This is a genomic window from Mycobacterium simiae, assembly GCF_008370645.1.
Taxonomy (GTDB): Bacteria; Actinomycetota; Actinomycetes; order Mycobacteriales; family Mycobacteriaceae; genus Mycobacterium; species Mycobacterium simiae_A.
The window spans coordinates 1-46,130 of the sequence record NZ_VTZN01000022.1 but is presented as its reverse complement, the minus strand read 5'-3'; the positions used below and the strand labels follow the sequence as shown (position 1 = coordinate 46,130).

General features: G+C 64.4%; 49 protein-coding genes, 1 tRNA gene and 3 pseudogenes. 25 read left to right on the top strand and 28 right to left on the bottom strand.

All coding sequences use genetic code 11. From position 1 onward, the window contains the following. The 5 genes and pseudogenes from F0Q45_RS06100 to F0Q45_RS06080 all read right to left on the bottom strand — a co-directional run. A partial coding sequence (locus F0Q45_RS06100) for an ATP-binding cassette domain-containing protein (protein ID WP_149653082.1) occupies positions 1 to 390 on the bottom strand: 390 nt, incomplete at its 3' end. Beyond that, positions 387 to 1,250 carry an ABC transporter permease gene (locus F0Q45_RS06095; RefSeq protein WP_188112811.1) on the bottom strand — a complete coding sequence of 288 codons (864 nt, stop codon included), beginning with the start codon at positions 1,248 to 1,250 and terminating at the stop codon, positions 387 to 389. The genes F0Q45_RS06095 and F0Q45_RS06100, both read right to left, overlap by 4 nt. Further along, complete coding sequence (locus tag F0Q45_RS06090; protein WP_149653081.1) at positions 1,243 to 2,169, bottom strand: ABC transporter permease; 927 nt, start codon at positions 2,167 to 2,169, stop codon at positions 1,243 to 1,245. The genes F0Q45_RS06095 and F0Q45_RS06090 overlap by 8 nt, the downstream gene beginning before the upstream one ends. Position 2,170: 1 nt before the next feature. After that, positions 2,171 to 3,787 (bottom strand): peptide ABC transporter substrate-binding protein, encoded by a 1,617-nt coding sequence (locus tag F0Q45_RS06085; RefSeq protein ID WP_149653080.1) that lies wholly within the window; start codon positions 3,785 to 3,787, stop codon positions 2,171 to 2,173. An 82-nt stretch (positions 3,788 to 3,869) separates the two neighbouring features. After that, a pseudogene (locus F0Q45_RS06080) lies at positions 3,870 to 4,190 on the bottom strand (DNA adenine methylase); the annotation flags it as partial. Positions 4,191 to 5,171: 981 nt separating this feature from the next. Between F0Q45_RS06080 and F0Q45_RS06075 the strand changes: the two are divergent. After that, on the top strand, positions 5,172 to 5,666 hold the full coding sequence (locus tag F0Q45_RS06075; RefSeq protein WP_373424929.1) for a DUF4232 domain-containing protein: 495 nt from the start codon (positions 5,172 to 5,174) through the stop codon (positions 5,664 to 5,666). Positions 5,667 to 5,713: 47 nt separating this feature from the next. Then, positions 5,714 to 7,666 (top strand): acetate--CoA ligase, encoded by a 1,953-nt coding sequence (gene acs, locus F0Q45_RS06070; RefSeq protein ID WP_149653078.1) that lies wholly within the window; start codon positions 5,714 to 5,716, stop codon positions 7,664 to 7,666. A 1-nt stretch (position 7,667) separates the two neighbouring features. Here the strand turns inward: acs and F0Q45_RS06065 are convergent, their stop codons facing one another. Beyond that, positions 7,668 to 8,366, bottom strand: a complete 699-nt coding sequence (locus F0Q45_RS06065; protein WP_149653077.1) for a serine protease — start codon at positions 8,364 to 8,366, stop codon at positions 7,668 to 7,670. A gap of 239 nt (positions 8,367 to 8,605) precedes the next feature. On the opposite strand from F0Q45_RS06065, the gene F0Q45_RS06060 reads away from it, so the two are divergent. Both F0Q45_RS06060 and F0Q45_RS06055 read left to right on the top strand, forming a co-directional pair. Next, positions 8,606 to 9,127 carry a phage holin family protein gene (locus F0Q45_RS06060; protein ID WP_149653076.1) on the top strand — a complete coding sequence of 174 codons (522 nt, stop codon included), beginning with the start codon at positions 8,606 to 8,608 and terminating at the stop codon, positions 9,125 to 9,127. Then, positions 9,128 to 10,099 (top strand): alpha/beta fold hydrolase, encoded by a 972-nt coding sequence (locus tag F0Q45_RS06055; protein WP_149653075.1) that lies wholly within the window; start codon positions 9,128 to 9,130, stop codon positions 10,097 to 10,099. Here F0Q45_RS06055 and marP read toward each other — a convergent pair. The 4 genes from marP to nth are packed head-to-tail and all read right to left on the bottom strand — an operon-like array spanning position 10,092 to position 13,427. Beyond that, a complete protein-coding gene (gene marP, locus F0Q45_RS06050) occupies positions 10,092 to 11,285 on the bottom strand; it encodes an acid resistance serine protease MarP (RefSeq protein WP_149653088.1) in 1,194 nt (397 codons plus the stop codon). The two genes, F0Q45_RS06055 and marP, sit on opposite strands and share 8 nt — an antisense overlap. A 14-nt stretch (positions 11,286 to 11,299) precedes the next feature. Beyond that, positions 11,300 to 12,094, bottom strand: a complete 795-nt coding sequence (locus F0Q45_RS06045; RefSeq protein ID WP_149653074.1) for an NUDIX hydrolase — start codon at positions 12,092 to 12,094, stop codon at positions 11,300 to 11,302. Continuing rightward, positions 12,094 to 12,738 carry a TlpA family protein disulfide reductase gene (locus F0Q45_RS06040; protein WP_149653087.1) on the bottom strand — a complete coding sequence of 215 codons (645 nt, stop codon included), beginning with the start codon at positions 12,736 to 12,738 and terminating at the stop codon, positions 12,094 to 12,096. The genes F0Q45_RS06045 and F0Q45_RS06040 overlap by 1 nt, the downstream gene beginning before the upstream one ends. Positions 12,739 to 12,746: 8 nt before the next feature. Continuing rightward, positions 12,747 to 13,427 (bottom strand): endonuclease III, encoded by a 681-nt coding sequence (nth, locus tag F0Q45_RS06035; protein WP_149653073.1) that lies wholly within the window; start codon positions 13,425 to 13,427, stop codon positions 12,747 to 12,749. A gap of 173 nt (positions 13,428 to 13,600) precedes the next feature. Between nth and F0Q45_RS30105 the strand changes: the two genes are divergently transcribed. Both F0Q45_RS30105 and crp read left to right on the top strand, forming a co-directional pair. Then, the gene (locus F0Q45_RS30105; RefSeq protein ID WP_149653072.1) at positions 13,601 to 13,885 is read left to right on the top strand and encodes a hypothetical protein; all 285 of its coding nucleotides are present in this window, start codon (positions 13,601 to 13,603) and stop codon (positions 13,883 to 13,885) included. 98 nt (positions 13,886 to 13,983) lie between these two features. Next, entirely contained in the window at positions 13,984 to 14,658 is a 675-nt protein-coding gene (gene crp / locus F0Q45_RS06025; protein ID WP_063467201.1) for a cAMP-activated global transcriptional regulator CRP, read from the top strand. 66 nt (positions 14,659 to 14,724) lie between these two features. On the opposite strand, the gene F0Q45_RS06020 is transcribed toward crp, so the two are convergent. The 3 genes from F0Q45_RS06020 to F0Q45_RS06010 are packed head-to-tail and all read right to left on the bottom strand — an operon-like array spanning position 14,725 to position 16,129. Beyond that, the gene (locus F0Q45_RS06020) at positions 14,725 to 15,507 is read right to left on the bottom strand and encodes an MBL fold metallo-hydrolase (protein WP_149653071.1); all 783 of its coding nucleotides are present in this window, start codon (positions 15,505 to 15,507) and stop codon (positions 14,725 to 14,727) included. Positions 15,508 to 15,512: 5 nt separating this feature from the next. Beyond that, on the bottom strand, positions 15,513 to 15,968 hold the full coding sequence (locus F0Q45_RS06015; protein WP_149653070.1) for a RidA family protein: 456 nt from the start codon (positions 15,966 to 15,968) through the stop codon (positions 15,513 to 15,515). After that, complete coding sequence (locus F0Q45_RS06010; RefSeq protein ID WP_149653069.1) at positions 15,968 to 16,129, bottom strand: DUF4177 domain-containing protein; 162 nt, start codon at positions 16,127 to 16,129, stop codon at positions 15,968 to 15,970. The genes F0Q45_RS06015 and F0Q45_RS06010 overlap by 1 nt, the downstream gene beginning before the upstream one ends. A 76-nt stretch (positions 16,130 to 16,205) precedes the next feature. Here F0Q45_RS06010 and F0Q45_RS06005 point away from each other — a divergent pair, with 76 nt between their 5' ends. Beyond that, positions 16,206 to 17,231 carry an ArsA family ATPase gene (locus tag F0Q45_RS06005; protein ID WP_149653068.1) on the top strand — a complete coding sequence of 342 codons (1,026 nt, stop codon included), beginning with the start codon at positions 16,206 to 16,208 and terminating at the stop codon, positions 17,229 to 17,231. Then, positions 17,228 to 18,382, top strand: coding sequence for an ArsA family ATPase (locus F0Q45_RS06000; protein ID WP_149653067.1), 1,155 nt, complete (start codon positions 17,228 to 17,230; stop codon positions 18,380 to 18,382). The genes F0Q45_RS06005 and F0Q45_RS06000 overlap by 4 nt, the downstream gene beginning before the upstream one ends. A gap of 41 nt (positions 18,383 to 18,423) precedes the next feature. Here F0Q45_RS06000 and F0Q45_RS05995 read toward each other — a convergent pair whose 3' ends face one another. Both F0Q45_RS05995 and F0Q45_RS27535 read right to left on the bottom strand, forming a co-directional pair. Further along, positions 18,424 to 19,488 (bottom strand): hypothetical protein, encoded by a 1,065-nt coding sequence (locus F0Q45_RS05995; RefSeq protein ID WP_149653066.1) that lies wholly within the window; start codon positions 19,486 to 19,488, stop codon positions 18,424 to 18,426. A gap of 14 nt (positions 19,489 to 19,502) precedes the next feature. Beyond that, positions 19,503 to 19,667, bottom strand: a complete 165-nt coding sequence (locus F0Q45_RS27535; RefSeq protein ID WP_188112810.1) for a hypothetical protein — start codon at positions 19,665 to 19,667, stop codon at positions 19,503 to 19,505. Between the two features lie 292 nt (positions 19,668 to 19,959). Between F0Q45_RS27535 and F0Q45_RS05990 the strand changes: the two genes are divergently transcribed. Then, positions 19,960 to 21,219 carry a cytochrome P450 gene (locus F0Q45_RS05990; RefSeq protein ID WP_149653065.1) on the top strand — a complete coding sequence of 420 codons (1,260 nt, stop codon included), beginning with the start codon at positions 19,960 to 19,962 and terminating at the stop codon, positions 21,217 to 21,219. 64 nt (positions 21,220 to 21,283) lie between these two features. Here F0Q45_RS05990 and F0Q45_RS05985 read toward each other — a convergent pair whose 3' ends face one another. Beyond that, complete coding sequence (locus F0Q45_RS05985) at positions 21,284 to 21,634, bottom strand: WhiB family transcriptional regulator (protein WP_149653064.1); 351 nt, start codon at positions 21,632 to 21,634, stop codon at positions 21,284 to 21,286. 362 nt (positions 21,635 to 21,996) lie between these two features. Here F0Q45_RS05985 and ponA2 point away from each other — a divergent pair, with 362 nt between their 5' ends. The 5 genes from ponA2 (at position 21,997) to F0Q45_RS05960 (ending at position 28,238) form a co-directional block, all read left to right on the top strand. Beyond that, positions 21,997 to 24,411: a transglycosylase/D,D-transpeptidase PonA2 gene (gene ponA2, locus F0Q45_RS05980; RefSeq protein WP_149653063.1), complete on the top strand. Its 2,415-nt coding sequence runs from the start codon at positions 21,997 to 21,999 to the stop codon at positions 24,409 to 24,411. A gap of 55 nt (positions 24,412 to 24,466) precedes the next feature. Beyond that, positions 24,467 to 25,423, top strand: coding sequence for a metallophosphoesterase (locus F0Q45_RS05975; RefSeq protein ID WP_149653062.1), 957 nt, complete (start codon positions 24,467 to 24,469; stop codon positions 25,421 to 25,423). After that, positions 25,420 to 26,526, top strand: coding sequence for a PLP-dependent cysteine synthase family protein (locus F0Q45_RS05970; protein WP_188112809.1), 1,107 nt, complete (start codon positions 25,420 to 25,422; stop codon positions 26,524 to 26,526). Before F0Q45_RS05975 ends, F0Q45_RS05970 begins: the two co-directional genes overlap by 4 nt. 55 nt (positions 26,527 to 26,581) lie before the next feature. Then, positions 26,582 to 26,655, top strand: a tRNA-Pro gene (locus F0Q45_RS05965). 476 nt (positions 26,656 to 27,131) lie between these two features. Next, entirely contained in the window at positions 27,132 to 28,238 is a 1,107-nt protein-coding gene (locus tag F0Q45_RS05960) for a Fic family protein (protein WP_262490888.1), read from the top strand. A gap of 106 nt (positions 28,239 to 28,344) precedes the next feature. Here F0Q45_RS05960 and F0Q45_RS05955 read toward each other — a convergent pair whose 3' ends face one another. Beyond that, positions 28,345 to 28,593 (bottom strand): hypothetical protein, encoded by a 249-nt coding sequence (locus F0Q45_RS05955; RefSeq protein ID WP_149653060.1) that lies wholly within the window; start codon positions 28,591 to 28,593, stop codon positions 28,345 to 28,347. 72 nt (positions 28,594 to 28,665) lie between these two features. Next, positions 28,666 to 30,105, bottom strand: coding sequence for a cytochrome P450 (locus F0Q45_RS05950; protein WP_149653085.1), 1,440 nt, complete (start codon positions 30,103 to 30,105; stop codon positions 28,666 to 28,668). A 119-nt stretch (positions 30,106 to 30,224) separates the two neighbouring features. Here F0Q45_RS05950 and F0Q45_RS05945 point away from each other — a divergent pair, with 119 nt between their 5' ends. Next, the gene (locus F0Q45_RS05945) at positions 30,225 to 30,527 is read left to right on the top strand and encodes a DUF4193 domain-containing protein (protein WP_149653059.1); all 303 of its coding nucleotides are present in this window, start codon (positions 30,225 to 30,227) and stop codon (positions 30,525 to 30,527) included. A 56-nt stretch (positions 30,528 to 30,583) separates the two neighbouring features. On the opposite strand, the gene F0Q45_RS05940 is transcribed toward F0Q45_RS05945, so the two are convergent. Further along, complete coding sequence (locus F0Q45_RS05940) at positions 30,584 to 31,042, bottom strand: SRPBCC family protein (RefSeq protein WP_149653058.1); 459 nt, start codon at positions 31,040 to 31,042, stop codon at positions 30,584 to 30,586. Positions 31,043 to 31,264: 222 nt separating this feature from the next. Between F0Q45_RS05940 and F0Q45_RS05935 the strand changes: the two genes are divergently transcribed. After that, positions 31,265 to 31,681 (top strand): hypothetical protein, encoded by a 417-nt coding sequence (locus F0Q45_RS05935; protein WP_149653057.1) that lies wholly within the window; start codon positions 31,265 to 31,267, stop codon positions 31,679 to 31,681. Positions 31,682 to 31,808: 127 nt separating this feature from the next. On the opposite strand, the pseudogene F0Q45_RS29065 reads toward F0Q45_RS05935, so the two are convergent. Next, positions 31,809 to 32,017 (bottom strand): annotated as a pseudogene (locus F0Q45_RS29065) (CocE/NonD family hydrolase); the annotation flags it as partial. 202 nt (positions 32,018 to 32,219) lie between these two features. Here F0Q45_RS29065 and F0Q45_RS05925 point away from each other — a divergent pair. Next, positions 32,220 to 33,182 carry a ferritin-like domain-containing protein gene (locus F0Q45_RS05925; RefSeq protein WP_149653056.1) on the top strand — a complete coding sequence of 321 codons (963 nt, stop codon included), beginning with the start codon at positions 32,220 to 32,222 and terminating at the stop codon, positions 33,180 to 33,182. Between the two features lie 69 nt (positions 33,183 to 33,251). Here F0Q45_RS05925 and F0Q45_RS05920 read toward each other — a convergent pair whose 3' ends face one another. Then, positions 33,252 to 33,530, bottom strand: a complete 279-nt coding sequence (locus tag F0Q45_RS05920; RefSeq protein ID WP_149653055.1) for a WGxxGxxG family protein — start codon at positions 33,528 to 33,530, stop codon at positions 33,252 to 33,254. Positions 33,531 to 33,716: 186 nt separating this feature from the next. On the opposite strand from F0Q45_RS05920, the gene F0Q45_RS05915 reads away from it, so the two are divergent. Continuing rightward, entirely contained in the window at positions 33,717 to 34,253 is a 537-nt protein-coding gene (locus F0Q45_RS05915; protein ID WP_149653054.1) for a cysteine hydrolase family protein, read from the top strand. 27 nt (positions 34,254 to 34,280) lie between these two features. Beyond that, positions 34,281 to 34,451 (top strand): hypothetical protein, encoded by a 171-nt coding sequence (locus tag F0Q45_RS27530; protein ID WP_188112808.1) that lies wholly within the window; start codon positions 34,281 to 34,283, stop codon positions 34,449 to 34,451. A 16-nt stretch (positions 34,452 to 34,467) separates the two neighbouring features. On the opposite strand, the gene F0Q45_RS05910 is transcribed toward F0Q45_RS27530, so the two are convergent. Both F0Q45_RS05910 and F0Q45_RS05905 read right to left on the bottom strand, forming a co-directional pair. Next, positions 34,468 to 35,232 (bottom strand): endonuclease/exonuclease/phosphatase family protein, encoded by a 765-nt coding sequence (locus tag F0Q45_RS05910; RefSeq protein WP_149653053.1) that lies wholly within the window; start codon positions 35,230 to 35,232, stop codon positions 34,468 to 34,470. 33 nt (positions 35,233 to 35,265) lie between these two features. Further along, positions 35,266 to 36,216: an acyl-CoA dehydrogenase family protein gene (locus tag F0Q45_RS05905; protein WP_149653052.1), complete on the bottom strand. Its 951-nt coding sequence runs from the start codon at positions 36,214 to 36,216 to the stop codon at positions 35,266 to 35,268. A gap of 203 nt (positions 36,217 to 36,419) precedes the next feature. Here F0Q45_RS05905 and F0Q45_RS05900 point away from each other — a divergent pair, with 203 nt between their 5' ends. Continuing rightward, positions 36,420 to 36,983 carry a nucleotidyltransferase gene (locus F0Q45_RS05900; RefSeq protein ID WP_262490887.1) on the top strand — a complete coding sequence of 188 codons (564 nt, stop codon included), beginning with the start codon at positions 36,420 to 36,422 and terminating at the stop codon, positions 36,981 to 36,983. Between the two features lies 1 nt (position 36,984). Here F0Q45_RS05900 and F0Q45_RS05895 read toward each other — a convergent pair whose 3' ends face one another. After that, on the bottom strand, positions 36,985 to 37,242 hold the full coding sequence (locus tag F0Q45_RS05895; protein ID WP_149653050.1) for a DUF7218 family protein: 258 nt from the start codon (positions 37,240 to 37,242) through the stop codon (positions 36,985 to 36,987). Between the two features lie 56 nt (positions 37,243 to 37,298). Further along, positions 37,299 to 38,075, bottom strand: coding sequence for an SDR family NAD(P)-dependent oxidoreductase (locus F0Q45_RS05890; RefSeq protein ID WP_188112807.1), 777 nt, complete (start codon positions 38,073 to 38,075; stop codon positions 37,299 to 37,301). 359 nt (positions 38,076 to 38,434) lie between these two features. On the opposite strand from F0Q45_RS05890, the gene F0Q45_RS05885 reads away from it, so the two are divergent. The 3 genes from F0Q45_RS05885 to F0Q45_RS05875 are packed head-to-tail and all read left to right on the top strand — an operon-like array spanning position 38,435 to position 40,913. Then, on the top strand, positions 38,435 to 39,103 hold the full coding sequence (locus F0Q45_RS05885; protein WP_149653084.1) for a class I SAM-dependent methyltransferase: 669 nt from the start codon (positions 38,435 to 38,437) through the stop codon (positions 39,101 to 39,103). Next, a complete protein-coding gene (locus F0Q45_RS05880) occupies positions 39,007 to 39,903 on the top strand; it encodes an FAD-dependent oxidoreductase (protein ID WP_373424928.1) in 897 nt (298 codons plus the stop codon). Before F0Q45_RS05885 ends, F0Q45_RS05880 begins: the two co-directional genes overlap by 97 nt. Then, positions 39,900 to 40,913: a DUF5914 domain-containing protein gene (locus F0Q45_RS05875; RefSeq protein ID WP_149653047.1), complete on the top strand. Its 1,014-nt coding sequence runs from the start codon at positions 39,900 to 39,902 to the stop codon at positions 40,911 to 40,913. Before F0Q45_RS05880 ends, F0Q45_RS05875 begins: the two co-directional genes overlap by 4 nt. A gap of 21 nt (positions 40,914 to 40,934) precedes the next feature. Here F0Q45_RS05875 and F0Q45_RS05870 read toward each other — a convergent pair whose 3' ends face one another. Next, complete coding sequence (locus F0Q45_RS05870; RefSeq protein ID WP_149653046.1) at positions 40,935 to 41,372, bottom strand: STAS domain-containing protein; 438 nt, start codon at positions 41,370 to 41,372, stop codon at positions 40,935 to 40,937. A 416-nt stretch (positions 41,373 to 41,788) separates the two neighbouring features. Between F0Q45_RS05870 and F0Q45_RS05865 the strand changes: the two genes are divergently transcribed. Further along, the gene (locus F0Q45_RS05865; RefSeq protein WP_262490886.1) at positions 41,789 to 43,981 is read left to right on the top strand and encodes a SpoIIE family protein phosphatase; all 2,193 of its coding nucleotides are present in this window, start codon (positions 41,789 to 41,791) and stop codon (positions 43,979 to 43,981) included. 117 nt (positions 43,982 to 44,098) lie between these two features. Then, complete coding sequence (locus F0Q45_RS05860; RefSeq protein WP_149653045.1) at positions 44,099 to 44,560, top strand: trehalase-like domain-containing protein; 462 nt, start codon at positions 44,099 to 44,101, stop codon at positions 44,558 to 44,560. On the opposite strand, the gene F0Q45_RS05855 is transcribed toward F0Q45_RS05860, so the two are convergent. Beyond that, positions 44,535 to 45,374: an SDR family oxidoreductase gene (locus F0Q45_RS05855; RefSeq protein WP_149653044.1), complete on the bottom strand. Its 840-nt coding sequence runs from the start codon at positions 45,372 to 45,374 to the stop codon at positions 44,535 to 44,537. The genes F0Q45_RS05860 and F0Q45_RS05855 overlap by 26 nt on opposite strands. 60 nt (positions 45,375 to 45,434) lie before the next feature. Beyond that, positions 45,435 to 46,086, bottom strand: a pseudogene (locus F0Q45_RS05850) (biliverdin-producing heme oxygenase). Positions 46,087 to 46,130: the final 44 nt, after the last annotated feature.

Sequence of the window (46,130 nt, the reverse complement as noted above, 5' to 3'; positions counted from 1 at the left end):
TCGCCATCGCGCCTGGCGGCCATCGGTGTTGGCCTGCAAAGCTTCCCGGATCTGGAAGCCGACTTTCCAGACCGGGTTGAGATTCGTCATCGGATCCTGGGGAACGTAGCCGATCTCTCGACCACGGATCGCTCGCATCAGCCGCCGGTCGAATGCGGTGATATCGCGTCCGTCGAAAACTATGCGCCCAGCCGTGATTCGTCCACCGGGTGCAAGCAGCCCGAGAATGGCTGCGGCCATCGTGGACTTCCCCGAGCCCGACTCGCCCACCACGGCCACGGTTTGACCGCGAAGGACGGTCAAGTCCATGCCGCGCACCACCGGCTGGTCGGCGCCGAACCTGACCTGCAGGCCCTCAACCGACAACAGCGGCGGCGCTGCAAGGTTCATGCCCGCCACGCCCGTGACGCCGGGTCCAGGGCGTCTCGCAACGCGTCACCCATCATCATGAAAGCCAGCACCGTAATTGCCAGCGCACCAGCGGGGTAGAAGAGGATGGGCGAGCCCGCCCGCAGGCGCATCTGTGCGACATTGATGTCGCCGCCCCAGGACACCACCGACGTCGGCAATCCGACCCCCAGGTAGGACAAGGTGGCCTCGGTGACGATGAAGATCCCCAGCGCGACGGTGGCGACCGCGATCACCGGCCCCAGGGCGTTGGGCAACGCGTGTCGCAGCAGAATCTGAAATCTCCTGACGCCCAATGCTTTAGCCGCGAGGATGTAGTCGCTAGCGCGAACCTCCAGCACCGAGCTGCGCGCGATTCGGGCCACTTGCGGCCAGCCGAATAAGGCCAGTATGGCGATCACTGTCCACACGGTGCGGTGATGCATGACCTGCATCAGCACAATTGCGGCCAGCAACAGCGGTAGGCCAAAAAGCACATCGGTGATCCGCGAGACCACCGCGTCCAGCCAGCCGCCGTAGAAGCCGGCCAGCGCCCCCAGCGTCGTGCCGACGATAAACGCTGCGAAGGTCGCTCCCAGTCCAACGCTTACCGAGGCGCGGGCGCCGTAGACGGTGCGCGCGTAGATGTCGTGCCCTTGCAGGTCGGTGCCAAACCAGTGCGCCGCTGACGGACTCAGCATGCTCTGGTCGGGATCGGCGTAGGTCGGGTCGATCTCGGTGAACAAGGCCGGAAAAGCCGCGACGACAATGACGAGCAAGATCAGAGCGACGGCCACGATGAACTTGGGACGGCGCCTCAGCCCGCGCCAGGTGTCCAGCCAGAAGCCGCCTAGCTCAGCCATATCGAATCCGTGGGTCCAGGGCGGCGTAGAGCAGGTCCACCACCAGATTGGTGATCAGATAGATCATTACCAGCACCGTCACGATCGAGACCACCGTTGGTGCCTCTTGCCTGGTAACGGCCTGGTATAGCACCCCGCCCACACCGTGAATATTGAAAATTCCTTCGGTCACAATCGCTCCGCCCATGAGCGCGCCAAGATCCGAGCCGAGGAACGTCACCACCGGGATCAGTGAATTACGCAGAATGTGCACCGTTACCACCCGGGGCCGTGACAAACCCTTAGCGGTGGCGGTGCGGACGTAATCGGCGTGTGCGTTGGCGGCGACCGCGGACCGGGTCAACCGCAGCACATAAGCGAAAGACACCGCGCCCAAGACAATCCCGGGTAGCAGCAGACGGCTGAAGGTCGCCCGGCCGCCCACGGTGACGGGCGCCAATCCCAGCTTCACGCCGAACAGGAACTGCGCCACAAAGCCGAGCACGAAGATCGGCACGGCGATGATGATGAGACCCGCGGCTAGCACTGTGACGTCGAAAATGCCACCCTGCCGCAGGCCGGCGATCACGCCGAACCCGATACCCAGCACCGCCTGCACTACCAACGCAATCAATGCCAGCCTGATGGTGACCGGAAACGCATGGGCCAGAACGGAACTGACCGGCAGTCCAGAATAGGCACGGCCCAGGTCGCCGTGCAGCAGGCCGCCCAGGAAGCGCAGATACTGCACCAAGAACGGGTCGTCGAGGTGGTAGCGGGCCCGCAGCTGCGCGGCCACCGCGGGAGTCAGCGGCCGATCTCCGGCGATAGCGGCCACCGGGTCACCCGGCAACAGAAACACCATGCCGTAGATCAGCAGTGTCGCACCAAGGAAGACCGGCACCATCGCCGCGATCCGGCGCGTTAGGTACCAACCCATCTCAGGCCTTGACGATGTTCTCGTAGTCGGGCTGACCGTTCCAGGTCACCGTGATGTTGCTGACCTCGGTGGACCAGCCTACGACGGCAATGTAGTTCCAGAGCGGAACGGCAGGCATGTCGTGGAACAAGATTTGCTGTGCAACATTGGCCAGCCCGTCGGCCGCGCGCAAGGTAGGTGCGGCTGCGGCGGCAGCCAGCGCCGTGTCGAACTCCCGACTGGAGTATCCGACGTCATTAGATCCTGCGCCGGTGGCATACAACGGGGCGAGGAACTCGATCATCGAGGGGTAGTCGCCTTGCCAGCCGGCACGAAAAGCTGTGTTGATGGTGCGGTTGGTGATCTGGGTACGGTATCCAGCAAAAGTGGGGTGCGGAGCGCCGACGGCGTCGATGCCCAGCACGTTCTTGATGCTATTGGCCACCGCATCCACCCATTCCTGATGACCGCTGTCGGCGTTGTAGGCGATGGCGTATCGGCCGCTCCACGGCGAAATCGCATTGGCTTGTGCCCAAAGATGACGGGCCTGTTCGGGGTTGAAGTTCAATGCCTCATTGCCGGGTATGTTGGGATCGAATCCCGGCAACGACTGGGCGGTGAAATCCCGGGCTGGGCTGCGGGTTCCGCTGAAGATGTTCTGGCAGATCTGGGGGCGGTTGATAGCCGCGGACAAAGCCAACCGGCGCAGCCGGCCTTCTTCACCACCGAAATGCGGTAGCCGCAACGGCGTGTCCAAAAACTGGTTGGCCGCAACTGGCCCACTGGTGGCATGTTCACCCAGATCGCGCCGGTAAATCGTCAGGGCACTGGACGGAATCGTGTCCAGCACATCCAGATTGCCGGATAGCAGATCAGCATAAGCGGTGTCGAGATTGGCGTAGAACTCGAAGCGCAAACCTTTGTTGCGGGGTTTGCGGTTGCCGTGGTAGTTCGGGTTGGGTACCAAGTCGATCTTGACGTTGTGTTCCCATGCCGGTCCGTCGGCCCCGTCGGCCAGCTGGTACGGGCCGTTGCCGATCGGGTGCTGGCCGAACGCCGCCATGTCCCGAAAAGCGTTGTCCGGCAATGGATAGAACGGGCCATGGCCGAGCCGCAACGTGAAGTCAACGGTCGGCGCCTTGAGCCGGACCGTGAACTCAAGGTCGTTGACGATCCGCAACCCGGACATCGTGGCTCGCGTTGCGTCACTACCGGCCACCTCGTCGAAGCCGTCGATCGGGCTGAAAAACTGCTGCTCCAATTGGGCATTGGCACCGAGCGCCCCGTAGTTCCACGCATTGACGAACGAGGAAGCTGTCACCGGTGAGCCGTCGGTGAATTTCCAGCCCGGTTTGAGGATGATGCGGTAGTTGACGTTGTCGGTGGTGTCGATCGACTGGGCGACCTCGGGTGCGGGCTGGCCGCTAGCGTCGTAAGACATCAGGCCGGCGAACAGCCGATCGATGATGCGCCCGCCATTGATGTCGTTGATGCCAGTCGGGATCAGCGGGTTGGGCGGTTCCCCACCATTGACCAGCACCACCTTGGGGCTCAACAGGCCACCGCCACACGCAGTCACCGGCGTAACCGCCAGCAACCCGGCGGCCACGGCAGCCAGCACGGCCTGCATCCGACGCATGACAGCGACCCTAAGGCCCGAGGCTCAGCAGAGGGGCGCCGCCGGGCCGAAATCTCAAGGTCGTGAATATTCCCGCACGGATATCGACGGCAATGATCTCCACCGCCGGCTTGACCTTGCCCGGCAGGTCCACGATGCGCGCCGCATCGGGTATGGCGTTGCGGGAGCAAGACAAAACGATCGCCCCAGCGCGCTCGACGTGTTCGAAGGTCCGCAATAGCGCATCATCGATCGTCCGTTTGTACGCGAATGGGGTGAACTGTTTCTTCAGCTTCTTCGTAGTGGTTTCTTCCATGATGGTGAGTCCGTGCCAATACACGCTAAGCCCTTTGAGGAAGTGGTAGCGCTTGATGTAGTCGTTGTCATCGCTGAGCGAAGCATACGACGGATCGAGGTACAGCAGGTGGGTTCCGGGTCCGCGTCATGGAACCTACACCCTTATATCCGAATGGTTATGTGGTGTACATGAACGAGCAACTTCAGACCGTGGATCCTTTTACCGGGCGAACAATACCGGATCCTGCGAACGGGTACGCGCATATACCGCTACCGGAATAGCGAGAGGACGGGCGTTATGCATCTCTATCCTGTCAGTCAGCTCTATGAGTTCACCCCCAAGGTTGCATCAACCAGGTCTTCCGGTCGCAACCCCTTGAACTCGGTAGGCGATTTGAACGAAGCCGAGTTGATCGATATGCGCCTCTCGCCGCAACGCTCCCGCGCGGGATCATCTTCGACGCTCGACTATGCGGGGATTTCGAGGGTTCCAATTCCGCTCTCGCGGTGTTAACCGGCGTCGGAAAAGTGCTTTGGTCTAACGATGACCGGGCACGCCAGCAACCGTGGCGTGCGGCGCCAAGAACGGCCGCACCGACCAAAACGCCATTTCCACCGTGGACCCCTGCAGCCGATCGCGAGAGTTGCGCTCGTGATACCTCACCCCCACTACCTAGCGACGAAACTGATAGTTCACCAGAGTATATTCTGGGATTTGGGCCGTTATCCGTTGCCGGCTGAAGCGCTCAAATTTACATTGGACATATCAATGGACTCGATGGTGCGATACCGGATATGGGCAAGCTGTCCGACGCTGAAATAATCGCCCGATTTCCGCAGTGGTCATCTGTGCTGGCGGTGCACGAACATTACACGTATCCCGATGTGACAGTAAGGGTTTGAAGTCGCTTGACAGTTTTACTAAACCGTCGACCACATCTCCAAAATGCGGGGTTGTCCGACCGCACGCACGACGCTGGCCCACCGTCTTTGTCCGATCTGTCGCGCTCGCACAGCCCTTTCCCCAATAATCGTCGATGTGCCCAAACTTCGCGAGCGCCTCCCACATCTCAACCGGCTACTGGTTGCCACATCTGCACTCACCGCAATAGGCGCGGTCCCCAGCCCACCCGCATCTGCCGCGCCTAAAGATCAGCCACCGCCATGCGCGGCCGAGCAACTGGCGGTCAGCGCCACCTCGCCGCAAGCCGCCATGGGCCACCGTGCGGTAACACTGATTTTCGCGCTCGTCGACGACGCCATGCCGTGCACACTCAGCGGCTACCCCATGGTCGACACCGCCGCCGGCGGCCCGCTGCTTCACGCAACGGACACCCTGCGCGGCTATATGGGCGGCCTGCCGTCAGGCGTGAATGCACCGCTTGATGTTCCACTGACCTCATCCGACCAGGCCCATGCCATAGTCGAAGGCATGGCCGTCGACGGCAGCGGCAACCCGTGTGCCACGTACACCGAGCTGCGCATCACTCCTCCTGGAACCGCACAGGTGTTCACGGTGCCGACCGGCATTGAGGCCTGCCAACTGCAAGTGCACCCCATTACCGTTGCCCAGGCGGCAACGGGTCGGGTCCCGTCGGGCTAGCCTGCTGCGCGGCACCGCCCGCATCGCCACGCTCTAGGCTCGAATATGTGACCGCACCCGAAATTCCGTCGTCCTACCCGCCTTCGGCGCAGTTTGCCGAGCAGGCGAACGCCCGCGCCGACCTGTACCGCGCGGCCGCAGCAGACCGGCTGGATTTCTGGGCCAACCAGGCCAATCGCCTAACTTGGGCAACCCCGTTCACCGAGGTGCTGGACTGGTCGGAGGCGCCATTCGCAAAGTGGTTTGTCGGCGGCACGCTCAACGTCGCCTACAACTGCTTGGATCGCCATGTGGCAGCCGGCCACGGGGACCGGGTCGCCATCCATTGGGCGGGCGAACCCACCGACGACCGCCGCACCCTAACCTATTTGGAGCTAATGACCCTGGTGTGCAAGGCGGCCAACGCGCTCGCTGATCTTGGCCTGGTCGCCGGCGACCGCGTCGCCATCTACCTGCCGTTAATCCCCGAGGCCGTGATCGCCATGCTGGCCTGCGCGCGCCTGGGCATCATGCACACCGTCGTCTTCGGCGGCTTCACCGCCACCGCGCTGCACGCCCGGATCGCCGATGCCCAGGCCAAGTTGTTGATCACCGCGGACGGACAATTCCGGCACGGTAAGCCGATGCCGCTGAAGGACGCCGCCGACGAGGCGGTCGCAGACCCCGACAGCCCGGTCGAACACGTTCTGGTGGTGCGCCGCACCGGAATTGATGTGACCTGGCATGACGGCCGCGATCTGTGGTGGCATGAGGTCGTCGACCCTGCCGCGCCCGAACACACTCCGGAAGCCTTCGACTCCGAGCAGCCGCTCTTCCTGCTCTACACATCGGGCACCACCGGCAAGCCCAAGGGCATCATGCACACCAGCGGCGGTTACCTTACCCAGGCCGCCTACACGATGTACACGATTTTCGACGTCAAGCCAGCTAACGATGTCTTCTGGTGCACCGCCGATATCGGTTGGGTCACCGGGCACACTTACGGCGTCTACGGGCCGCTGGCCAACGGTGTCACCGAGGTGCTCTACGAGGGCACGCCCAATGCGCCTGACGAGCACCGGCATTTCCAGATCATCGAAAGATACGGTGTCTCAATTTATTACACCGCTCCCACGCTGATCCGGACGTTCATGAAGTGGGGTCGGGAAATCCCGGACGCCCACGACCTGTCCAGCTTGCGGCTATTGGGCTCGGTCGGCGAACCGATCAACCCCGAGGCATGGCGTTGGTACCGCGACGTTATCGGCGCCGGACGCACCCCAGTGGTGGACACCTGGTGGCAGACCGAGACCGGCTCCGCGATGATCACGCCGCTGCCCGGCGTCGCCGCGGCCAAACCGGGCTCGGCGATGACCCCGCTGCCTGGAATCTCGGCCAAGATCGTTGACGATCACGGCGATTCGCTGCAACCGGACACCGACGGCGGCGAGCACGTCACCGGCTATCTCGTCTTGGATCAGCCGTGGCCGGCGATGCTGCGCGGCATCTGGGGTGATCCCGCGCGGTACCAGCACGCCTACTGGTCCAAGTTCGCCGACAAGGGTTACTACTTCGCCGGAGACGGTGCGCGCATCGACTCCGACGGCGCGATCTGGATCTTGGGCCGCATCGACGATGTGATGAACGTGTCCGGGCACCGTATGTCCACCGCCGAGGTGGAATCGGCGCTCGTCGGCCATCCCGGGGTGGCCGAGGCGGCCGTCGTCGGGATCACCGACACGACCACTACCCAGGCCATCTGCGCGTTCGTCGTAATGCGCGCCAACTACACCGCGCATGCCGGAACCGCAGATGAACTCCGCGCCGAGGTGGCCCGGGAGATCTCCCCTATCGCCCGCCCACGGGAGGTCCACGTCGTGCCCGAACTGCCCAAGACCCGCAGCGGCAAGATTATGCGTCGGCTGCTGCGTGACGTCGCCGAAAACCGCGAGCTGGGTGATACGTCGACCCTGCTGGATCCCAGCGTGTTCGACGCAATCCGGGCCGCTCAGGCGAAGTAGCTCAGCCCGCTATCGGGACGAAGCCTGATCCAGGCCGGTTCTTGGCGACGATGTCGGCCAGGTCGGCGTTGATCGACATCACCACGGCCGGGGTGTGCAGGGGAATGTACTTGGTAACGCAGCTGGGCAGGTCGTCACTGAAGGCGCCGTGAATCATGCCAACCAGCAGGTTGTCGACCGTCACCGGCGCCCCCGAATCGCCGGGGCCGCCGCAGACCTGCATCACGATAGTGCCTGGATCCTGTCCCGGCCCCCAGGTGACCCCACACGAGTTGCCGGTGGTGCGGCCTTGTTTGCAAGCGATCTGGCCGAATGTCGGGTCCGGGCCGATGCCGTTTATTGCGAAGCCATTGAAGTTGGCTACCGGGATCACCTTGGCCGGGTCGAATTTGATAACCGCATAGTCGAGGCTGTCGTTGCCGGCGACCATCGTGCCGACCACGCCTTTGGCTTCCTCGCCCTCAGCGGCGACGGGCGCGCCCGGGCCGCCGCAGTGGGCGGAGGTGAAGCCGATGAGATTGCCGTTCTTGTCATGGCCAATGGTGGTCAGGGTGCATAGCGTGCCCCCGTTGACGACGATGCCTGCGCCACCGCCCAACGGAACCTTGTCGTCGGCGACCGCCGTGCTCGCGGGAAGAGACACCAGGGCCAGAAGCACGGCCACGATCACCGCGGGGAAGCAGCGGTGCGCCGTCTGCAAAGTGGTACTCCCGTCGAGAGGTGGGATATCGAAGGACAATCGGAGGACAGATGCGCCAGTGTAGATGATTGCAAGATTACGTCCGCTGTTGTTGGGAATACCCGCGGACGGTCAATTTATTAAGGTGAAACGGCCCGGTCTGGCACCGTGTTCGACTGGCCTCATACGGCACGGAAGCGCATGGCAACATAATCCGCGACGATCGCGAAACCGCAGCCGTCAAATCGAGAGGACCGTCTGTGAGCAAACCTGATCGCACGAACGGTGTGCCCAGCACGCTGACCACGATTCCGTTGGCCGATCCGCACGCCCGGCCCGCCGAGCCGTCGATGGGCGACTTGATCAAAGACGCAACGACTCAGATGTCGACGCTGGTGCGGGCCGAGATCGAGTTAGCCCGCGCCGAGATTACCCGCGATGTCAAAAAGGGTTTGACCGGCAGCGTTTTGTTCATCTCCGCGCTGGTCGTATTGTTCTACTCCACCTTTTTCCTGTTTTTCTTCCTCGCCGAGCTGCTCGACACCTGGCTATGGCGTTGGGTGGCGTTTTTGATCGTGTTCGGGCTGATGGTGGTGACCACCGCCGTACTGGCCCTGCTGGGTTTCTTGAAGGTGCGCCGCATCCGGGGACCGCGGCAGACCATCGAATCGGTGAAGGAGACGCGCACCGCCCTCATCCCGGGCCACGACAAGGCCCCGGCCGTGACCCGACCGCCAGCCCCCGCTGAGGGCAAAACGCCCACCGATCCCTCGGGTTGGTAAATGCCGGCGCCAGATCCGTCGGTGACCCGCATCGTCGGGCCATGGCGCCATCTGGACGTGCACGCCAACGGCATCCGGTTCCATGTCGTCGAGGCCAGCCCGACCAGCCGACCGACCGACCCGGCTGACACGGCACCGACCACCGCGCGTCCCCTGGTGATCCTCTTGCACGGATTTGGTTCGTTCTGGTGGTCCTGGCGGCACCAGCTGCGCGGACTGACCAGCGCCCGGATAGTTGCGGTTGACCTGCGCGGCTATGGCGGCAGCGACAAACCGCCCCGCGGCTACGACGGCTGGACGCTGGCCGGGGACACGGCCGGACTCATCCGCGCGCTGGGGCACTCGTCAGCGACGTTGGTAGGCCACGCCGATGGCGGATTGGCCTGCTGGACCACTGCGCTGCTGCACTCACGTCTGGTGCGCGCCATCGCGTTGATCAGCTCACCGCATCCGGTGGCGCTGCGCCGGTCCACCGTGACCCGGCGCGATCAGGGGCGAGCACTGCTACCCACACTGCTGCGCTACCAGATGCCGCTGTGGCCGGAGCACGTATTGACCCGACACAACGCGGACGAGCTCGAGCGCCTGATGCGCAGCCGCAGCGCCGCCAAATGGGCTGTTTCCGAAGACTTTTCGCAGAGCATAGGCTATCTGCGGCAGGCCATCCAGATTCCGGCCGCCGCGCACTGTGCGCTGGAGTACCAACGTTGGGCGGTGCGTAGCCAGCTGCGCGCCGAAGGCCTGCGGTTCATGAAGTCGATGCGCCAGCAGCTCGCTGTGCCGTTGCTACACCTGCGCGGCGACGCCGATCCCTACGTGCTGGCCGATCCCGTCGAACGTACCCAACGTTATGCACCGCACGGGCGCTACGTGTCCATCGCCGGCGCCGGACATTTCAGCCATGAGGAAACGCCCGTGGAAGTCAACAAGCATCTAACTCGGTTCCTCGATCAAGTGCACCGGGTCAGCTGACGCAGGCCCCGGTGCCGACCCGTTGGGTGGCGCCGATTCTGGCGAGCTGGTCAGCCACTTCGCCGGCGGTTAGCACAAACCCCGTCTCTGGGTCGTCGACCGCCGCGCCAAACACCACACCGAGCACCTGGCCGCTCAAATCGATCAGCGGGCCGCCGGAGTCACCCTGCTCCACATTGGCCCTGATGGTGTACACGTCGCGGGTCACCGGCTGTGGGCTGCGATAGATGTCGGGACCACTGAGCTTGATCGCCTCGCGAATGCGGGCCGGGGTCGCAGTGAAGTTGCCGCCCCCGGGATAGCCCAGCACCACCACACTGGTGCCGGTCTGAGCTTCCTGTGCGGCGAAGGTCAACGGCGGCGGCGGCAGGTTCGGCACCGCCAAGAGCGCGATGTCGACGGAAGGATCATAGGACACCACGGTGGCATCAAGAGGTTTGCCGCTCGCGTACACCTGCACGCTGTTAGATCCGGCTACCACGTGCGCGTTGGTCATCACCCGGTCGGGCGCGACCACAAAGCCGCTGCCTTCCAGCACTTTCTGACAGCTAGGCGCCAGGCTGCGGATCTTGAGGACGCTGGGCGCGGTGGCCGTCACCACGGGGTTTTGGGCCAGCGCCGAGTCCGGTGAGGCGACCGGGATGACCGGGGTGCGACTGAACGGCTCCAACACCGCAGGCAGGCCAGAGGTGTTCAACAACGCCGAAAGTCGCTTGGGCACCGTCTTCAGCCAGACCGGCGCCACCTCGTTGACCTCGGCGAGCACCCGCGAACCACGAACCGCCGCCGCCAATTCCGGCTGGTCTTTTGACTGCGTCAGCGGAGTCGCCAACAGCCACGCCGCGGTCAGCACCACCACCAGCTGAACCGCAACCCCAATGACCGAGTCGATCACCCGGATCGGCCGGTTGCGGATCGCGCCACGGACGGCCCGGCCGAGCACCACACCAGCGACTTCGCCGATCACCACCAAGCCCAGGATCAAAAACAGTGCGGCGAACAACTTGGCTCGAGGAGCGGCGATATGGCTGACGATATGCGGCGCAAGCAGCACGCCGGCGATCGCGCCCAGCAGCACACCGGCGAACGACAGCATGGAGCCCAGCGCACCCGAGCGCCAACCCGAGATCGCCGCGATGAAGGCGACCGCCAATACGGCGATATCCAGCCATTGGGACGGGGTCATCGCGTTCATCGAATTCATCGCAGCCCACCCTGCTCGCCGACCAGCGCCATGGCATCATCTAGTTCGCGGACATCGCTGGTGTCCCACGGCTGGGCCCAACCTGCAACATCGAGCACCGCAGAAATAACCTGGCCGGTGAATCCCCATACCAACATCTGGTTCAGCAGAAACGCCGGTCCGGCCCAGCGTCGACTGAGGGTACGCCGGTACACCATCAGGCGGTTGTCCGGATTGATGAAGGCGCGCACCGGAACGCGCGCCACGATCGCCGTTTCGGCCGCGTTGACGACCTGCACGGGGCCGGGGTCGGGCGAATAGGCCAAGACCGGCACGACGTGGAATCGCGATGGCGCGATGAAGGTCCGCTCCATGGTGGCCAGCGGGTAAAGCTTGGACAGGTCGAGCCCCGTCTCTTCATGGGCTTCTCGCAAAGCGGTCGCGACCGGCCCCTGGTCGCCGGGGTCGGAGGCCCCACCCGGAAATGCGGCCTGGCCGCCATGGTGACGTAGGGTCGACGCGCGCACGGTCAGCAGTAGGTCTGCATCGTCCGGCAAGCTGCCCTGCGCTGGAGCCGACTGCGGGCCGGAGAACAGCACCAAAACCGCGGCGTCCCGCTCATTGCGGCGCAGGGCAGCCGCGGCTCCGGCGGCTGTCACCATAGCGACCAACTCGGCTGGCAGGCGCCGCCGCGCTGCGTCGGGCACCCGGTCGATGTTGTCGATCAGCGGGCGCAGCCAGGACGGACCGACCTCGGGCGTCAGGGCAAGCCCAGCGGTCACCGGCGCCTCCTTTGCTGAGCAGGCGCGCATTACGCCTCGTTTCCGACCTCAGCCGCGATCTCATCAGCGCTGCCGAAAGCCCGCGGCAGCGTCTGGGCCACGCTACCGTCCGGCCGCAAGACCACCGTCGCGGGCATCACGTTTACCACCCCCAATGCCGCGGCCACGGTGCGGCGGCCGTCCTGCAGCGTCGGCAATCGAACACCAAGGTCGGCCAACCGCAACAGCGCGGCCGTCTCGTTCTCGTCCTGATGCACGGTCACCACCATGACGCCCGATCCCGCCCGTCGTTGATACTCGGCCATCGCCGGCAGTTCGGCGATACAGGGCGCACACCAGTAGGCCCACAAATTGAGCACCACCCGGCGCCCGGCCAGCGCCTTCGCGACGTCGACGGCCGAACCGTCCGCCGCGCATTCGACTACCACCCCGTGTAGTGGTGACGACGCCGCGCCGCCGGCTGCCTCGGGACAGGGCAGCAGGTTGGCGCGCTGCCGTGGCCTGGCCAGCGCCGCCGGCGTGTCGGCATCACGATGTGCGCGTGCGGCAGGCGGGTTCATGGATGCGGTGGTCGCAGTGGATGCGGAGTCGTCACGCAACTGCGCTACGAGCGCCACGACCAGCGCGACCACTACCGCCACCACCGCAATCGTCCAGCGGGTTGTCGAGGTCAGCCGCAATGTCACAGTCCGGCCAGGGCCAACAGGTGCTCGGTCTCAGGTCCTTGGACCAGGGGAGCGGCCAGCAGCGGATCGGTGGGCCCGATTCCGTAGGACGGGCAGTCTTTGGCGAGCACGCATACGCCGCACGCGGGTTTGCGGGAATGACACACGCGCCGGCCATGAAAGATCACCCGGTGGCTGAGCACCGTCCATTCTTTACGCTCGATCAATTCGCCGACCGCGTATTCCACCTTCACTGGGTCGGTTTCGGCCGTCCAGTGCCACCGCCGCACCAAGCGTCCGAAATGGGTGTCGACCGTGATGCCGGGGATACCGAAGGCATTCCCCAGGATGACGTTGGCGGTCTTGCGCCCGACGCCAGGCAGTGTCAGCAGCTCCGCCATGGTGGCAGGCACCTCGCCGTCGAAGCGCTCGACGAGGGCTTGCCCGAGACCGATGAGCGAGTTCGCTTTGTTACGAAAGAAGCCAGTGGGACGGATGAGGTTTTCTAGTTCTTCGCGATCGGCTTTTGCATAGTCCAGCGCTGTCCGGAACTTCGCGAACAAAGCCGGCGTCGTCAGGTTCACCCTCTTGTCGGTGCTCTGGGCCGACAGGATGGTGGCCACCGCGAGCTCAAGCGGATTGGTGAAGTCCAGCTCGCAGTACACATGCGGAAACGCTTGGGCGAGTTTGCGATTCATCCGTCGCGCCCGACGCACCAGGGCAGGGCGGGTCTCGGACGACCACCGCTTGGCGACGTCCGGAGCGGGAGTGGCTGAACTGGACTTAGACCGCCCAGACGACTGTGCCGCTGTCACCTACGACAGAGTACTGATTTCGTGATCTGTCTGAGACCGTGTGTTGATTCAAGGACATGTTTACTCTCCTTGTGTCGTGGTTGCTGGTAGCGTGCATTCCCGCGTTGCTGATGTTGACGACGCTCGGGCTGGAGCGGCTGGAGCGCACCCTTGCCGACGACACCCTGACCGCTTCCGATGTTGCCTTGTTTCTCGAGCACGCCCAGCCTGTCGATGTCCACACGCTGGCCCTCACTGAGGCTCCCCCGCCCAAGGCCCTGACCGGAAAGCATCACGCGGACCCGTTTCAGGCCCACACCCATTTCCCGGTTGGGGCGACTCGACACGTCAATCGTGTGTAGCGTTGGCAGGTCGTACCGATTGGCCTAACCTGTAGACCGGCACTGGTCATGAGGACCGGCCTGCCCGTATCACTTCGTTGGAAAGCTGAAGAGGCAACGTGGACGAGATCCTGGCAAGGGCAGGAATCTTCCAAGGGGTGGAGCCCAACGCGGTCGCAGCACTGACCAAGCAACTGCAACCCGTTGACTTCCCCCGTGGACACACGGTTTTCGCGGAAGGTGAGCCGGGCGATCGGCTATACATCATCATCTCGGGCAAGGTGAAGATCGGACGCCGTTCACCTGACGGCCGGGAGAACCTGCTGACCATCATGGGTCCGTCCGACATGTTTGGCGAGCTGTCGATCTTCGACCCCGGGCCGCGCACGTCCAGCGCAACCACAATCACCGAGGTGCGAGCGGTTTCGATGGATCGCGACGCGCTGCGAGCATGGATCGCCGATCGCCCGGAGATCGCCGAACAGCTGCTGCGGGTGCTGGCGCGCAGGTTGCGCCGCACCAACAACAACCTGGCTGACCTCATTTTTACCGACGTGCCCGGGCGGGTGGCCAAACAGCTGCTGCAGCTGGCCCAGCGTTTCGGCACCCAGGAAGGTGGCGCGATGCGGGTCACCCACGACCTGACTCAGGAGGAGATCGCCCAGCTGGTGGGTGCCTCCCGGGAAACGGTGAACAAGGCCCTGGCCGACTTCGCGCACCGCGGCTGGATCCGGTTGGAAGGCAAGAGCGTGCTGATCTCCGACAGCGAGAGACTGGCGCGCCGGGCTCGCTAGCTCCGCCGAGCAGACACAGACTCGCATCATTACCGCGCCATTCGTGCGATTCTGCGACTGCTCGCGCTAAGGAACTCGCAGATAGTCCAGTTGGGCCTGCACGGACCACTCTGCTGCGTCCCAGAGCTTCTCGTCGACGTCGACATACACATGCTCGACGACTTGGCGCACGGTGGCGCCCTCGCCGAGGTCGCGTAGCGCCCCGCGCACCTGTTGCAGCCGCTCGTGCCGGTGCAGTAAGTAGCCCTGCGTAACCGCCTCGAGGTCGGCCAGCTCCGGCCCGTGCCCGGGCAAGACGGTCCGCCGACCCAATCCGCGCAGCCGGTGCAACGACTCCAGGTAGTCCGACAGGCTCCCGTCCTCCTTGTCGAGGACGGCGGTGCCGCGGCCCAACACGCTGTCGGCGGTTAGCACGGCATCATCGAGGACGAACGACAGTGAGTCGGCCGTGTGACCCGGGGTGGCCAGCACGGTGATGCTCAGCCCGGCCGCGTCAATCACTTCCCGGTCGCTGAGCACCACGTGATCGCCGCGCAGAAATTGCTCAGCCGCAGCGCGTACCGGCGCCCCGGTCTGCTCGACCAGCTTGTCGATGCCGTCGGTATGGTCGCCGTGGCGATGGCTGATCAGCACCAGCGCGATACGGCCCAGCGCGGCGACCCGGGCGATGTGCTCGTCGTCTGGGCCCGGGTCGACGATGACCAGCTCGTCACTGCGCGGGCCGCAGAGTACCCAGGTGTTGGTGCCCTCGAGCGTCATCAGACCGGGGTTTTCCGCCAGCAAGACCGAGGCGGTGTCGGTGACCGCCCGCAACTGCGCGTACGCGGGATGCGTCAGCGTCTCGGTCACGGCCGCTAGCCGACCTCCACGATCAGCTCGACCTCCACTGGAGCGCCCAGCGGTAACTCGGCGACGCCAACCGCTGAACGCGCATGGGTTCCGTCGTCACCAAAGACCTCGGCAAGCAGGTCGGAGGCTCCGTTGATGACGCTGGGCTGACCGTGAAAGCCCGGCGCGGAGGCGACAAATCCGACCACCTTGACCACCTGGGTCACTGCGTCCAGACCCACCAGTGAGTCCACTGCGGCTAGCGCGTTGAGAGCGCAGATCCGTGCCGCCGCTTTGGCTTCCTCCGGCGTCACGTCTGCGCCTACCTTGCCGGTGCGGGTCAACTTTCCGCCCTCGAAGGGCAGCTGGCCCGCGGTGTACACGAGGATGCCGGCGCGCACCGCTGGAACGTAGGCCGCCAACGGTGCCACCGTCTGAGGGAGCGCGATGCCCAGTTGCGCGAGCCGCGCTTTAGCGTCCATTATTTCGGCCGCTTCAGGTAGGCAACATGCTGTTCGCCAGTTGGCCCGGGTAGCACTGCGACCAGCTCCCAGCCGTCGGCTCCCCACTGATCGAGGATCTGTTTGGTGGCGTGTGTGAGCAGCGGAACCGTTGCGTACTCCCATGCGGCGGGTTGGGTCATGCCGCGAGCTTATCCGGAGCAGCTGAGAAGCTGCGGCCAGCCCGGTAGCCGGGTAGCTGGGTGGGGCTAGCATGCGATGGTGGCGAACACATCTAGCGGCAGCAGTGCCGTCGGCTGGCCGTCGCGTTTGTCGAAGGCTCGCCTGCACTTCGTGACCGGCAAAGGCGGCACCGGAAAATCAACGATCGCAGCAGCACTAGCGCTGACTCTGGCAGCCGGGGGCCGCAAAGTCCTTTTGGTGGAAGTCGAAGGGCGCCAAGGGATTGCGCAACTCTTCGATGTCCCGCCATTGCCTTATCAAGAGGTCAGGATCGCAACGGCCGAACGCGGCGGGCAGGTCAACGCGCTGGCCATCGACATTGAGGCCGCGTTCCTGGAATACCTAGAGATGTTCTACAACCTGGGCATCGCGGGCCGGGCGATGCGGCGCGTGGGTGCGATCGAGTTTGCGACGACGATTGCGCCTGGTCTGCGCGACGTGCTGCTGACCGGCAAGATCAAAGAGACCGTGGTGCGCCTCAATAAAGGGACCAAGCACCCGGTCTATGACGCGATTGTCGTCGACTCCCCCCCGACCGGCCGGATCGCACGCTTTCTGGACGTCACCAAGGCGGTGTCCGACCTGGCCAAGGGTGGGCCGGTGCATTCGCAAGCCGAAGGCGTGGTGAAGTTGCTGCACTCCGACCAGACCGCCATCCATCTGGTGACTTTGCTGGAAGCGCTGCCAATGCAGGAGACGCTGGAGGCCATCGAAGACCTCGCCGGCATGGAATTGCCGATCGGCAGTGTCATCGTGAACCGCAACATTCCGGCCTACTTGAATCCCGACGACCTCTCGAAGGCCGCCGAAGGCGATGTCGATGCGGACTCGGTACGTGCCGGGTTGGCGATGGCCGGGGTCAAGCTGTCCGAAGCTGACTTCGCCGGGCTGCTGACTGAGACGATTGAACACGCCACCCGGATCAGCGCACGCGCCGAAACCGCACAACAACTCGAGGCGCTGCAAGTTCCACGGCTGGAGTTACCGACAATTTCCGATGGCGTCGATCTTGGCAGCTTGTACGAACTTTCGGAATCGCTTGCTCAGCAGGGGGTTCGATGAGCCACGTACCGGAAACACTTGATATGGCCGCTATCTTGGCCGATACAACTAACCGGGTGGTGGTGTGCTGTGGCGCCGGCGGTGTCGGGAAGACCACCACGTCCGCCGCAATTGCGTTGCGGGCCGCCGAATATGGCCGCACCGTAGTCGTGTTGACCATCGACCCCGCCAAGCGACTGGCACAAGCGTTGGGTGTCAATGATCTTGGCAATACCCCGCAACGCGTGCCGTTGGCGCCCGAGGTTCCCGGCGAGCTGCACGCGATGATGCTTGATATGCGGCGCACGTTCGACGAAATGGTCATTCAGTATTCCGGATCACAACGGGCGCAATCGATTCTGGACAATCAGTTCTACCAGACTGTCGCCACATCGCTGGCCGGCACGCAGGAGTACATGGCCATGGAGAAGCTGGGGCAGCTCTTGGCCCAGGACCGCTGGGATCTGGTCGTGGTGGACACGCCGCCGTCGCGCAACGCGCTGGACTTTCTGGACGCGCCAAAGCGGCTGGGCAGCTTCATGGATAGCCGACTGTGGCGACTGCTACTTGCGCCGGGTCGGGGCATCGGGCGGCTGGTAACCGGTGTGATGGGCTTGGCCATGAAAGCGATGTCCACTGTGCTCGGTTCGAAAATGTTGAGCGATGCCGCTGCATTCGTTCAGTCGCTGGACGCCACGTTCGGAGGTTTCCGCGAGAAGGCGGACCGAACCTACGCGCTGTTGAAACGCCGGGGTACCCAGTTCGTCGTGGTGTCGGCGGCTGAACCTGATGCGCTGCGCGAGGCGTCTTTCTTCGTTGATCGTTTGTCCCAAGAGGGCATGCCGCTGGCCGGCCTGGTCTTGAACCGCACTCACCCGATGCTGTGTCCACTACCCGTCGAACGCGCAATCGACGCCAGCGAAACGTTGGAGGACGGGCACGCCGACTCTGAAGCCGCGTCGCTGGCAGCCGCGGTATTGCGGATCCATGCTGAGCGAGGCCAAACGGCCAAGCGAGAGATCCGGCTATTGTCGCGGTTTACCGGGGCTAATCCGCACGTACCGGTGATTGGGGTTCCATCACTGCCGTTCGACGTCTCTGACCTAGATGCGCTGCGCGCGCTCGCTGATCAGATCACTTCGGTCGGTGACGCCCGCGTGGCGGGCCGCTGAGGAAGTCGTCGAAGTGCCGCCAGCGTCGAGTGGGGCGAGCCTCACACTGCGTCGACGTGTAAGACGTCGTCCATCGTCGCGCCGTGATACAGCGTCGCGAGTGCAGCGCGATCCCAGCACCCATCTGAGAACACGAGCGTCTCGTCGAACCAGATCCGGCAGCCATCCAGGATCATGTCGAGGTGTAGCGGCGAGTTCCACCCGACTTTTGACCGCGGCTGCGACGGAGTTCCCAGCCCGAGGTGCAGGCCTGGATGCCGCTCATTGATGTGCGACAGGAAACCAACCCATTCGGTAATGCCTTCGTTGGTGCCAAAACCCACTTCGCCCACGCGGTCAGCGTTGTCGAATTCGAAGAAGCTACGCAGCACGTTCGACACCAATCGATCAGAACAAGTAACTTTTTTTACCACTGATTCGATGATTTCGAGCGTGATGGGTTTGGCGGCCAGCCGAGGATCGCCCGGAAAGCCAAAGCTTGAATTCACCGCCCCATCGGCCACCACTATTCCCGTCACATGGGGAGTGTAAGTATTCACCTCGCCGGGTGGCAAAATGGCAGGGAATCGTCCACCGAAATATCCGCTGCTATTTGTCCATCCACCATCTGCCAATGGGCGGATCTGCAGATCTGTCCCGGCCTCATTAGTGATATGGATCTGCCGGGCCGACCGGCCCGCTCCGATGATCGAATTGTTCAAATCGTCCAGGGAAGCACGATCTACGGCCAGCGCCAGTTTGAAGAGCTCTGGAGAGAAGTTGAAGACCCGAAAGATTCGGGCCTTCAACCGCTCGCCGGCAGATTGGAGGTACTCGAGTACCTTTGCGCGATGACTGCTGGATAGGTTGCTGACCAAGAGCAGCGCATCGCAAGTTGCAAGGTGGTACTCGTCAAGATGGTCGGCGGGCGCTATCCGAACGTCAGCGGAGTGCGCGGCGATCCGCTCGCGCAAGGTCCCGAGCAAACTTTGGTCAGCTGGACCTGCCAGCTCCTCCGAATAAAGTATGAGGACTCGGTCATCGGACGTCAATTCGGCATAGCTGGAGCAGAGCGTGTCCATGCCCCTGAGCACAGCTGAATCGACAGAGCTTTCTTTGTTCACCATGGGTTGCTAAATGCTTACTCGGGCACCGCGCAGATGCAGAGCCAGGCGTCATCCAACATTTTGATCGGGGCGCTGCGAGCGATGGCGAGTTTTTCATGGACGGCACGTAATGTCTCGAGCTCGGCAGCCGAGAATTCCGTAGCCGTGCGCGATTCGTTGCGAGTCAGAACGACGGGCATTGTTGATTCCTTTCCTGGTTCAGATCGGCCGAGCGTTAGCCCCTACCGGGAGCGCAGCTATCTGCCCAACCGAGCTGTCTTCACTTACGGGAGCCAATCTTGCACATGTGCGACAATAAATCAAGCGCATGATTACTTCCATGGACTGTTGATCTAGAAATGTATTAGCTAGTATGTTAGGTAAGCTACGAAGCCCCTGTCGAAATCCTCATCTGAGCTGGTATTTTTGGATCGTACTGCTGGCTTACCGTTGCGAGAGGAGTTTGCCAATGCAACGTCGAGGATCAGTCCGTTGAGCGGCTACGACTCGGTCGACTTCTTCACCGACGAGTTCCTGCTATCAGATCCGTACCCCTACTTCGACCACCTCAGGGCCAGGAGCCCGGTGCTGCGCCTGCCGCATCACGGCGTGGTGGCCGTCACCGGGCATCCGGAGGGCGGCATCGTCTACCAGGACTCCGGGACGTTCTCGTCGATTGTGGCGGTGGGTGGACCGTTCCCGCCATTACCCTTCGAACCCCGGGGCGACGACATCGACGAGCAGATCGAGCAGTACCGCGACCAGATGCCGATGAACCAGTACCTGACCACGATGGACCCACCCGAGCATTCCCGAACGCGGTCATTGCTGCGTCGTCTGCTCACGCCTAAGCCGCTTCAGGCGAACGAGGAGTTGATCCGGCGCCTCGCTGATGAGCAGATCGACAGTTTCATCGACGGCGGCAGGTGCGAGTTTGTGTCCGGATACGCCAAGCCATTTTCATCAAGGGTGATTGCGGATCTGCTCGGAATACCGGCAGCAGACCGCGACACGTTCGAGGCGCCGCGCCCGATTGCTCCGGTCGGCGCGTTGGATCACGCACCGGTGCAGCACAACGCGCTCGCATGGCTCGATGACAAGTTCGGTCGCTATCTGCGGGAGCGGCGATACGAGCCGCGCCCCGATATGCTCACGCGGCTAGCCAGCGCGCGCTACCCCGACGGATCGCTACCCGAGGTCGCCGAGGTCGCCCGACTGGCCACACTTCTGTTTACGGCGGCGCGGGGTGCCACCGCCGTGTTGCTGAGCTGGTCGCTTCGGCTGCTGGCCGAGCGCCCCGACCTGGCGCAACAGCTTCGCGACGACCACAGCCGGATCCCGAACTTCATCGAGGAAGTCCTCCGGATGGAAAGCCCGGTGAAGAGTGACTTCAGGCTGGTGCGCAGGACAGCCACGCTGGGCGGCGTCACGATTCCCGCGGGTACGGTGGTGATGGTGTGCCCGGGCGCCCTCAACCGCGATCCGCGCAAGTTCGATGACCCGCACAAGTTCCAGTTGAATCGGTCCAATGCGCGCGACCATGTGGCGTTCGGCCGTGGCGCCCATACATGTCCTGGCGCGTTGTTGGCCCGGGCGGAGGGCCGCATTTCCCTCGAGCGCATTCTCGACCGGCTGTCTGAGATCCGACTAAGCGCGGCCCAGCACGGCCCAGCCGGCGCCCGCAGCTTCAGCTACGAGCCGACCTACACCCTGCGCGCACTGACCGAGTTACACCTGGACCGGCTGGCGTAACACAAAAGCAATCAGAAACAACAACCCTGGCGGGTTGGTCCGCCAGGGTTGAACCGAACGTTTCTTAACCGACGCTGCGGCGCTTGCGCTTGTCGAGGTAATCCGCCCACGAGACCACCTCTGGATGTTGCTTGAGCAGCGCCCGGCGCTGGCGCTCAGTCATGCCGCCCCACACACCGAACTCGACCTTGTTGTCCAGCGCATCGGCCGCGCATTCCTGCATGACCGGGCAGTGGCGGCAGATGACCGCGGCCTTACGTTGCGCGGCCCCGCGGACGAAAAGTTCATCCGGGTCGGTCGCGCGGCACAGCGCCTTCGAAACCCAGTTGATCCGTTCGTCCGACTCGACACTGCGCAGCAGGTTCTGTCCAGACGTCAGGTTGGTCCGTCGATCGTCACCGCTGGTATCTGACACGAGCTGATCCCTTCCTCCCGGTCGTTTGCCGCGACCGCCCTCTCGGGTACCAGCCGATGCTGCGCTCTGACCCACACTGTGCACATCGGTGTTACCTGAATCTCACTGCTTCTATAAGTTAGGTGGTCAGGTGGTAATTGCGCAACAGTCTGATAACGGATTTTTTGGGACGGGCGTCCAGTCTTACACCCATCGGCCGGGGGAAACGCGCCTAGCCTGTCCCCTTTCGAGGCCCTGACCTGTGACGCAGGCACAAAATAAGTTACCACCCCCCTGGTGCCGCCAAGCACAGCGTGCTAAAGAAAAATTTTTTTCCGTCGCAGGGCGCGGAGGCGTGACAAGGGGTCGCTACTGTAGTACGCATGCCCGAGCGCCCTCCGGTCGCACTCACTCTGCTCAAGCTCGCAGGGTGTTGTCTGTTGGCCAGCATCGTCGCCGCGGCACTGATGTTTCCTTTTGCAGGCGGTCTGGGATTGATGTCCAACCGCGCCTCTGAGGTAGTCGCCAACGGTTCGGCTCAGCTTCTGCAGGGGGAGGTTCCGGCCGTGTCGACGATGGTCGACGCCAAGGGCAACACCATCGCGTGGTTGTACTCTCAGCGCCGCTTCGAGGTGCCGTCGGACAAGATCGCCAACACCATGAAGCTGGCGATCGTCTCGATCGAGGACAAGCGCTTCGCCGAACACAACGGCGTCGACTGGAAAGGCACCCTGACCGGGCTCGCCGGCTATGCCTCCGGAGACCTCGACACTCGTGGCGGTTCGACTATCGAGCAGCAGTATGTGAAGAACTACCAGCTGCTGGTCACCGCCCAAACCGACGCCGAGAAGCGGGCCGCCGTCGAAACCACCCCGGCGCGCAAGCTGCGGGAGATCCGGATGGCGCTCACCCTGGACAAGACGTTCACCAAGCCTGAGATCCTGACCCGCTATCTGAACCTGGTGTCGTTCGGCAACAACTCCTTCGGGGTACAAGACGCGGCGCAGACATACTTTGGCATCAACGCCTCGGACCTGAACTGGCAGCAAGCGGCGCTGCTGGCGGGCATGGTGCAGTCGACCAGCACACTGAATCCGTACACCAACCCTGAGGGTGCGCTGGCCCGTCGGAACCTGGTTTTGGACACCATGATCGAGAACATCCCGCAAGAGGCCGACGCCTTGAGCGCTGCGAAGACGCAGCCGTTGGGAATCCTGCCCCAACCCAACGAGCTGCCCCGCGGCTGCATCGCCGCCGGCGATCGCGCCTTCTTCTGCGACTACGTCCAGGAGTACCTCTCGCGCGCGGGAATTAGTAAGGACCAGCTTGCCCGGGGTGGCTACCTCATCCGCACCACCTTGGACCCGGACGTACAGGTGCCGGTCAAGGCGGCCATCGACAAATTCGCTCCCCCGAACCTGGCCGGCATCTCCAGCGTGATGAGTGTGATCGCGCCGGGTAAGGATTCGCACAAGGTACTGGCCATGGCCAGCAATCGTAAGTACGGCCTGGACACCGAAGCCGGGGAAACCATGCGACCCCAGCCTTTCTCGCTGGTTGGCGACGGCGCGGGATCCATCTTCAAGATCTTCACCACGGCCGCCGCACTCGACATGGGCATGGGCATCAATGCCCAACTCGACGTGCCGCCGCGGTTTCAGGCCAAAGGGCTGGGTAGCGGCGGCGCCAAAGGCTGTCCTAAGGACACCTGGTGCGTGGTTAACGCCGGCAACTACCGCGGGTCGATGAACGTGACCGACGCCCTGGCCACCTCGCCCAACACCGCGTTCGCCAAGCTGATTTCGCAGGTGGGGGTCAGCCGCGCGGTCGACATGGCCATCAAACTTGGCCTGCGGTCCTACGCCAATCCCGGCACCGCCCGCGACTACAACCCGGACAGCAACGAGAGCCTGGCCGACTTCGTCAAACGGCAGAACATCGGCTCGTTCACCCTGGGACCCATCGAGGTCAACGCACTAGAACTATCCAACGTCGCGGCCACCTTAGCCTCCGGCGGGGTGTGGTGCCCACCGAATCCGATCGACAAGCTGATCGACCGTAACGGCAACCAGGTTGCAGTTACCACCGAAACCTGCGACCAAGTGGTACCCGAAGGCCTGGCCAACACCCTCGCCAACGCCATGAGCAAAGACGCGGTAGGCAGCGGCACGGCGGCGGGTTCGGCCGGCGCCGCGGGCTGGGACCTGCCCATGTCCGGCAAGACGGGCACCACCGAGGCCCACCGATCCTCCGGATTTGTGGGCTTCACCAACCGCTACGCGGCGGCGAACTACATCTACGACGACTCGACCTCACCAACCGATCTGTGTTCTGGTCCGCTGCGTCATTGCGGAAACGGCGACTTGTACGGCGGCAACGAGCCGGCCCGTACCTGGTTCACTGCACTCAAGCCGATTGCGAACAACTTCGGCGAGGTGCACTTGCCGCCCACCGATCCGCGGTATGTCGATGGTTCGGCAGCCTCGCGGGTACCCAGTGTGGCCGGTCTGGATGTGGACCAGGCGCGCCAGCGTCTGAAGGACGCGGGTTTCCAGGTAGCCGACCAACCCACCGCGGTGAATAGCAGCGCGAAATACGGCGAGGTGGTGGGGACATCGCCGAACGGCCAGACAATCCCCGGTTCGATCATCACGATCCAAATCAGCAACGGCATCCCACCACCACCTCCTCCGCCCCCGGATGATGGGCCGCCGGCGTCGGTCGGATTGCAGGTCATCGAGATTCCGGGCCTGCCGCCGATCACCATTCCGCTGCTGGCACCGCCACCGCCTCCCTAGGTCCGGTAACGCAAGAGACGCGCGGCCAGCCCCCAACCGGCAGTAGGCTGCGTGCATGGCTGTCTTGTCCGCCCTGTTGCGCACCGGCGCGGTAGCGCTCGGCTCGGCCGTCGCCGGGATCGGCTACGCCGCGTTCATCGAACGCAACGCGTTCGTGCTGCGCGAAGTCACCATGCCCGTCTTGAGTCCGGGCTCCACACCGCTACGGGTCCTGCACATCAGTGACCTGCATATGCTGCCCAACCAGGGCCGTAAACAAGCCTGGTTGCGCGAGTTGTCCGGTTGGGAGCCCGACCTCGTAGTCAACACCGGGGACAACTTGGCTCATCCCAAGGCGGTGCCGGCCGTGGTGCAAGCGCTCGGCGACCTGCTGCACCGGCCGGGAGTCTTCGTCTTCGGCAGCAACGACTACTTCGGGCCGCGCCTGAAGAACCCGGCAAACTACGTCATCAATCCGGGGCACCGGGTCCGCGGGACACCCTTGCCCTGGCAGGACCTGCGGGCGGCGTTCACCGAGCGAGGCTGGCTGGACCTGACCCATAACCGCCACGAGTTCGAGGTGGCGGGGCTGCACATCGCCGCCGCCGGCGTGGATGACCCACACATCGATCGGGACCGCTACGACACGATTGCCGGCCCGGCGAGCCCGGCGGCGAATCTGAGGCTGGGGCTGACGCACTCGCCGGAGCCGCGGGTGTTGGACCGCTTCGCCGCCGACGGCTACCAGCTGGTGATGGCCGGCCATACCCACGGCGGGCAGCTGTGCTTGCCGTTCTACGGGGCGCTGGTCACCAACTGCGGCCTGGATCGCTCCCGAGCCAAGGGGGCCTCCCAGTGGGGCCCTAGTATGCGCTTGCATGTCTCAGCCGGGATGGGGACTTCACCGTTTGCTCCGGTGCGGTTTTGCTGCCGACCCGAGGCGACCCTGCTGACGTTGATCGCCGCCCCGACGGGCGGCCGGGATTCGAGCAGCAACCTGGGCCGTTCGCATCCAAGCGTGTCAGTGCGTTGAACGATCGGGCCCACATCGCGGTCCGCAGCCTGTCACGCACGTGGACCGACAATGCGATTCGACTGATCGAGGCGGACGCCCGTCGCAGCGCCGACACCCACTTGCTGCGCTACCCGCTGCCGTCCGCGTGGTGCGCCGATGCTGACGTCGCGCTGTATCTCAAAGATGAGACCACGCATATCACCGGCAGCCTCAAACACCGGCTGGCGCGCTCGCTTTTTTTGTATGCGCTGTGCAACGGCTGGATCAACGAGAACACCACGGTGGTGGAGGCGTCATCGGGTTCCACCGCGGTGTCGGAGGCCTATTTCGCGTCCCTGCTGGGTCTGCCGTTCGTTGCCGTGATGCCGGCAGCGACCAGCACCGCCAAGGTGGCGCTGATCGAAGCACAGGGTGGCCGTTGCCATTTCGTGCAAAATTCCAGTCAGGTGTACGCCGAGGCGGAACGCGTGGCCGCCGAGACCGGCGGCCACTACCTGGACCAATTCACCAATGCTGAGCGAGCCACCGACTGGCGCGGCAACAACAACATCGCCGAGTCGATCTACGCGCAAATGGGCGAGGAACAGCACCCCATACCGGATTGGATTGTGGTCGGCGCGGGAACCGGCGGTACCTGCGCGACGATCGGCCGCTACATCCGTTATCGACGGCACCCGACCCGGTTGTGCGTGGTAGACCCGGAGAATTCGGCGTTCTTCCCTGCCTATGCCGAGGGCCGGTCCGACATCGTGATGCCCACGTCGTCCCGTATCGAGGGCATCGGCCGACCGCGCGTCGAGCCGTCGTTTTTGCCCAGCGTGGTCGATCGGATGGTGTCGGTTCCCGACGCCGCGTCGATCGCGGCCGCGCGCCACGTGAGCGCGGTGTTAGGCCGCCGCGTCGGGCCGTCCACGGGCACTAACCTGTGGGGCGCGTTCGGCCTGCTTGCCGAGATGGTCACCGAGGGCTGCAGCGGTTCGGTGGTCACCTTGCTCGCCGATAGTGGCGACCGCTACGCCGACACCTACTTCGACGACGACTGGGTTAGCGCCCAAGGGCTCGATCCGACCGAACCCGCCCAGGCGTTGGTCGAGTTTGAACGCTCCTGCATTTGGAGCTGATCCTTGCCGTTTGGCGAGTCAGCCGGCCGGTGCGATAGGCTGTCGTGGCTTCAAGCGGGGTGTGGCGCAGCTTGGTAGCGCGCTTCGTTCGGGACGAAGAGGCCGTGGGTTCAAATCCCGCCACCCCGACTCTGCAGACAAGGCCCTGGCCAAGCGGCCGGGGTCCTGTGATGTCACTCGCTGGTATGCACGACGCCGTGGCCGGTTACCGAGCATCACAACTCGGGATGTCTTCGACCAGATGAAACAGGGCTCGTTCAGCAGCGTCCCAGGGGTGTGACAGGCGTGACCCACTATGTGACCGACGAAGCGACCGCGCCCGGCACCACTGCCTGAGCATTGGGGAGCACGGCGGCGCTACCCGTGGGCGCGGCCGGTGGTTTCCCTTGCTGTGACGGAAAACGCCCAGATCTTCCTATAGATCTCAGCGGTGTAATTATAGGAATCGGCCGAATACTATAGATTGCTCCGGGCAAGTTAACGCTACCTATAAATGTCCCGGTAAGAATTATAGGATCATAGGCTAAACTATAAAAGTGCAGATAGACAGGTTCAGCGGCTCTCCGGTGGGCCGACTGGTCCCGATCTCTGGTCACGATGCTTACATGAAGCGTGACTATGCCCACGTTGCGTTCGTGCCGCATCCGCTACCGGAAGACGTCGACCTCACGATGGCAACTCACAAAATTGCAACCGAAGCGAGCATGTCGGTCGGCCGACTCGACTTCGCGGTCAAGCGACTTCCCAATCCCGGCCTCTTGGTCCGCCCGGCCCTGCGCCGCGAGGCGCAGAGCACATCGGCGCTTGAGGGAACCTATGCGACCCTCGACGAAGTTCTAGAAGCAGACTTCGTGGATGAGGCGAATCGTCGGGCGGAGGTTCGCGAGGTTCTCAACTACGTCCGCGCCGCAGAGACGGCTCTGCTACTGATCGAGCAGAAACCGATCTGTCTCAACGTAATCGCACCACTCCAACAGATTCTTGTACGGGGAACTCGAGGCGATAGCTACGACAGCGGTCGACTGCGCGAGACCAACGTCTACATCGGCGAACGCGGTCTGGGTATCGAAGCATCTCGGTTCGTGCCCCCACCAGCAGGGGAAGAGCTGATGAAGGGTGTTTCCGACTGGGAGAAATGGATTCACAGAGAAGACGATCTGCCACTGCTCATCAAGATCGCGATGGCTCACTACCAATTTGAGACCTTGCACCCCTTCTCCGATGGAAACGGGCGGCTGGGCCGTCTGATCATCGCGCTGCAGCTCGTGTCAGCTGAAGCGTTGACCTACCCCGTGCTCAACATCTCGCCGTGGCTCGAACAACGCAAAGACGAGTACAAAGACCGGTTGCTGGCGATCAGTCAGACCGGCAACTTTGATCCCTGGGTGGCGTTCTTCTGTGAGGCAATACATCATCAGGCCGACGACGGGGTCCAGCGTATCGAGGAGCTGTTGGAATTCCAGACGGATCTTCGGCAGAAATTGGCGCGAATTCGGGCTCGCGGCGTCGTCAACAACATTGCCGAGAGCTTGCTCGGCTACCCGGTGATCACCATCTCGAGGGCAGCGGAACTACATGGCGTCACCTACCCGCCTGCCCGAAACGCCATCGAAACGCTAGTCAGCCTCGGTGTGCTACGTGAGTCGACCGGTCAGCAATACAGTCGCGTATACGTCTGCGACCAGATCCGAGACATCATGAATCGCCCTTGATAAGTGAGCCCCGTGCTAGGACGGGGCCGCATGGGGCGTTGTTCGCCGCACGCGGTAGCGCCGGGCCACCGGGACGGCATATCGCGCCGACCGTTGGATAGCTCAGTTAGATGACGCGCCAATGGGCCAACGCCAACACCAAGGCGACCCAGCCGGCTGAGATCGCCAGGCCCGCGATCGCTTCGCCACGGCCTTCCCCGCGCTCTTTAACCTGGGCGAGCGCGGCAATGGCGCAGATGACGCTCAACACCACCGCGCCGCCGACGGCGAACGCGAAGGACGCCGACGCGTACATGTTGGAGTCGTGCTCCGACGCGCCGGCAATAGCCGTTGGCTGGTAGGTCATGGCGGTCATATTCGCGGTTCCCTTCGTCGCTGCCCGTCGCTGGCACTGGCGAAGAGCGTGCGATCCGGCTCTTGGAAGGTTCTAAAAGGATTCTTGGAGCCGGGGCCGGAACCGCACTCTGGTGCCGTGGCGGGGCGCCAGCATGATGGAGCGCCGCACGATGCGCTCCGGCAGCTCGTCGACGGCGCTGAACTCACCCTCACGCAACAGCACCTGCAGCACCGTGACGAGTTCCCGCATGGCAAATGCGGCGCCCAGGCAGCGTTTGACGCCCCCGCCGAACGGGACCCACGCATAGGTTTGTGGTCGTGCGCCCACGAAGCGCTCCGGCCGGAACTCGTTTGGTTGGTGGTAGCTGTCGGGATTGCGGTTGATGGCGATGATATGGATGACGATGCGCGTTCCCGCGTTGACCAGGTAGCCCCCGATGGGAAACGGTTGCGCCGCTACCCGCGCGGTGAAGGGCGCGGGTGGGCGAACCCGCAACGTCTCGTCGATCACCGCCGTCGTGAACGTGTCGTCGCCGCTGACGGCTTCCTCTCGCACGTGCCGCAGCGCGTCGGGATGATGCAGCAACAGATCGAATGCCCACGCCAGCGTTGTGGCGGTGGTTTCGTGCCCGGCCAGCACCAAGGTGACCAGATCATCGCGAATCTCGCTGTCGGACAACCCTTCCCCATTCTCGTCGCGCGCGCACATCAGCAACGCCAAAATGTCGCGGCGCTCGCGCAGACCCGGGTCGGTTCGCCGTTGGGCGATCAGCGGCATAACGACGTCGTCGATCTCCTTCCTGGCTCGCGCACGCGACGGCCAGACCCGCAGCGCGCCGAAGCGACGCAGCGCGTAGCGAACCGTCAATTGCTCTGATACAGCGAGGTTTAACAGCCGCTCGAACGGACGGCCCAGGCGGCGTACTTGGCCCGGGTCTTCGACGCCAAAGATGACCTTGACGATCACGTCCAACATCAGTGCCCGCGCCGCCGCCAGCAGCTCGAACGGGCGGTCCACGGGCCAACTACGCATGGCCGCGCGGGCGCAGTCCGCAATGATTGGCTCGTAGCTACTCAACGCGGCACCGTGCAGGGGCGGTATCAACAGTTTGCGTCGGCGCAGGTGCTCTGGCTCCTCCTGAACGAACATCGACCCGGAACCGTAAATCGCTGCCGCAGGTCCCACGCCCTCACCGCCGAGCAGGACGTCTGCAGGAGCGGTGAAGACCTCTTTCACCAGCTCGGGATCCGAGACGATCGCAACCTCGCCCATGCTCAGAATCGGCATCGTCATGATCGGTCCATAGCGACGGACCAGCCGAAGCATCCGGCGATCGCCAGCTATCAGGTAGGCAAGGGCATACGCTGCCGCGCATGCCGTACGAAAGCCACGCGGGGCGGGTAAGCCGGGGGGCCGGCGCCCAACATCCGCCGAATGTGCCGAAGGCGCCGACGCTGCCACGCTAACGACACAACACCGCGTCTCCGGCAAGGTCAAGGCGGACCTGTGGCCCGCACCCGGGCCCGCCACTGGCAACCGCGTGATTCCAGCTGATTGTCGGGTGTGGCCTACGTCAGAACGGGGTATTGACTGTGCCACGGGTGACTACTCGGCTGGTTAACCCGGTCACTCAGCAGGAAGGAATGCCCATGCCGACCGTTAGCGATTACGACGCACGCCGGATGCCCGACGCCGAGACCGCAGACACGTCGGATATGGGTCAGCTGACCCCCGTCTTGCCGACGTTGTCTACCACGGTCGTCGATGACGACCCCAACGATGCCCCCTTCTTCGAGCTGCCCGGTGCGGACTTGTCGGGTGAAGAGCTTTCGGTGGCCGTGATCCCCCAGCGCGCCGACGAGTTCACGTGCTCGTGCTGCTTTTTGGTGCAACACCGCAGCCGGTTGCGTAGCAAGCGCGGCGAGCTTCCGGTCTGCGCCGATTGCCTGTGATCCCGCCGCCGCTACCCGCCGGTTGACAGCCCAGGTAGCTGCTGACCCATATCTGCTCAGCTGCGCGCTACGTCGCCGCGCCATGCCCCGGTCTCGCCAGGACGGCGCTCGATGAACTCTTTAAATCGCTCAAGGTCACCGTGCACGCGTCGATCGAGGATCCCCAGTTTGTCGGCGACGTTTTCGACGAATCCGTCTGGGTCGATATCGATTTGAGTGGTCACTCGCGTTGTGTCGTCGTTGATGCGATGGAACGTCACCACCCCCGCGTGGGTGGGTCCATCGTCGGACCGCCACGCGACCCGCTCCTCAGGGTGCTGCTCGGTGACGGTGGCGTAGAACTCCCGCGTTGCGGGCCCGACTTTGATTCGCCACGCGAGGTGGGTGTCATCCAGCTGTTGGACCTGCTCCACGCCTTCCATGAACTCAGGAAACGACTCGAATTGGGTCCATTGGTTGTATACGGTGTCGATCGGCTTGCGCACGTCGATCGCCGCTGTGATGTTGCTCGTCATAGTTGGCCCGGCTACCCGGCATCGCGAAAATCAAACAATCTGCCTTACAAGGGCTCTCGCTAGAGCCTTAGCACTGAGCGAGGTCAATCACGCCGGCACGGTTGGACTCGTCGCGCAGCGGGAATGCCATGAGCCACAACCAGGGATGGGAACGACATTGACGACCAAGATACTTCAGAGATCTGATCACGCGACCGTTAGCTGGCTCGGGAATGAACAGCCGTGACTCGCGATACTGAAGACCTCGCCATCCAGGCAGCCGGCAAGCTGTCCGAAGCATTGGAGACCATCGAGCGGGCCCGGGGGCACCTCTATTGCTTTCACCAGCTCACCGGACGTGCCGACCTCCAACTCGACGAAGCTGTGGCCCAGCTGCACGACCTGGGCGAAGCTGATCTGGCCGAGCAAGTCAGCCGTGAGCTGATCGGTCGCAACGTCTTGCCCGGGCGGTGGAGCTTTCAGGTCGTCGACGACTACGACGACGGATACTATCGGTGCTTCCAGGAAATCGAAGAGCTGGTGCGCGCCCGCCTCACCGGCGGGCGTCGCCACGTCTATGAAGCGCAGCTGAAAGAACGGCGGCGGACTGCAGGACATCCGGCGCATACCGCCGCTCCTCACGACGATCCAACCCAGTAGCGGATCTCGATGCCGCCGGTGCCACGACGTGTGATGCGACGTGAGCCGAATGGTCAACCTGCGCAATACCGCTGTCATGTGCTGCGACCGGAAGTATCAGCCGCGTGCGGCCGAACTGCACCGCGTGCTGGGCCGTGAACCACGGCTGCCGACGCATCCACGCCACGGTGTCGGCGCCATCGGCGGCCTCGCGAACCACCGGCTCGAAAACCCAGCCGGAACCGAAAGTGCTACGCACACTTTGTAATACAACATGATAGCCGCGTCGGGCGTACAACGACGCGAATACCAGAAGGGAAACCCGCGGCCATAGGGCCCCCGAACCAGCCTGGTGATGGAGGGCGGCGTCGGCATAGACGCAGGCATCGATATCGTCGCCACCATACCGCTATGGCCATTACGACACCGCCCAAACCTGCGCCAGCTGAACAGTTTGCGGCAACACGGTCGCCAATCCCGGCGCGGACGGTTACCCCCGGCCCTGCTGGGGTAACCGAGATAAGAACGACACCAATCCCCAAGGGAGGAATCTCACTAAGTGACTACAACCAACATTAACGCTGTCATTGCCCAGTTACGCGCGGTGCTGGACCTGACGCATACCGAAATCCAGGTTGCCGAAACGCGGGTCGTGCAGGCGCGTACCGAGGCGGTGCGCCGCGAGTTGACGCAGAACGCCGAGAATGGCCGAACCCGCGCCGCGGCTATCGAAACTGCGATACGTGACCTCGGCGGCTTTCCCGACGTGGTGGGTCCGTTCCTGGGTCGCGCCGCCGCCGCCGTGAAAGCGCTTACTGAGCAGGCCGAGCCGTTGAGCGAGGCGCTGTTGGGTGACCTTGCGCTCGAAGGCCAGCTGCTGGATCGCTCCCGCTACCTCAAGGCGCTGGCGGTCGCCGCCAAACACCCGGAGATCGAGGATCTCGCGGACCGCCTGATCACCGCTCATTCCGCGACGGTGGACTGGCTCACCACCGTGCTGGCCGAAGATGCTCTCGGCGGTCCGGCCGCCCTGCGCCGCACCCCATTGCAAGCGGCCGCCGGATCTATCGTCAAATTGGTCAACCTGCCGGTCAATTGGTCAGCCCGCGGAGTCGACCGCGCGGTCGAGGCGGTTCGTGCGACCCGTCCGGCGTTCAATGACTGGGTCAGCCGCGGCGCGCACGCCGGGGACGTAGCGGCCAAGGCGGCCATAGCCGCCCGCAACGCCGCCTTGGAAAGCGCGGAGCGGGTGATCCGCGACAACGGCAGCGATCAAGCCGCCGATGCCATCCGGTCGGCGCGTCGCGCCAGCGGCTCGCTCAACGCCGATGAGCTTCCGATCGCCGACTACGACGAGCTCAACCAGGGCGATGCAGTGGCCGCAATCCGGGAGCTCACCGCCCCCGCAGATGTGCGCACGATTGTGGCCTACGAGGAGGCGCATAAGAACCGCCCCCGGGTGGTGTCCGCCGCTCAGACACGCCTAGCGGCTATCGCGCAAGAGGTGGTCGGCATCAGCTGACGGTTGAGTGAGACCGATGCCAGCTGGCCCCTACAGTCGCTTGACTGTAGGGGCCAGCTAGTTACAACGCTAGGCCCGCGGCGCGGGCCCGGTAACGCGGGTTGACGTCGCGTTGCCCGCGGTGTGCCGGTCACGCCGCAGCAGCCCGGCCAAGCCGGCCAGACCGAGAAGCCCGGCCAGTCCCCACAGACCTGAGTTGTCGTCGTCGCGTTGGCTATTGTCGGGGTCCGCCAGCGTTGTCGTCGTCGCCGACAACGGTTGCTCGCTCGGCGCGGTGGCATGTGCCACTCCGGCGCCGCCGAACAGCAGAGCTCCGGTGGCTGAGACAACAGCAAGGGTCTTACGCATGTCTTACTCCCTATTTAGTGGGTATTAGGTCGCCGGAAGATGCTTCGAACCAGATGCTGTAGTTCGGCCGGCAACGATGCCCAGCGATTGCCCGGACATCCCAATCGGGCTACCCGAATGCCGGTCGGCTAAACCGATCGGCGCCTACCCGGTGATTAGTCACCGTCTTATGGGTACTACTCAACGGTGAGCGATACCGCGTTGTTGGTCATCGACATGTTCAATGACTACCGTCATCCCGACGCCGAACAACTGGCGACGAGCGCCGCTGCGATCATCGACCCGTTGGTCAAGCTGGTCGGCAACGCCGAACGGCGCGGCGTCGACCTCATCTATGTCAACGACAACCACGGTGACTTCACCGCCGACCATCACGCCATCATTGCTGCCGCGCTGCATGGCGAACGTCCCGACCTGGTCAAGCCGCTGGTGCCGCCAACCGGCTGCCGGGTGATCACCAAGGTGCGTCACAGCGTCTTCTATTCCACCGCGCTGGAGTACTTGCTGCAGCGACTCAAGACGAGGCGCATCATCCTCACCGGCCAAGTCACCGAGCAATGCATTCTCTACAGCGCGCTCGACGGCTACATCCGTCATTTCGACGTCGTGGTGCCCCCAGATGCCGTGGCGCACATCGACGCGGAGCTGGCACGCGCCGCGCTGAGGATGATGGAGCGCAATATGAGCGCGAAACTGCTTGCCGCGCAAGATTGCTTACCGTAGCCGCGCCAATTCACAGAAGGGATTCAGATGACCCGAGGTGAGTCCGAAAGGGCGGAGTCCGACGTGGCAGCCGACCCGAAGGTGGCCAAGCCCCGCGCTAGTCGCGACGACGATGGCAGTTATGTCGGGCGCGCCTCCGCCGACGACGACTTCGGCAGCGGAGAGACTGGGGCCGAGGCACGCAGCCAGGAGCGCTGATTCGCCGCAGCCGGGTCTAGAGCCGGTCCAGCTCGACGACCAAAGCCCGGTGGTCCGAAATTGGCATCAGCTCTGCCACTGCCGCGCTGCCACGAAGAGCGTGATCGTCAGTCACGATGTGGTCGAGTTGACGGTCGGGGTCAAAAGCCGGAAACGTTGGCGCGGTCGCCAACGACCGCATCCCTGAGCCGCGTTGCACCGCAGCTGGTTTCACATTGAGGTCCCCGATCAGCAATCGGGGGCCGGGCAGCGCCCGCACCGCACGGACCAGCCGGCGCAGCTGCCAGCGGTTCCAGCCGGGCACGAACGACAAGTGGGTGTTGGCCACCGTCATCGGACCTAGCGGGGTGCGTAGCCGGGCAATGACCGCTGCGCGGGGCTCCTCGTCGACGATCATCACCCGCTTGGGACCCGGCAGATACATCGGGAAGCGCACCGGAATACGGGGCAGCCGCACCACTTGCCAGCCGGCCGCCGGGTAACGCGACAGTAAAGCGATCCCATAGGCTGCGGCGCCGGGTTGCTCATGACCGGTTGCCGCCATCCAGGTCGCTCCGGGGGTGCCCGAAACCGCGGCCACGAACCGATGATCCACCGCGTTCATGGCTTCGGCGGCCACCGCCGTGAGATCCGCCCGCCCGGAACGCGGCTGTTCACAATCGACTTCTTGGAGTGCCAACACATCCGGGTCAAGGCACCGCACACTGTCCTGCAACCGCTGCAGATTTACCCCGTCTCCGACAGTGCGGCCGTGCAAGATGTTGAACGTCGCCACTCGCATCGCAATCCCTTGGCAATCAGGGCATCAGCACGTTCACGACGCGGCACGCCGGCCAGCGAGTCGCCCGAGTTCGGCCAGGTCGCGCTCAGCGTGACTTTGCCGGATATAGATGGTCAGATCGGCAACCCGCTGAGCGTGGCGCCCGTCCTCGCAGAGCGGTCCTGGCCCCAGGGCACGTCCGGTTCGGGTGATGGCCTCGTCCACGGCGTGCTCCACGATGGCGCGAACCCGGCGGGCCAGCAACTGTGCGGTGCCGGCCCGGTCAAATGGATCGGAGTCAACCTGCTCTGCCGCGCGCGCCAAGATGGCCTCGCCGGCGGCAAGCGCGGCGTCCACAGCGCCCAGATGAGCCAGCGAGTACGCGTCCGCCGACTGACTCGCGGAGCAGCGATACAGCGGGTCAGCGACCCGGCGCGCACCTCCCAACCAGCAGGCAGCCACCCCGATCGCGCCATGCCAGAACCCTGGCCGCGAAAGGTAGTTGTCGGGCTCACCCATCGCAACCCCGTGCACATTGGTGAACCGCACCGAGCGCGTGTCACTGCCGGCCATCCCGGGGTTCCACCACGTGCTCGGCAACGGTTTAACGGCAGGGTCGGTGACGGTAATGGCGAACAGGCGCTGCTGGTCGGCGCCAACCCGAGCGGTCACCAGCGCATGCGTGCAGAACCCGGCTCCGGAGCACCACACCTTAGTGCCGTTGAGCACGAACTCGTCGCCAGCAATGTGCCTGGCGTTCAGCACGGCGTCGGGAGATTCGGCCGCCCACACACTCCACAGCTGACCCGGCTGGGGAGGCTTGCCCCCGAGTTCGTTGATGATCGCGATGGCATCGACGTGACCCTCAGCGATGCGTGCCGCCGCAATGTCTTCCTGAGCCAGTTGGGCCAGGCGTTGCCAGCGCTCGCTGGTGTGCCCCGATGCCGGTAGCGGCAACTCTAGTCGTCCGGACTCCAACCAGTGCTGGACCAACCCGGCCGTCATGAGACGTAGCCTGCTGACACACCGGGGATCACCACGGCGGCTCCGTTGTAGGCACACGGCGCTGTGGTCGACATGGCTTGCGCATACCCCGTTAGCGCGGGCAACTAAACGGTTGCCCGTCCGCAGCGGTTGCCTGCCGCCGCAACGGGGTATGCCTTACGCACCATGATTGGGCCCACAGCATGCCTCCGGACGTAAGCACTGTGACATCGAGTGGCGACTGGGCGCGCTACTCGGGGCTGCGAGAAGCGCTGCGCGGTGCGGCTTCAGCGCTCAAGGAGCACGGCCCGCGGTTCGCCTTGGCGGGTAGCTATGCGCTCTGGGCATACGGTGCCCCCGAACCCACCCACGACGTGGACATCGTCGTGGCTGAATCTGATGTGCCGGCCGCTGAGAGCACCCTCACCAAAGCCGGGTTCGGCATCGAACATCCCCCGGAAGACTGGCTGCTCAAGGCGCGTAGCGGTGAGCTGGTCGTCGACGTGCTGCACCGTGTCAACGGTGTGCCCGTCGGCGCGGACGTCCTGGACGGCGCCGAGGAACGGGTGGTGGCCTCCATTTGGATGCCGGTGCTGCCTCCCACGACGGTTCTCATCCAAAAGCTGCTGTCCCTCACCGAGCATCACTGCAACTTCGCGACGCTGCTCCCGGCCGTCCGCGCGGTGCGTGAGCAGCTTGATTGGGACCGCATTGAGGCAGCGACCGCCGACAACGACTTCGCGGTGGCGTTTTTGGTGCTGGTCAGACGGCTACGCCTGCGGGACTGACTCAGTGGTTGCGCAGCTTTGCGATCAGCTTGTCTTTGGTCAGACTCGAATACCCCGATAACCCCAGCTCCTTGGCGCGTTTCCGCAGCTGCGGCACCGTCCAATCGGCGTAGGATCCGGATTTGCCGCCTTTGCGGCCGACGTTCGACTTACCCTGTCCGGCTGCGGCGTTGGAGATTCTTGCCGCCTTTTCCTTGGAGTCGCCCTTCTTGCGTAAATCCTTATACAGCTTTTCGTTCTTGATCGACGAGTTCGGCACCGACGCCACCTTTCCTGCAGTAACTGTTCTATCTGGATAGCCCCGCCCGGCTGCGCTCAAACAGCCGCTCCTGTCGGCGAAATCAAATGTCGCACAGGACTTGTCACGCCATCGCCGATCAGTCGCCGGGCCAGCGCGCTCATCGCGTCGGTTGCCCGGGCGCCGAGGCCCGACCAGTCGTCGCTGGTGAGCGACGCGAGTGCCTGGCGGGCGATGTCCGCCGCATCGTAAGTTGCTGCTCGCCCCACCAGACCACTGAGGATGTCGGCGACGCCGCCTTGACCGCAAGGGTCAGGCATAACGGCGGTGACCTTGACCCCGCAATCCCTGAGCTCGTTATGCAACGTCGCAACGAATGCCCGCAGCAGCGCCGAGCTGGCAGTGTAGACCGCCCAGTCAAGGCCGGGCACCGGATCGGCCGGCGACCCCGTCACCACAATGCTGCCGCCGCCGTTGGCAGCCATCTCCCCGCCCAGCAGACGAGCCAGCAGCATGGTGGCGCGAACGCTGGTGTCCACGGCATTCAGGGCGCTGTCCAGGCTGTCGTCCAGACAGCAGGCGTCCAAGATTGGAACGCTCAACGCTGCGACAACCAATCGTCCGTCGGCTGCCTTCGCACAGCGATGCAGCAGGCGGGCCTGATCAGCGCGGTGTATGTGCGCCTGCACTGCCGCGACATCGGTACCCAAGACAGCCAGCGTGTCGGCTGCGGTGTCGATCTCCTGGTAACCATCGGCGACGATCAGATCGTAGCCGCGCTCGGCGAGGCGTTTGGCCACAGCGAAACCCACACCGCAGCTGGCCCCGGTCACTAGTGCAAACTCGCGGGTCATCCGGTGAGCCCGCGCCCGCCGTGGACGAACAGCCGTGCGTCGGCCGAACATGCGAGCTGGTGTCGAATTGTCCGTGATCATCGCTTCATAGCCTCCGTGAGCTGCGGGTAGACCGATGGACCCACGACGCAGTGCTACCCAGTCATAGCCGCGTCAAACGCCCTTAGACGCGGCAACCAGGCCCGTCGCGGACGGTTTGGTTGGCGGCTAAACGGGTATGGGCTCGGCACGGCGAGTGGACGGAGTTCAAGGTTGCCCGCCATCCTTAGCTTGGCTGGAGCGGTCCCAGCTGGCCTCGCCGGGCAGCCACGCGCGCGGTGGCCCACTTCATGAGCGACTCACGCGGAAGCCCGCACAAGATGAGCGTCGGCAGCTCGGGCCTGCCCCGCCGCGATGTGCCCGGCGCCTTTGACGCCGGCGCGCCGGCATACGACCGCATGGTCAGTTCCAACCCCGGTTACCATGCGCACCTACGCTTTTCGGCGCTCCGCATGCAGTTGCCCGACCACGGCCGGGGACAGCGCCTGCTGGACGCGGGCTGCGGCACCGGCGCCTCCACCGCCGCGCTGCTGGCGGTGGCGCCCGCCGCCGAGATCATCGCCGTCGACGCGTCATCGGCAATGCTTGATGTGGCCCGGAGAAAATCCTGGCCGGCATCGGTGCGGTTCGTGCACTCCCCCATCGAAGAACTCGCCCCGCACGGCGTCACCGGACCGTTCGATGCGATCTTGGCCGCTTATCTGCTCCGTAACGTCGCCGATCCTGACAACCAACTACGCGAGTTTCGCAGGTTGCTGCGCCCCGGCGGCAAGCTGGCTGTGCACGAATACTCGGTGCGCGACTCCCGCGCGGCCGCATCAACTTCCCGGAGGCTGCGCGGCACCTCGCGTTCGAAGTCTTCTCCCGCAGCTTTTTCGCCGACCCGGCCCAACTGTCGGCCGCCGAGCTGGCCACCATGTTCCACATCTACTTCTTGGGCTCCAGCGAAGGCCTGGTCTTCGATGTCACCAACGCCAACTTCGATGTAAGCCTGTGGAATCCGCTGCAACGCTACCTCACCGAGCGCGGCGTGCGGTTCCACACCGGCACCGAAGTGCTGCAGGTGGGCCCTTCCCGCACCAAAGAATTTTGCGTCGACACCGACTCGGGGGAAAATCTGGATGCCCACGCGGTGGTACTGGCCACCGATGTCACCGGCCTGCAGCGGATCGTCGCGAACTCCCCGAATCTCGGCGGCGAGCAGTGGCGGCACCGTATTGCGCGGCTGCGCGCTGCTGCTCCTTTTGTGGTGCAGCGGATTTGGCTCGACACGCCGGTACGTCGCGACCGTCCCGCTTTCTTGGGCACCGCGGGCCACAAGCCGCTCGACCACATCAGCGTGCTGGAGCGCTATGAGTCAGAAGCTGCCACGTGGGCAACACACCACCGCGGCTCGGTCGTCGAAATGCATGCCTACGCCATCTCATCCGACCTCCCCCGCGCTGCCGTGACACAGTGCCTACACCAGCTCTACCCCGAAACAGCTTCGGCCCGAGTAGTTTACGAGCGCACTCTGCAACGGCGCGACTGCGCGCTGTTTGCGCCCGGGACTTTCGGCTCGCGCCCCACAGTGTCAACGCCGCACCCCAATCTGGTGTTGGCGGGCGATGGGATTCGCATCGACTTGCCGGTGGCCCTAATGGAGCGCGCCGCCACCACGGGGTGGTCAGCGGCCAACGAGCTGCTGAAACGGTGGGGGCTGGCTGGTCACCCGCTGTGCAGCGTGCCCAACCAGGGGCGCTCGGCTCTACTGCGCTCGTTGGCGACGCGAGCAAGCGGCCCGCGATGAGCAACCTCAGCGAGCGCCTACAGCGTCTCTGGCCGAAAGACTGGCCGCTGCAGCCTATCCCGCCGTTGTCCTGGAGTGCGCAGCGCCCGACCTATCGCGACGCCAAACCATCGATCATCAACGCGGCATTAGCTCGGTCGCAACGTCGGCCCACCGGTAATTGGTATGCGTTCGCGGCCAGCCGCGCGGTGCGCGTCGATCACCCGTTGGGCATCGCGGTGGCCGGCGTGGAACTGGTCGCCTGGCGTAACCAGCAGCGCCAATTGCAGGTTGGACCGCGAAGTTGTCCGCACCTGGGAGCCGATCTGGCCACGGGGACCGTCCATCGCGGCACCCTGATCTGCCGGTGGCACGGGTTGGCCCTCGACAGCGATGGCTGCCAGTTCGGCTGGCGGCCCCTACCCAGCCACGACGACGGCGTGCTGGCCTGGGTCCGCCTGGACTCGGCCGGCGCTGAGCAACCCCTGGATAAGCCGGTGATCGCGGACCGCCCCACTGGCCAAACACTCTCAGCCGTAGTCAGTTTGGTCGGCAGCTGCGAACCGCGGGACATCATCGCCAACCGGCTCGACCCCTGGCACGGCGCCTGGTTTCACCCGTATTCCTTCACCCGCCTCGAGGTGCTGGCCACGCCCACCGACGACGACGATCGCTTCGTCGTCGCGGTCACTTTTCGGATGGGTCGCTTCGGGGTGCCGGTAATCGCCGAGTTCACCTGCCCGCAGGCACGCACCGTGGTGATGCGCATCATCGAAGGCGAGGGATGGGGTAGCGTCGTCGAAACCCACGCCACCCCAATAGGCTTAGGCGATGACGGGCATCCGCGCACCGCGGTGATCGAGGCGACGATCGCCCAATCGAGCCGTAGCGGATTTGCTCGGGCACGTCAGGCGGCAACGCTCATCCAACCGGTGATGCGCTATGCCGCCACCCGGCTGTGGCGAGACGACCTGGCGTATGCCGAGCGCCGGTATCAGTTGCGCGCCGGCCAGCTGCCCGACCTGTTGTGAGCGCACATGTCGCGCACCTGCTTAATGGCCTCTCCAGGCACTGGGCGGGTGGGTAAGCCGCTCCAGCGCCGCGATCACCGAGAAAGCGGCAGGCAACCGATTTTCGACCTTTGCCGCACGCAGCAACCGCGATACCGCCGGGCTGGCCACCAGCGCCCAATTGGCTCCGTACCGATCGCATTCCTGCCCGAACTCCAACAAGTTTTTCAGGCCGTGGACAGCAAAGAAGTCCACCCGGCTGAAGTCCACAATCAATGGTCGACCCGCCGGCACAAAGCAGCGGATATGCTCCAAAACGCAGTCCGCGTTGAAAGCGTCGATGTCGCCATTGATCATCAGCACCGTCGCATGCCGCCCGACGCGCACCCGAAAGCCGACATCACCGCAATCAATCGCGACATCGCCGCCACCCATTGACACGGTTGGCCAAAGTAGGCTGGCGCCGGATGGGTCAGTCATGGGAGCACCGCCTCATTAAGGGATCGCTGGTCGGGGTCACAACCACCCCAGACGCGCGTCTACCCGGCCAGACCGCTGTCAAACACTTAACCGCCAGGCGCGACTGCGCATTGCTGGCGCTAGCTGTCACAATGCGAAGGCCTTTCGGCCTACATGGCCGTTTCGCAAACATTTGTGTCGAGCAAATAGCGCGAGCGTCAACACATTTGACAATGTCCGACGACGTGTGCCAAGACTCTATGATCGGGTCACGCTCGAAACTTTCCTAGATTGGGGCACTGTGGGTATGGTCGGCGGCAGTGCGCCGAAGGTAGGTAGGCACAGGTGAGCTGCGGAACAGCGCCGAGTGCACGTCGCGCCGACACAGTCGACAGCGCTCGGCACGGCGGCTGCGGTACATGTTCGCGGAGTCCGCAATGTCGCTAACGCCGCGCCGCCACCATTTCCTCGGCGCCTGGTGGCCGATGGCCGGTCTGTTCGCCCTGGTCGCAGCGCTGTATACGGTTGGCGCGGAGTCGTCGTGGCATTCGTCGGGTGTGGCCGCGATCGGATTTGCGGCGGGCGCCGAGTTGTCGTGGCAGTCATTCGGCCCCGCGGTGGGGTTCGCATTTTTCCCGCCCGCAGGCGTTACGGTGTCGGCGCTGCTGCTGACCAAGCGGACACGCTGGCCAGTGATCGTCGCCGCGATCGTGGCCGCCGAACTTGTGGTCAGCACCGGCCACGGGGTGGGCATATGGGCTGCTGCCGGGCTTGCCGGGGCCAACGCGGTGGAACCGCTCGTGGGTGCGTCGCTGGTGCGGAGGTGGTGCCGGGGCGCGCCGGACCTGCGGCGGCGGACCGATCTCGCCCGGTTCGTCGCCGGGGCGTGTGTGCTAGGCCCGTTGGTCGGCGGGCTGCTGGGCGCGGCGGTCGGTGTGCTTTATGCCGGGATCTGGTGGCCGGGTGGGGTGGCGCGGTGGTGGGCCGGCGACGGGTTGGGTGCCTTGGTGGTCGGCGCGCCGGCACTGCTGTGGCCGCGCCAGCGCCAGCTCCTCAACGAACGAAGGGTGGAGGCGGCGTCGGTGGTGGTGCTTACCGCCGCGCTGTCAGTGGCCGCATTTTCGCTGACGTCGCCGCCGGCACTGCTGTTGCTGCCGCTGCTGGCTTGGGCGGCGTTTCGGCTGGAGGTAATCGGCGCGGCGCTGGCCAGCGCGGTGTTGGCGTTTGTGGCCAACCTCATGACCGCAGCCGGCCACGGCGCGTTTGCTGTGGTGCCGCTGCCGGGCCCGGCCCGGCTGGCTGTCACCCAGGGATTTATTGCCGTCATCATGCTGATCGCGCTGCTGATCGGCCAAGAAGCAGCGGGACGCATCTCCGCCATCCGGCAACGGCAGGCCGAACAACGGGAACGGACTCGCCTGCAATCTTTGGCTAAGCTGGGCGAGTCGTTGGCAGCGGCATTGACCCCCAAGGAAATCGGTCGGGTCACCGCCGCGCAGGTGCGCAATTACGCCGGCGCTCAGGCGCTGACGCTGGGGGTCATCAGCGACGACGGCGGCGCCCTGCAGTGGGTGCAGCTGGCCGGCTATCCGGAAGCCATCGCCACCCGTTTCGGTGCCGGGCTGCCGCTGACCGAATCCAGCGCGGCCTCCGACGCGGCGCGCACCGGCACACCGGTATTGATCCGTACTGCAGCCGAATACCAACAGCGGTACCCACAGACGGCGCGCTGGATGACCGAGGCCGGTGCGGCCTCGATCGGGGTGTGGCCACTGACTGTCGCTGAGCGACAGATCGGGGTGCTGGGGCTGATGTGGACGCAGCCCCAGGCGCTGGACGCTACCCAGCGCTCCTATGCCTTGGCGGTGGCCTCCATGGTCACTCAAGCACTGCTGCGCGCCCGCGCCTATGCGGATGAGCACGCCCGGGCGACGGTACTGCAGGCGGCCGTGCTGCCAGCGCATCCCGCCGAGATCGCGGGCCTGGAATTCGCGGTGAGCTATCACCCCGCCGACGTGGCCCATGGACTGGGCGGCGATTGGTGGGATGCGATGTCGCTGCCGAAAAACCGGACTCTCCTGGCGGTCGGCGATGTGGTGGGCCACGGCCTGAGCGCAGTGGAAGACATGGCTCAGCTACGCGCGGCCGGGCGCGCCCTGGCCGTGCAGGGTTTGGCACCTGCCCAGCTGCTTGCCGAGCTGAATATTTTCACCGGCCACGCCAGCCACGGGAAATTCGCCACCATGACGGTGGCGATCCTCGACCCCGGGGCTGGCGCACTGCGTTACGGTTCGGCCGGCCACCCGCCGGCGCTGCTGCGTCGTTGTGGCAGCGGGCAGGTTATCCGGCTGGATGGGGGCCGCGGCCCGGTGCTGGGGCCACTGCGCGACGCCGCCTACGATCACGACCAAGTGCCCATCGCCCCCGGCGACATCTTGGTGATGTACACCGACGGCCTCATTGACCGTCGCGGCCGCGACCTGGAAACCGCCATCGCCGAGGCGCAACAGCACATCGCCGGGTGGCAGGCGGACACGTCGCTACGCGAGGCATGCCAAAGCCTCACCTCAGCGCTGGCCCCGCCACCACGAGACGACGACGTCTGCGTACTTGCCGTCAAATTCCGGTAACTCAGCGCGAGCGGGTACTGACCGGTTTTAGTGCTGCGCCCACGGGTATGTGGGCTCAGGTCCGACGTTGCAAAGGGGCTGAACCGGCAAATGAAACTCCACCAGACAGATTGTCGTGTGACGCAGCGGTGTGACGGCTATGTAGACCTGCGCTCCTATGCGGCGATCGGCGACGGCCGCACGGTGGCCTTGGTCGCCCGCGACGGTTCCGTCGACTGGTATCCGGTACCCGATCTGGACTCGATGCCGATTTTCGGGTGCCTGCTCGACGCGGAAAACGGTGGAGCGTTTCAGCTGTGCCCGACGACCGAGTTCCAGGTCGAACGCGCGTATCTAGCGGGCACCAATATCTTGTGCAGCACCTACACCTGCGGTTCCGGGCAGGTACGCGTCACCGACGCGCTGAACACCGGCGCGGGTGGCGATTTGCCGTGGGGTGAGTCTCGATGCCCGATTGGGCGAATCCGTGCTCATCTCATCCGACACCTTCGCCGACAAGGTGCTGCCCCAGCTGCGTTGAGCGGGGCCACCCCGCGCGGCCCGTCCGGGTGCGCTACAGGACCGGCCGGCCGCCAGTGACGGCCACCCGCGCGCCGGAGATATAGCTCGCCTCGTCGGAGGCGAGCAGCACATAGACCGCCGCCAACTCGGCTGGCTGACCGGCCCGCCCGAGCGGCACATCATCGCCAAAATTCTGCACCTTCTTCGACGGCATCGTCGCTGGTATCAATGGGGTCCAAATCGGGCCTGGCGCAACACTATTGACCCGGATGCCGTTCTCGCCCAGCAGCTGCGCCAAGCTCGCGGAGAAGTTGGCGATGGCCGCTTTGGTGGCCGCGTAAGGGGCGAGGGTGGGCGAGGGCATATCGGAGTTGACCGAGGAGCTGCCGATGATCGACGATCCGGGCGCCATGTGGGGGACAGCCGCCTTCACCAGGTAGAAGTAGGCGCCGACATTGACCCGGAACGTGTAGTCCCATTCGTCGTCGGAGATTTCATCGAGCGACTCGTGCGTCATCTGAAACGCGGCGTTGCTGACCAGCACGTCGATGCCACCCAGCTGTCGGACCGCCTCATCGATGACCTCCCGACAGTGGGCGGGATCGGACAGGTCACCGGCAACCAGGACGCACTTACGGCCGGCATCTTCCACCCAGCGCGCGACCTCTCGCGCATCGTCGTGCTCATTCAGGTAGGAGATCAGCACATCGGCGCCTTCTCGTGCGAACGCGATCGCCGCGGCCCGGCCGATGCCGCTGTCTCCCCCGGTGATGACGGCCCGCTTGCCGGTCAATTTCCCTGAGCCAACATAGCTTTGCTCGCCGCAATCGGGCACGGGGTCCATGTGGGATTGCACGCCGGGAACTTCTTGCTGCTGATCAGGAAAGCCCATGCGGCTAGCAATTCCCCAACCGGGCGCACTGAAACCAGGTTGTCCCAAAAAGACGCGGGTCTAAGCAGGGTTGCCCCGGGGCGGCCGCACAAGCTCATCGAACAGCGTGTGGTTGAGCCTGAAGGCCAGCTTGACCTCGTCGACTATGCGGTCAGTGTGCTCAGCGTCGGGATGCAGCGCATCAAGACGGGCTCGGTAGGAGTCCTTATAAGGCTTGGGCCGCACCGGGAATTGGTAGAACGCCAGGCCAGCGCCGCGAAGACCGAAACTGCGATCCAGAACTTTGCCAATGACCCGGCCCCCAGAGAGGTCACCGACATAGCGCGTGTAGTGGTGGGCCACCAGCGAGCCACCCCACGCCAGAGCGGCGATCCGCTCACCGTAGGCCGCCGCCGCGGGGGACGTGACCTCGCGGGCGCCGCCCGGCAACCAATGGTTGAGATCGGCATCGATGGCCGCCAGGCGCTCCAACGCGGGGTCGTACACGGCCGGCAACCATGGGGTCGTCGCGGTGGGCGCGCACGGCCTCTTCCAGGGCGCTGTACACCACGCGCAAGCGCAGCAAGTAGTCGGCATAGCGCTGTGCGGTAACCCGGCCGGTGAGCACTTCGGACGCGAAGGGACTTTGCTCCGCGGCAATATGCTCTGCCGCTGACCCCGCTCTCATCGCAACGGACAGACGGCCGTCAACTGGGGCGGTGATCCGGCGCATGGCCTCCTCAGGGTACCCGCTAGCCGCCGGCACGCTTAAGCTGC

Excerpts from the sequence above, each read along its gene's own strand:
- F0Q45_RS06095 (WP_188112811.1), bottom strand. The coding sequence starts at position 1,250 with ATGGCTGAGCTAGGCGGCTTCTGGCTGGACACCTGGCGCGGGCTGAGG.
- F0Q45_RS06090 (WP_149653081.1), bottom strand. The coding sequence starts at position 2,169 with ATGGGTTGGTACCTAACGCGCCGGATCGCGGCGATGGTGCCGGTCTTC.
- F0Q45_RS06085 (WP_149653080.1), bottom strand. The coding sequence starts at position 3,787 with ATGCGTCGGATGCAGGCCGTGCTGGCTGCCGTGGCCGCCGGGTTGCTG.
- F0Q45_RS06055 (WP_149653075.1), top strand. The coding sequence starts at position 9,128 with ATGCCGGCGCCAGATCCGTCGGTGACCCGCATCGTCGGGCCATGGCGC.
- marP (WP_149653088.1), bottom strand. The coding sequence starts at position 11,285 with ATGACCCCGTCCCAATGGCTGGATATCGCCGTATTGGCGGTCGCCTTC.
- F0Q45_RS06045 (WP_149653074.1), bottom strand. The coding sequence starts at position 12,094 with ATGCGCGCCTGCTCAGCAAAGGAGGCGCCGGTGACCGCTGGGCTTGCC.
- nth (WP_149653073.1), bottom strand. The coding sequence starts at position 13,427 with ATGAATCGCAAACTCGCCCAAGCGTTTCCGCATGTGTACTGCGAGCTG.
- F0Q45_RS30105 (WP_149653072.1), top strand. The coding sequence starts at position 13,601 with ATGTTTACTCTCCTTGTGTCGTGGTTGCTGGTAGCGTGCATTCCCGCG.
- F0Q45_RS06015 (WP_149653070.1), bottom strand. The coding sequence starts at position 15,968 with ATGGACGCTAAAGCGCGGCTCGCGCAACTGGGCATCGCGCTCCCTCAG.
- F0Q45_RS06010 (WP_149653069.1), bottom strand. The coding sequence starts at position 16,129 with ATGACCCAACCCGCCGCATGGGAGTACGCAACGGTTCCGCTGCTCACA.
- F0Q45_RS06005 (WP_149653068.1), top strand. The coding sequence starts at position 16,206 with ATGGTGGCGAACACATCTAGCGGCAGCAGTGCCGTCGGCTGGCCGTCG.
- F0Q45_RS06000 (WP_149653067.1), top strand. The coding sequence starts at position 17,228 with ATGAGCCACGTACCGGAAACACTTGATATGGCCGCTATCTTGGCCGAT.
- F0Q45_RS05995 (WP_149653066.1), bottom strand. The coding sequence starts at position 19,488 with ATGGTGAACAAAGAAAGCTCTGTCGATTCAGCTGTGCTCAGGGGCATG.
- F0Q45_RS27535 (WP_188112810.1), bottom strand. The coding sequence starts at position 19,667 with ATGCCCGTCGTTCTGACTCGCAACGAATCGCGCACGGCTACGGAATTC.
- ponA2 (WP_149653063.1), top strand. The coding sequence starts at position 21,997 with ATGCCCGAGCGCCCTCCGGTCGCACTCACTCTGCTCAAGCTCGCAGGG.
- F0Q45_RS05975 (WP_149653062.1), top strand. The coding sequence starts at position 24,467 with ATGGCTGTCTTGTCCGCCCTGTTGCGCACCGGCGCGGTAGCGCTCGGC.
- F0Q45_RS05960 (WP_262490888.1), top strand. The coding sequence starts at position 27,132 with ATGAAGCGTGACTATGCCCACGTTGCGTTCGTGCCGCATCCGCTACCG.
- F0Q45_RS05955 (WP_149653060.1), bottom strand. The coding sequence starts at position 28,593 with ATGACCGCCATGACCTACCAGCCAACGGCTATTGCCGGCGCGTCGGAG.
- F0Q45_RS05945 (WP_149653059.1), top strand. The coding sequence starts at position 30,225 with ATGCCGACCGTTAGCGATTACGACGCACGCCGGATGCCCGACGCCGAG.
- F0Q45_RS05940 (WP_149653058.1), bottom strand. The coding sequence starts at position 31,042 with ATGACGAGCAACATCACAGCGGCGATCGACGTGCGCAAGCCGATCGAC.
- F0Q45_RS05920 (WP_149653055.1), bottom strand. The coding sequence starts at position 33,530 with ATGCGTAAGACCCTTGCTGTTGTCTCAGCCACCGGAGCTCTGCTGTTC.
- F0Q45_RS27530 (WP_188112808.1), top strand. The coding sequence starts at position 34,281 with ATGACCCGAGGTGAGTCCGAAAGGGCGGAGTCCGACGTGGCAGCCGAC.
- F0Q45_RS05910 (WP_149653053.1), bottom strand. The coding sequence starts at position 35,232 with ATGCGAGTGGCGACGTTCAACATCTTGCACGGCCGCACTGTCGGAGAC.
- F0Q45_RS05905 (WP_149653052.1), bottom strand. The coding sequence starts at position 36,216 with ATGACGGCCGGGTTGGTCCAGCACTGGTTGGAGTCCGGACGACTAGAG.
- F0Q45_RS05890 (WP_188112807.1), bottom strand. The coding sequence starts at position 38,075 with ATGACCCGCGAGTTTGCACTAGTGACCGGGGCCAGCTGCGGTGTGGGT.
- F0Q45_RS05885 (WP_149653084.1), top strand. The coding sequence starts at position 38,435 with ATGAGCGTCGGCAGCTCGGGCCTGCCCCGCCGCGATGTGCCCGGCGCC.
- F0Q45_RS05875 (WP_149653047.1), top strand. The coding sequence starts at position 39,900 with ATGAGCAACCTCAGCGAGCGCCTACAGCGTCTCTGGCCGAAAGACTGG.
- F0Q45_RS05870 (WP_149653046.1), bottom strand. The coding sequence starts at position 41,372 with ATGACTGACCCATCCGGCGCCAGCCTACTTTGGCCAACCGTGTCAATG.
- F0Q45_RS05865 (WP_262490886.1), top strand. The coding sequence starts at position 41,789 with ATGTCGCTAACGCCGCGCCGCCACCATTTCCTCGGCGCCTGGTGGCCG.
- F0Q45_RS05855 (WP_149653044.1), bottom strand. The coding sequence starts at position 45,374 with ATGGGCTTTCCTGATCAGCAGCAAGAAGTTCCCGGCGTGCAATCCCAC.